The organism is Herbaspirillum rhizosphaerae, assembly GCF_046025915.1.
Lineage (GTDB): Bacteria > Pseudomonadota > Gammaproteobacteria > Burkholderiales > Burkholderiaceae_D > Herbaspirillum > Herbaspirillum rhizosphaerae_A.
The window spans coordinates 230,687-288,357 of the sequence record NZ_JAQQFR010000004.1 but is presented as its reverse complement, the minus strand read 5'-3'; the positions used below and the strand labels follow the sequence as shown (position 1 = coordinate 288,357).

Below are 57,671 nucleotides of genomic sequence, written 5' to 3'. Positions count from 1 at the left end.
TCATGTCGATACCTTTGGTTTCCGGACCAATCAGGATCATTGCCAGCGAGAGCAGATTCAGCGCGACGCATACCCCCACCACGCCCCATGGAGAACCGTGAAATACGCTGAGCAGCCAGACCGCCACTACCGGCATCGGCCCACCCGTCAACAGGTTTGCGCCGGTGTAAGCCAATGCCGAACCTGAGTAGCGCACGTTGGTCGGGAACGCTTCCGCAAACGCTACCGGCTGAATGCCGCTCTGAAACTGCGTGAAGCCGAGAAACAATCCCATGATGATCAGCATCGGCACAAAGCTCTTGGTATCGAGGATGGCGAAGTACACGAACAGAATCAGCAAGGTCGCTGTCGATCCCAGTGCCAGCGCTTTTTTGCGGCCGATCTTGTCACTCAGAATGCCGCCGCCAAGTGCGCCGAAGATTGCGCAGACATTGGCGCCCATGAGCAACAGGAAGCCGGTTTGCTTGGGTACTTCCAATGTCTTGGTGATGTAGCTGAGAGAGAAGACGACGATCAGGTAAAAAATCGCTGCCGGGCCGCAGAAAAAAAACATCAGGCGCAGCACCGTCTTGTAGTGAAACCTGACGGCATCCTTCAGCGGACTGCCGGCTTGCGCCGTGGCGGTGCGCTTGAGTTCGACGAAAGCCGGCGTCTCATTAACCTTGAGGCGGATATAAATGCCGACGATCACGAGAATAAAACTCAGCACAAATGGAATGCGCCAGCCGTAACTGTCGAAAGCATCCGCAGACAACAGCGAGGCCAGCAGCAACAACACTCCGTTGGCCATGATCTGACTCAGCGGTGAACATAATCCGAGCAGCCCGGAGTATTTGCCGCGACGATCGGCAGAGGCATGTTCCAGCGCCATCAGTTGCGCACCGGTGGATTCACCACCCAATGCGAAGCCTTGAATGATCCGCAGCAGCACCAGAAGAATCGGCGCCCATACCCCGATCTGCGCATAGGTAGGCAGCAGCCCCATCAGCACCGACGCCAGCCCCATGATGGTGACGGTGCCTAGCATCAGGTTGCGTCGTCCCAGCTTGTCGCCGAGATGACCGCAAATGATGGCGCCCAGCGGGCGCGCCGCAAGGCCCACGCCGAACGTCCCCAGCGACGCCAGCAAGGCGTTGGTCGGATCCATGGACGGGAAATACAGCTTGGGCAGCACGGTCGCCGACACGGCGCCGTACAGCGTGAAATCAAACCACTCGAGCGCGGTGCCGATCGTGGCGGCGGTCACTGCACGCGGCCCCATCGCGGCATGTGGCGCATGCGAGGCGGCGTTGACTCCTGTATCCATTGTTGTCTCCTGTAAGAATGTGCTGCGGACTGATGGTCCGCTAGTCGATTAATTTCTGCACTGATCACCGCGTTCCCTGACCCGTATCTTCCAGACGAAAAGGCAGGTCGGTAGTGACGTTCAGCATGCGCTGCTTGTTTGTTTTCAGAATCCTGGCACTGCTGGCGTAGAATCATATCAACGCATGTAGAACGTGATTCCAGACTGGAATTTCGTTTCACAATATGAATTAAAAGAACACCTCTGCATGCGTCCACGACGCAACTACAGACCAACTACAGAATGATGGAGACGCATGAACGGCGTGCTGGAACGAACCCTGGCGATTCTCGAATACCTGGCGGCCCAGGCTGAAGCAACGCCGCTGGCCTTGCTGGCGGATGAACTGGAAATACCTCGCAGCGCCTGTCACCGGCTGCTGACAGATCTGGTGCGCTGCGGTTATGTACGGCAGGTACGCGAACATGGCGACTACGTCCTGACGACCAAACTTGTTGGTCTCGGACTGAGCTTTCTGGCGACCTCGGGCATCGTCGATATTGCACAGACGACGCTAGATCGCCTGGCTGACTTGTCGGGAGAATTGGTGCGTTTGGCCATCGTCGACGGTGACAGATTGACCTGGGTTGCAAAAGCGCAGGGTGCACGCAAGGGGCTGCGCTACGATCCTGACATGGGCATGGACACCATCCTGTCGTGCTCCGCCACCGGGCATGCGTGGATGCTGACCATGTCAGACGAGCGTGCGCTGGAACTGGTATCACGCCAGGGATTCGGCAAACCCAAGGACTTCGGCCCGAATGCGCCGACCACGGTCAAAGCCTTGCTGGGTTTTCTGGAAGCCGGAAGAAAGCGCGGCTACGCCATGATCAACGAAGTGTTCGCGCCGGGCATGACGGCCATGGCGGCCCCGATCCAGCGCAAGGGTTATCCGACCATCGGCGTCATCAGCATTGCGGGGCCGCTGATGCGTTTGAGCGAAAAGCGCATGCAAGAACTTGGCCCGGCGTTGCTGGCAGCCGCAACAGAACTGGCTGCGGCAAGCAATAGTTCACCAATGTTCAGCAGAAGCACAGGTTAATAATCCGAGAAGACACTTATAACTGATCGATGGTCGCGGCTACCGCCGTCAAACAAGCCAACGCCTGGTCGATCAGGACGTTCAGGGCGGCTTTCTCATCATTGCCTTCGCCACAAGCGTTGACGATCAACGGCGCACTCAGACACAGACGCAACGCCCATGCCGGAGACGATGCCGGGCCGGCGCATTGCACCGGCTGGCCCAGCAGATACATGCGGCCGTCAGCTTGCACCGTGCTCTGCAAAGTCCGGTACAAACTTTCCACTTCACTGCGCTCCAGCATCTTGCGATCTGGAGCCGGTCTACAGGGAATGAAGGCGTGGATGGTTGCAGGTTTATTTGACGCTGCGGCGCCGTTATCAAGCGCTCTGAAATGCGGATCAGAAGACAATCTTTGTTGTATCGTTTCTGCACATGCCGTCACGACACGATGCACTTCTTCCGCCGGCACGCGCAGAAAGTCTTGCATCTCTTGCAGCGCCGCTTCCCAACGCAACAGCAAACCCATGTTGGGAACACGCGTGAGTTCATTGGCGCCCGGCCAGTGTGCCGGCCACTCTGCGCTGCTGGAATAAGACCGCAACAAGGCCGGCATAGCCCGCGCCTGCATCGCTTGCGCTATTTCTGCAGGAATCAATAACGCGCCGCAAAACGAAGGGGCGGCAAAAAACTTCGAGCCGGTGATCGCGACCATGCAGCCAAGCTGCAGATAGGCATGCAGAGCTGCGGTATCGATGCGGAACTGACAGGCATCGATCAGCACCGTCAATTGGGCGCCCCAGCGATTTTTCATTCTGGCGATGGCATCCATACTCGGCGCAGCGAGACCGGTTTTCGAGACATCCACGGCAACCAGCAAGGCCGGCAATCCCTGCTCCAGCACGCGGTTTGCGGCCAGCTCGAAATCGGCGTCGACTTGTGCAGCGGGACGGGCGCTGCCATCGGGTGCGCGCAGATCGACGTGGATCATGGTCGGCCCGGCGGCGGCTCGTGCAGGCGGCACGTCACCGGTGGCGGTGCGAGAAGAGAACGGCTGGCCGCACAATGCCGCTGCAACGCCACTGCCGCTCTCTTCACACTGGATCATGATGGCGTGCAGCGAAGCCTCATGTAGCGTTTGTGCGAGACTCGCGGCGATCAGATGTGCGTCGGTGCCGGAGGCGGAAAAGATCATCTCCACCGCCATCTGCGACGACAAATCCCAGAGTGAGAGAAAGCGTGTGCGCAGTTGCTGCAACTCGTGCGCATAGACCTGTTCAGGAAAGCTGGTGGATAACGATTCCGACAACCGATGCCGAAACGATTCCAACGCATCATAGGTGGACGCGGAAACATGCGACGCTGTGGAGGAACTGAAATCAATACAGTCCGCGACCGGATAGGGACGGCATCCGTATTTATTGAATGCCTTGCCGTCGAGCAGACGGATTCTATCGTCTCCGCCTTGCAGTAACAAGGTGGAGACTGGCGACAAGTTATCCCGCTTGATTGGGGCTGCTGGCATCGGTGTTACCGGACGGTTTGGTCGAATCCTTGGCTGAATCTTTCGCCTTGTGCAGCATGCTTTGGAAAGCAGCGAACACGTTGCGCATGTTGTCCTGCTTGTACGGGAACATGTCCACCGGATCCATCGCGTGTACGATCATGCCGGTATCGACTTCAAAGATCAGCAGACGGCCATCCTTGGTTTCGGCGCAATCAAGACCGTAATAATCCAGCGGGAAGCTGCGGTTCAACACATCGAAAGCGGCCTGATGGCGCTCGACAAAATCCTGATCGAAGTTGCGCATGACGGCGGCTTCTTCATCGCGCTTGAAGCTATTCTCGCCGGTCATGTTGGCGTTGAGATAGTGCACCATCCAGTTTTCAGAGATGGCCATGTGGCACAGGAACGGACGGCCTTCGATCAGCACGATGCGGTATTTGCGGAACAGGCCGTCGGCGCTGCTGTAATCGACAAAACGGGAGATGAAAAATTCGTCGACCTCATGCGCTTCCAGATAGACACCGATGTCGGCTGGCGTGAGCAGCTTTTCCAGGCCTTTGCCGGCGTGCGAACCAATTGGACGAATGATCAGCGGGAACTCGCCGTCCGACAAGAAGTTGGTCAGTTCAACGGCGCCGTTCTGCAGCTCTTCCAGATCGTAACGATCGATGCGTGCCGTCAGTGGAATCGACAGCTCGGGCTTGTCTTGCAGCAGTTCGCCGACGCGATCTCGCGACAGATCCAGAGACGGTTTCGGATGATTGAGCAGCCGAGTGTCCCAGCCCTCGACAGCCTCACACAACTCCTCCAGCAAGTCGCGCGTCATGTCGGATTCACCAACGGCCACGAACAGCACATCGTGCGGCGGCAATTCGGTCGGGAGGTCGCCATAAGGCTTGACGTACAAGACGTCGAGCGCCACGTCGGAACCGGTGAGCATGAACTCCAGCGGCGTGTTCGCCATGAAGTCGCCGGTGACCATCAGCGCCAAAAGGCGCAGACCGACTTTGCCATTAGCTGCGGTCGGCAGATGATAAAGCTGCTGCATCTCAATCGCGTCGAGCTGCGTCGCGGCGGCAACTTCGTCATTGCCACGGATGTACAGGATCGTCGACAAGTCCATCATGGCCTTGTGATCGTCCGGTGCCGACTGCAAATGCTGAAGCAGCGTATTGCCGATCGGCCCCAGGTCAACGTCGAAATAGGCGGCGGTCAGCAACTTTGCCAGCCCAATCAGATAAGGAGAATCCGGGTCGAACTGTGGCGTGAGGTCTTGCAGGGAGGGTTGGATGTTCTGGCTCATAGTGTGTGCGCAGCAAGGATACCCGGGCTCAGTCGCGCAATGGCGGCCAGCAGTTTATCCATATCCGCGGTCGTACTCCGGTGGTTGAAGAGGGCGGCGCGAATGACGAGATGGCCGTTAACTTTGGTAGACGACGGCGCGGCAGCACCGGATTCCTGAATCGCGATCAGCAACTCACGATTGATGGCGTCGGCAACTGCATTGGAAACATCCTCCGGACAGCGCAGCCGGAAACAGACAATGTTCAGGTTGACCGGCGCCATCATTTCCAGCGTCGGATCGGCGTTGATGCGTTGTTCGAGATAGCGCGCGAGTTCGCAGCTATGATCGATCACCTGCGCCAATTTGGCCGCACCGTAGACCTTGATCGTGAACCAGGTCTTGAGCGCGCGGAAGCTGCGCGACAAATCCGGTCCGAGGTCGCAGGGCCAGGGTGAGCCAGCGGCAATGCCGCGCGTGTCGCGTGCGAGGTAAGTCTTTTGCTCGTCGTCGAAAGTACTGAGGTGCAGCTCGCCGTCGCGTGCCAGCAGGAAGCCGGCGTCATAAGGTACTTGCAGCCACTTGTGGAAATCCATGGCGATGGTGTCGGCCAGCTCTATGCCCTTGAGTTTCTTGCTTTGCACAGGCGACAGCATGGCCATCGCGCCGAATGCGCCGTCGACGTGGAAATGCAACTGCTCGCGCCGCGCCAATGCGGCAATGGCGTCGAGGTCGTCAATCGCACCGATGTCGACCGAGCCCGCCGTACCGACCACAAGGAAAGGCTGCAGTCCGGCAGCGCGATCGGCAGCGATAGATTGCTGCAGCACCGCGAGGTTCATGGTGCCGTCCGCCAGAATCGGGATCTTGCGCAGGTGCTTGCGGCCAAGACCGGCGATATCCATCGCCTGCTCGATACAGCCGTGGGCAGCGGCCGAGGTGTAGGCCACCACATTATTGCTGGTCTGGGTACCGTCGTCGCGCACTTCGACACCGAAGGCACGGCGCCGTGCGATCAGCACGCCGATCAGGTTGGCCGCCGAAGTGCCGGTAACGAACAAACCGCTGGTGCCTTCGGGGAAGCCGAACAGCTCGGCCATCCAGCGCACGATCTGGCGTTCGACTTCGACGGGAATCTGATTGCGGCCGCCGAGATTGGCGTTCAGGCCGGCAGCCAGCATCTCTGCCAGCATGCCGACCGGCGTGCCGCCGCCATGGACCCAGCCCATGAAACCGGGATGGGCGTTGCCGACGGCGTAGGGAAGAATGCCTTCCATGAAAACTTGATGGACGCTGTCGAGCGAACTGCCTTGCGCGGGCAGACGCTCGCTGAAAGGCAGACGCGCGGCCTCCGGGATCGGCTGCCAGACCGGGCGCTCGCTGACGTTCTCCAGGTAGTCGAACATGTCGTCCAGCATTTTATGCCCCTGCTGCCGGAGTTCGCTCCAGTTTGCAGGATCCAATGAGGAGATCGACTCCGGTACTGCCATAAGCCCTCCGTGGCCTGGTGCTCCGGGTTGAAGAGCGCCCGGGATTAAATCGTGTTCGTGCTGCCTCCTTCCATGCCGGCTGTACTAACAGTGCCGACAGCCGAAGTGCCTCGGCCAGAGGGAGAAACAGGGAGGTAAATCATATCACGCGGTCAAGAGGGCAAATCTCGCGTGTGAGGGGCGTTTCGATGGCTTTTCAAAGGAAGGGATCGCTGCGGTAGCGGCAATGCCTTCCGGCCGCAATGCCTGGATGTGGTATGACGATCATCAGCATGCAACACCGCCAGGATGGCAGACCACTACGCCATTTTTAACTCCTCAGCGCCGCGTTTAGAGAGAGCGGGTAATGCCGCCATCGATGCGAATGTTTTGTCCGGTGATGTAGGCGGCATCGTCCGACGACAGGTGCGACACCAGCGCCGCAATTTCAGCGACCTTGCCGTAACGGCCCATGGGGATTTGTTCCTTGATGCCCGGCTTTTCCGGCAGGCTGTCGATGAAGCCCGGCAGGACATTGTTCATGCGGATATTCTCTGCAGCGTACTTGTCGGCGAACAGTTTGGTGTAAGCCGCCAGCCCCGCACGGAACACGCTCGACGTGGGGAACGATTGCGACGGTTCCACCGCCGAGAAACTGGAAATATTGATGATCGTACCGCCGCCCTGCTTTTGCATCAGCGGCGTAACCAGACGCGCGGTGCGCACCACGTTCATCAGATAGACCTCCATGCCGAGCAGCCATTCTTCGTCAGTCAGCTCCAGCACTTTGCCTTTCGGACCGTGACCTGCGCTGTTGACCAGCACGTCGATACGGCCCCAGCGCACAACGCAGGCATCCACCGCTTTTTGCAAATCGTCTTGCGAACGGTTGGTGCCGGTGATGCCGACGCCGCCCAGGCTGTTGGCGAGCGCTTCGCCCTTGCCGGATGAGGACAGGATGGCGATGCCAAAGCCGTCGGCGGCGAGTTTCTGTGCGACGCCGGCGCCCATGCCGCTACCGCCGCCAATCACCAGCGCGACCTTGGTGGGAGATGTTGTGTTCGCTGTGTTCGCTTTGTTCGCTTTGTTCATCTGTTGCTCCGTCTTCGTGGAATGCGCTTGATGCGCCGGACTTAATCGAAGGCGAAAGCCTACACGAATGCCCGGAGGTTTGCCGGACGCCATCTTTTTCCGCCGTAGTCCGGCCGCGACTGTCCACGATTGCTTTCAGCTCGCGTATTGACGTCGTTATTTTTTCACAACACTTTCACCACGATTGCCACCCAGCAAACCCTGAAGCCCATACGCAACAGCATGTTTCTCTTGGTATCGCAGATGCAAATGGTTATGATTCTTATTTAATTACATCTATAAAGAATTCTTTTACGGGTCTTCCGCATCCAAAAAGTTGAAAGCCGGAAGCACCACTCGCCTTCTCTACCCATCGACATGACCATGATTCCATTTACCCTTCCTCGCACCGTCGCCACACCCAGCCGCTGCGCCGTCGCCATTGCAACCGCATTGTTTTCCTTGTCCGGCGCGTCGTATGCGCAACAGGCAGCACCGGAGAACGGCAATTCGCTGGAAACCATTCAAGTCAGCGGTGACTGGCTGGGCAGCAATACGCTTGAGACAAGCGTGAAAACATTCCCGGGTGCGCGCACCGTCGTCAAAAAGACGGAGATTGAAAGCACCGGCGCCGTCAACATCGGTGATGTGATGCGCCGCATTCCCGGTGTGCAGGCGACCGACAACTCCGGTACGGCCGGTAGCGCCATTTCGCTCAATATCGGTGTGCGCGGTCTGACCGGACGCTATTCGCCCCGATCGACGATTTTGCTGGACGGTCTGCCGATGTCAGTCGCTCCTTACGGCCAGCCGCAGATTTCGTTTGCACCAGTAAGCCTCAATAACATCGAAGCAATTGACGTCGTACGTGGAGGCGGCGCCGTCCGTTACGGCCCGCAAAATGTCGGCGGCATCATCAACTTCAAGACACGCTCGATCCCGACCACGCCGGGTCTCACCAGTGACGCCAGCGTGCGTTACAACAGCTACAGCCAAGGCGGCTCCAGCACCCAGTACAGCGCATTTGCAGGCACTCAACTGGACAATGGTCTGGGCCTCGCCATGTTGTATTCGGGAACGGAAGGATCGGGGTGGCGCGACAACAGCAATGAACGCCTCAACGATTTCGCATTGAAGTTCCGTTTTGAAATCGACCCGAGCTCGGAAATCTACGGCAAGGTGTCCTACTACGACGTCCTCTCGCGTACACCCGGCGGACTGACAGTCGCGCAATACAATGCCAACCCGTTCCAGAACACACGCAAGCACGACTTCTGGTCGGGCAATCGCAAGGCCGTTGATTTCGGCTACCTGAATACGATTTCAGATACCAAGGAATTTGAAATCCGTACTTACTTTGTCGAGAGCTTCCGCCAAAGCGTGTTGATCGGCAGCTCTACCACCAACTATCAGCACCAGCCGCGTGATTACCAGACCACCGGTATCGAACCGCGCTATACACAACGCTTCTTCACCGGCAAGGTCGCCAACGACGTCACTGTCGGCTACCGCTACATCGGCGAACGCGGCACCGACAAGACCTACAACGAGTCGATCGCAACTGGTGTCAACGGTGCAGTCTCGTCATTCAAGAACAGTACCGATGCACATGCGGTCTATATCGACGACAAGATCTCCATTGGTGCATGGCGCATCACGCCGGGCATGCGCTACGAGCACATCAATTCCACACGCATTGATTCAGCCACCAACGGCAAATTCGAAGTCACCAACAACAAGCCGCTGCCATCGATAAACGTGGCTTATCTGTATTCGCCGGAACTGACACTGTTCACCAACTACAACACCTCTTTCGGCGTAGTGCAAAACACCCAGCTCAACTCACTGTCGGCCAACAACCCGTTGTCACCTGAACTGGCAAAAACCGTCGAAGCCGGTGCGCGCTGGAAGGGCAACAATCTCTCCGCTGAAGTCACGGTCTTTGATATTCGTTTCGACAACCAGATCTCGCAAATCCCCGGCTCCAATCCGGCGCTGTTCCAGAACATCGGCAAGACTCAGCACGACGGTGTTGAAACGTCGATCGATTACAGCTTCGACAAGGACGGTGCATTACGCGGTCTGAATGTGTATGCGACTTATGCTTACACGCGGGCTCTGCAACGATCCGGTGCGACCACGGGCCTTGATGTGCCGTTCTACTCCCGTCAGACCGACACGATCGGGACACGTTACGAAACTGGTCCTTGGGCATTCAATCTGTCGACTACGCATCAAAGCCGCCAGTTCATGGATGTCGCCAATACCATTACGGAAAGTGCCGACGGCAGCGTCGGCGAGATCCCCGGCTTCCGTACCTGGAATGCGCAAGTCAGCTGGAAGATGCCGAATGCCAAGGGCTTTGACGTCCTGGCAGGTGTCAATAACCTGACCGACCGCCGCTACTACACGCGCAACATCGACGGCAATGCAGGCCGCATGGTCGGCGCGCCACGCACAATCTACGTACAAGGCCGCTACGCATTCTGATCATTTAATTGATTATCTGAAGCACACCGAAGTACGCAAGATCCTTGCGTACTTCCGATTACATCAACCTACACCCCGGTCGGCCTGAAACTCTTCGCCAGTTGATTCAGCATGAATTCCGGCGCCAGCCGGCTCATCAGCTTGAGTACATTGCTCAGCCCCGGACGAATCTCCAGTTTCCCTGCTTCGATGCCTTTGATCGCATGTTCGGCGAGCACTTTGACGTCCATTGCTTTCATGTCTTTCACCTCTTCCTTGAACTCCTCGCGGAACAAGGGCGTCTCCGTACCCGGCGGCGCGAGTTCGATCACGGTGACGCTGCTGCCGCGCAATTGCACGCGCAAGGCTTGCGAATAGGAATGCAGAGCAGCCTTGGTGGCGCTGTACACCGGTGAAGACACGAACGGTATGAAGGCCAGGCCTGATGAGACATTGATGATGGCGGCATCCTTCTGCATTTTTAAATGCGGCAGAAATTGCTGCACCATGCGTAGCGGCCCGCTGAGGTTGATATCGATCTCGCGCGTAATGTCGGCGACATCATGACGCGCATCGTTGAGATCGAGATTGCGCATGATGCCGGCGTTGTTGATCAGGACATCCAACGCAGGGAACTGTGACGTCACCTGTGCGTGCAAGGCGGCGATCGCAGCAACATCACTGACATCGCTGCGAATGATGTGCACTTGCGGCAGCATGCTTTTTGCCCCGTGCAGCTTGTCGACGTCACGACCGGTGATGATCACCGTATTGCCCAGTGCAATCAAACGGCGCGTCAACTCAAAGCCGATGCCGCTGCTGCCACCGGTGATGAGGATGGTTTTATTCTTTAATTTCATGATTGCTCCTGAGTGTGAGTCCATGGATGATCGGTGAATGATCTGCAAGTTTCGCTTGCCAGAAAACCCGCTGAAACCCAGTATATGGACTACACTCTCTTTTAGAAAGTAGGCACTATCAAGTGCGAGAGTTACCTGAAAGAGAGTAATGGGAGAGCAAGCCAAATGAAGATCGCACCACCTACCAAAGAGCAAATTGCCAGGGCGCACTACTACACCACGCAAACGCCGCCGAAAGAAATCGATCCACGTCTGGAAGCGCTCGTCACCGAGGTGATCGGCCGCGTCGCCGACAAGTGGACCATGCTGATTCTGGAAGTGTTGTCGGAACACGGCGAGTCGCGTTTCACACGCATCGGTGAACTGGTCGGCAGCATCAGCCAGAAGATGTTGACGCAAACCCTGCGCCAGATGGAGCGCGACGGCTTGCTGATTCGCACCGTGCATCCGGTGGTGCCACCGCGCGTCGAATACAAACTGACCGAGCTAGGTATGAGCCTCGGCGCGGCATTTTGCGGTGTATGGATTTGGGCAGCGGAAAACTTGCAGAGCATCGAACAGGCGCGCCGCGAGTTCGATCAGAGAGCGGACAACAAGACCGCAAAGTAAATGTAGAAATGAAAACGCCCTGCATTCCTTTTATGAAATGCAGAGCGAGAGACAAGATGAAAATCAGCGACGGCATTCAAGCCGTCGCCATCAAATCAACGCCAGCCGCGATGCCAGCCATATTGCGGATGACGCCAACCCCAGCCATAGTGCGCGTGATATTCCCAGGCATAGCCCGGACCCGGCGATGCATACGTCGGCTGCACATACACTACACCCGGTGGTGCTGCGTAAGCGGGCTCGACATAAGCCGGACGCACGGACGGCGGGGTTACCACGCAACCGCTGACGGCAACCACGGCGGCGGCGGCCGACAACAGGCCGGCGATCCTGATCATTCTGGTATTCATTTTTTTGCTCCTCGTTATGAAATCGGATAATGATGTCAGCCTCATATCGACCGCCCGGACAAACGCCGGCCGCAACAAGGCTGTTACCCTCTTAACGGAAAGAGGCCGCAAAATGAAGACTGTAAAGTTGTATTAATCTGTAAGAAGATTCAGCAGTTTGTCAGACATTGCCAAGAAATAAATTTGCCATGCTGTCATCATCAAACGCTTCTCCGATTACACCGCTCAGGTCTCTGCGGCGTCCGTTGAACAGGTCAGCGCTTCCCATTGCGCCAGCTCCTGCGTGAGCTCCGCCAGCTTCTTCCTGACCAGTCCCAACGCATCGCTTCCCAACAGCAAATGCGCCGGCGGCGACGGACTATCCACCAACGTCAACATCGCCTGCGCCGCCTTGCGCGGATCGCCCGGCTGCTTGCCGCTGCGCTCGGCGCGCGTAGTACGGATGGGATCGAACAGCGCATCGTAGTCAGCAACACTGCGCGGCGAACGCACCATCGAGCGCCCCGCCCAGTCGGTACGAAACGATCCCGGCGCCACTGCAGTGACAAACACATTGAAGGCCTTGAGTTCCTTGCTCAGCGTTTCTGAAATCCCCTCCAGCGCGAACTTGCTGCCACAGTAGTACGCAATGCCCGGCATCGTAATGAAGCCGCCCATCGATGTGATGTTGATGATGTGGCCGCGCCGGCGTTGACGCATGAAGGGCACAAAGCCTTTCGTCACTGCCACCGCGCCGAACACGTTGACATCGAACTGGCGTTGCAAGGCATCCATGCCGGACTCTTCGAAGATTCCTTCGTGGCCGTAGCCCGCATTGTTGACCAGCACGTCGACCGGGCCGATGGCTGCCTCAACATCGGCCGCGATCTTTTCTGCGGCGGCAAAATCAGTGACGTCGAGAACACGTGCGAACGCGCGTCCCGGCGTTGCGGAAAACTGCGCCTCGAAATCGCTTGCGGCGGCAGCGTTGCGAACCGTGCCGATCACGCGATGACCGGCATCCATGGCAGCTTGCGACAGGGCGCGGCCGAAACCGCTGCTGACGCCAGTGATGAAAAAAGTTTTGGATGCAGACATGGCAATTCCTTTGCTGTACGTGAAAAAAGAACAAAAATCGACAAGGCCATTATCGATTTCCACGCACGCTGCGGCTGCCGGTTCTTCTCGCATGTTTGCCTGATTCTCTGAGGCATATGCAAATACAGGAAAACAATGGCACAGTAGCAGCATCACGAATTGCCGGATTCAATGACATGCCCGCAGCTCTATCACTCAGTACCCCAAAGGAAGTCCACCGCCGCATGGCTGAACGTATGGTCGAGCTGCTGGCGGCGCTGACGCCGTTGGAAGGCTATAACCTGTCGCCGCTGGCCGATGTGCGCTTCCTGCGTTCGAATCGTCCGTTGAAACGCATGCCGGTGCTGTACGAGCCGGGCATCGTGATCGTGGCGCAGGGATGCAAACGCGGCTATCTCGGTTCAGAAGTGTATTTGTACGACGCTCAGCACTATCTGGCGGTATCGGTGCCGGTGCCGTTTTCGATGGAAACCGACGCCAGCGAGAAGGAGCCGATGCTGGCGATTTACCTGCGTCTGGATTTCAAGGTCGCGGCAGAATTGATGATGCAGATCGACGAATGCGTCGGCCCCAGCGCCGCCAAACCGCGTGGGATGGTATCAACGCCGATGGAGACGGCGCTGAGCATTTCCGTGCTGCGTTTTCTGGAAGCCATGAGCAATCCGCTGGAAGCGGAAGTATTAGGACCGTCATTGAGACGCGAAATCTATTTCCGCGTGTTGACCGGCCCGCAAGGAGGATCAATGCGCGCTGCGCTGACCATGCAAGGACAGTTCGGCAAGATCTCGCGTGCCATCAGCATGATCCACCGCAGCTATGACGAAGCGCTCGGCATCGAACAACTGGCCAGGGAAGCGGGCATGAGCGTGCCGACCTTCCACGCCCATTTCAAAACGGTAACGGATACCTCGCCGCTGCAATATCTGAAATCGACGCGGTTGCATCAGGCGCGTCTGCTGATGCTGCGCAACGGCATGACGGCTGGCGCCGCCTGCGCGCAAGTGGGTTATGAAAGCGCGTCGCAGTTCAGCCGCGAATTCAAACGCCTGTTCGGCCGCACGCCGGTCGATGAAGTCGACCGCATGCGCAAGAGTTTCGCACTGCCGCCGCAGGATGACGGCACGCAGTTTGTTTCTTCACACTGATGGTGCAAACCTCAAGTGAGACAAATACTGCAGCTGTGTCCCTTGCAATTGTGCAGTACGCTGCTGCGAGCTGCACCTGCATGCGCACCCGGACCTGCCGCGCCCTGCCCCGCGAGTTGCTCGGCGCCGTTGCGCGGACGCCAGCGCTCCGTCACCTGCAAGCCGACGCGACCACCTGTCAGCAATGGTGCGGCGGTGGTATCCGTTTTACAGTAGGGGCAGGCAACCTGGCCATGCAGGGCCTGCATGTTGAGGAATTTCTCGAAGATGCCTTCGCAATGGCTGCAGCGGATATCGTATAAGGGCATGTTCTGCTCCGGTGTAAAAATTGCGTTGATGCGAGGATCGCGGACGGAGTGAGACCTCCATCCGCGACTGGACTAACGACTAAGGTTTTCGGCCCCAGTACGATTTGTCGTTCAGCATGCCCTTCGGCGTAATGTCCTGATCAAAGATCGAGGTCGGTAGCGACACCGTGCACGCGCAGTTAGGAATATCGACGATGCCGCCGATGCGTCCCTCCACCGGTGCTGCGGTCAACAGCATGTAAGCCTGGCTGCCGGTATAGCCGAAGTGCGTCAGGTAGTCGATCGCCTTCAGGCAAGCCTGGCGATAGGCGACGGTGGCGTCGAGGTAATAGTTGACGCCGTTTTCGACGCTGATGCCTTCGAAGGTCAGCCACTGCTCGTAGTGCGGCTTTACCACGCTCGGCATGAAGATCGGCGAAGTGATGTTGTACTTCGCCATACCGCCCTTGATCAGATCGAAGCCGACGTGGCTGACACCGTCCATTTCAATCGCGCCGCAGAAACCGATTTCGCCGTCGCCTTGCGAGAAGTGCAAGTCGCCCATCGAGAAACCGGCGCCCTTCACATACACCGGGAAGAAAATCCGCGTGCCGGCCGACAAGTCCTTGATGTCGGTATTGCCGCCATGTTCACGTGGCGGCACAGTACGTGCAGCGATCTTTGCCATCTCGTCGAACTTGGCGCCGGTGAGGCCGCGCAACACGGCAGTGCTTGGATCAGGCGGCTTGGCCAGACCTTTGGCAGCGAGCGGCGCTTCACGGCGATTCCACTCCGCCAACAGATCATGCGATGGCAAACACCCCATCAGACCCGGATGCGTGAGACCGGCGATGCGCACGCCGGGGATGTGGCGCGATGTCGCGTACAAACCTTTCAGATCCCAGATCGCCTTGTCGGCTTCGGGGAAATAATCCGCCAGGAAGCCGCCGCCGTTTTCCTTGGAAAACACACCTGAGAAACCGACCGGTGTCACCGGCTTGATGTCGAGCAGATCGATCACCAGCAAGTCGCCCGGCTCGGCGCCTTCGACATGGAAAGGACCGGTCAGCGGATGAGCGCGCGTGAGGTCGACGTTCTTGACGTCGGCGACGTCGTCGGTGTCCTTGATCTGGGCGTCGAGGAAGTCCAGCGATTCAATCAGGATCGCTTCGCCCGGCTTGACCGAAGACAGGAAAGGCAGGTCGGGATGCCAGCGGTTATGTCCGAGTTCAGGCTGCTCTGCCAGCGGTACGCCGGGCTTGATCTTGAAGTGTTGCATGCGACTCTCCTTCTCGTTTGGTTCATGTGGTTCGTGCGTGAAATAGGGGTTCTCGTTGCTACTGTTCGTTACAGCTGTTCGTTACGGCTATTCGTTCGGAATACCCGGCACCGGACACTCCGGCGTGCCGGCGGTCTTGCGCGTGATCGCTTCGACCTTGGCGCGTGCCGCCTGCGGGTCGTTGACCCAGGTCTTGTAGAAATCGAAGGGGCAATCGGCCACGCCGGCCGACGATTCGCCGGAGTTGATCTTGCCGGTGTAGCCGCGATGCAGCAGCTTGAACAGATGGTTCTGCGACTGCCAGTTGCGGCGTGCATCGCGGATCGCACTGACCGACAGTTCGGCATACTGGATACCCATCTCTTCGGTCTCGCATTCGCCCAATGTGCGTCCGTCGAAACCAACAATCGCCGAGTGACCGAAATAGGAATACACGCCGTCAAAGCCGGCCGCGTTGGCAACGGCGACGTAGACGTTGTTCATCCAGGCCATCGCTTTTGCGACCAGCACTTGCTGATCCTTGGCCGGATACATGTAGCCCTGGCAACGCACGATCAGTTCGGCGCCCTTCATGGCGCAGTCGCGCCAGATTTCCGGATAGTTACCGTCGTCGCAGATGATCAGGCTGATCTTCAGCCCCTTGGGCCCGTCGCAAACATAGGTCGTGTCGCCCGGATACCAACCCTCAATCGGTGTCCACGGCATGATCTTGCGGTACTTCTGCACGATCTCGCCCTGGTTGTTGATCAGGATCAGCGTGTTGTAAGGCGCCTTGTGCGGATGTTCTTCATGACGCTCGCCGGTCAGTGAGAACACGCCCCAGACGTCGGCAATACGGCAGGCTTCCGAGAACACGCGCGTCTCTTCACCGGGAATGGTGGCGGCGGTGTCGTACATTTCCTTCTCGTCGTACATGATCCCGTGCGTCGAGTACTCGGGAAAAATGACAAGATCGAGGCCGGGCAAACCCTGCTTCATGCCGATCAGCATGGCCGCGATCTTGTTGACGTTGTCCATTACCTCTGCGCGGTTATGCAGGCGCGGCATCTTGTAATTGACGACCGCCACGCCTACCGCGTCTTTACTGCTTGATATGTCTCCGTGCCTCATGGTGTTGCTCCTCCTTAAAGACTGTCGATATACAAACTAACTGCGCAGAAAATTAAACCGACAAATACTTGCTGATGGTCGGTGCATCGACGTTGTCGCGCGTGTCTTCATAGACGAAGCGGCCCTTGTCGATCACCAGAAAACGATCGGCGATCTCCAGCGTGAAACTCAACACCTGTTCCGACACGATGATAGTGAGTTCGCGAATCTTGCGGATCTCTTTCAAGCTGCGTGCGATGTCCTTGATGATGGACGGCTGGATGCCTTCGGTCGGCTCATCCAGCAGCAACACACGAGGATTGGTCGCCAGTGCGCGCGCAATCGCCAGTTGCTGTTGCTGCCCGCCCGACAGATTGCCGCCCTTTCGGCTACGCATTTCGTACAGCACCGGGAACAATGCATACAACTCGTCCGGCACCTTGCCGCGCGCATCGGCGGCGAGGCCGGTCTGGATGTTTTCCAGCACCGTCATGCCGGGAAAAATCATGCGTCCCTGCGGCACGTAAGCCACGCCGCGCGAGACGCGCTGATGGCTTTCCATGGCGCCAAGTTCGACGCCATCGATTTTGATGCTGCCGTCGCGCAGCGGGAGGATGCCCATCAGCGTCTTGAACAGCGTGGTCTTGCCCATGCCGTTGCGGCCCATGACGGCGACGATTTCTTCCTTCGCCACCGACAGGTTGATGTCGTGAATGACGGCGCTCTGGCCGTAGCCGGAGGCGAGGTGCGATACGTTAAACATGGCTGGCTCCGGGAATGAATTAGTGACCTAAATAGACGTCGATTACTTTCGGGTCAGACTGCACCTTGTCCATGCTGCCCTCGGCGAGAATTTTTCCCTGATGCAGCACGGTCACCTTGTGCGCGATGCTCTTGACGAAATCCATATCGTGTTCGATCACCACCACTGAACGGCCCTGGCTGATGCGCCCCAAGAGTTGCGCAGTCTTTTCGCGCTCGGACACGCTCATGCCGGCGACCGGTTCGTCCAGCATCAATAGCTCAGGCTCCTGCATCAGCAACATGCCGATCTCCAGCCATTGCTTCTGGCCATGCGATAACAGGTCGGCCTGGGTGTACAGATGCTGGTCGAGGAAGATTTCCGCCGCCACCGACTCAACACGTGCAACCACATCTGGTGAACGCTTGAACGTCAGCGCACCGAACACCTTGCGGCCACGCGGAAAAGACATCTCCAGGTTCTCGAATACGCTGAGGTTTTCGTAGATCGAAGGCGTCTGAAATTTGCGGCCCACACCGACGCGCACGATGGCGTGCTCGCTCATCTTGGTCAGCTCATGATTGTTGAAACGAATGCTGCCCGATGTCGCCTGCGTCTTGCCGCAGATCAGATCCAGCACGGTGGTCTTGCCGGCACCGTTGGGGCCGATGACCACACGCACTTCATTGCGCTGGACATACAGGTTGAGCTTGTCCACTGCCTTGAAGCCATCGAAGGAAACGGTGAGATCTTCAATCGCCAGCACAGGATGGTCGGTCGATTCGAATCCGATAGGTGCGTTGCTCATTTGCTGGCCTCCAGGTTGGCGCCGTCGATGGCGATATCGGTTTTGTCAGGTTTGGCAGCAGCTTTCGGTTTTACAGACTCCGGTTCGGCCGCCTTCGGCTTGCGGCTGAACTTTGCTATCAGACGTTTCCCTTGCTTTTCATATACGCCGGCCAGGCCGTTGGGGAAGTACATCACCACCGCGATGAACAGACCACCCATCAGGAACAGCCACAGCTCGGGAAAAGTTTCGGAGAAATAGGTCTTGCCGAAGTTGACCAGCAAGGTGCCGTACACCGCGCCAAGCAGCGACATGCGACCGCCGACCGCGGCGTAGATCACCATCTCGATCGATGGCACGATACCGACGAAGGACGGCGACATGAAGCCAACCTGCAAGGTGAACATCGCACCGCCGATCGCCGAGAACATCGCCGCGACACAGAACACGAATACCTTGAAACTGGCGACGTCGTAACCGGAGAAGCGCACGCGCTCTTCCTTGTCGCGCATCGCCATCAGCAGGCGGCCGAGCTTGGAGGTCAGGATGTAGCGACCAAACAGGATGCAGGCGAACAGCAAACCGGCATTGACGAAGTACAGAATCATCTTGGCGCTATCGGTGCGGATATCCCAGCCCATCAGCGTCTTCAGATCAGTGATGCCGTTGACGCCGCCGGTCAGACCTTGCTGGCCGATGATCAGGATCGACAGGATCGCCGCAATCGCTTGCGTCACGATGGAAAAGTACACGTCGCCGACACGGCGTTTGAACATCGCCATGCCAATGATCAGCGCCAGCAGAGTCGGTACCGCCAGCACCGCCAGTACGGTGAAACTGAAGCTGTGGAAGGGCTGCCACATTGTCGGCAGCGAGGTAATCTGGTTCCAGTCCATGAAGTCGGGGATGCCGGGCGTGGACTGGATCTTGGTGCTGATCGGGTCGGATGCTTCCAGCTTCAGGAACATCGCCATGCAGTAGCCGCCGACGCCGAAAAACACGCCCTGGCCGAGGCTCAGGATGCCGCCGTAACCCCAGCACAGCACCAGGCCGACGGCGACGAAAGCGTAGGACAGGTATTTGCCGACCAGGTTGAGACGGAAGATGTCCAGGCCCAGCGGAAAGATCACCAGCAACAGCACTCCCAATATCAGCAGTCCGATCAATCCGGATCTGCCGCCCAATAATTTTTCGTATGCTGCATTCATTGTCGAACCTCGCGGAGGGAATCTGTAAGACGATTTATTTACGTACGCGTGCCGAGAACAATCCCTGCGGACGCAGCATCAGGATCAGGATTACCGCCGACAACGTCAGCACCTTGGCCATTGAGCCGGTCAGGAAAAACTCTGCTGTGGATTGCGTCTGCGCAATCGAGAAGGCCGAGGCAATCGTGCCGATCAGGCTTTGCGCACCGCCGAACACCACCACCAGGAAGGTGTCGACGATGTACAGTGAGCCGCTGGTGGGGCCGGTCGAACCGATCGTGGTGAAGGCTGCACCGGCCACACCCGCCACGCCGCAACCCAAGGCGAAAGTAGTGCGGTCGACCTTGCGGGTATTGATGCCGACGGCGCCGCTCATGACACGGTTCTGCATCGTGGCGCGCACCTGCAAACCCCAGCGCGAACGGAACAGCAGGATGAAGATGCCGCCGGTCAGCAAGACCGTCAGACACATCATGAACAGACCGTTGATCGGGATATCGATGGCATCGGTCGGCTTGAACGAACCCAGCAGCCAGTCAGGCAAGGTGGCGCTGACTTCTTTGGCGCCGAAGATAGAGCGGAAAGTCTGCTGCATCGCCAGGCTCAAACCCCAGGTCGCCAGCAGCGTGTCGAGCGGGCGCTTGTAGAGGCGGCTGATCAGCAGCAGCTCAGTGAGATAGCCGAAGCCATAAGCAACGATGAAGGACAGCACCACCGCGCCGAAGAAGTAGTACGGCTGCAGGCTGGGTGCGTAAGTCGTCGTCAGATGCGACAGGAGATAAGTGATATAAGCGCCGATGGTCAGAAACTCGCCGTGCGCCATGTTGATCACGCCCATCTGCCCGAAGATGATCGCCAGGCCCAGAGCCATCAGCAGCAACACGCAAAATACCGACAGGCCGTTGAAGCCCTGCATGGCGAAGATGGCGAAAAATTCGGATAGAGAAACCATGTTGACTCCCGCCCTGGGTGGTTAAGAATTGGTGTTGAAGATTTCAGTTATTCAGCTATTCAATGACTTGGGCGGCAGCGCCCGCATGTCACTACAGACGCCGCCGCTTTGCTGCCAACAAATCAAACTGTGCAAACTACGACCACCCGACCATCTATGCCGTCGTCCCAGCGAACGCTGGGACCCAGTGGCGTCCAGCACTTGCTCACCGTGACGACGCTGGATCCTGACTTTCGTCAGGACGACGGAGAAATGATCAGCAGTGCTTATTGATACCCCTTAGGGAAAGGATTCGGTTCGATCAGGTCCGACTCATAGATGACCTTGAACTGACCATCCTTCTGCGCTTCGCCGATACGAGTCTTGCTCCACAGGTGATGGTTGGCGTGGACCTTGACGTAGCCTTCCGGAGCAGTCTTCAGCTCCAGCCCCGGCGAAGCGGCGACGACCTTGTCGACGTCGAAGCTGCCGGCCTTTTCAACCGCGGCCTTCCACAGCCATGGGCCGAGGTAAGCTGCTTGCGTCACGTCGCCGATCACCGAATTGGCGCCAAACTTGGCCTTGAACTCGGCCACGAATTTCTTGTTGTTCGGATTGTCGAGGCTTTGGAAATATTTCATGGAGGCGTAGAAGCCTTCGACGTTTTCGCCGCCGATACCAAGCATTTCATCTTCTGTCACGGAGATGGTCAGCAGGTTTTGTGTCTTGGCGGTGACGCCGGCAGCCTTCAGCTGCTTGTAGAACGCAACGTTACTGCCGCCGACCACGTCGGCAAAAATTACATCCGGTTTTTTCAGCTTGATCTTGTTGATCAGCGAGCCAAATTGAGTATTACCCAATGGGTAGTACTCTTCTCCGACCACCGAACCCTTGAGCACGTTTTCGATGTGCTTGCGGGCGATCTTGTTGGAAGTGCGCGGCCAGATGTAGTCGGAACCGATCAGGAAGAAGGTTTTGGCCTTCTTCTCTTTTGCCACCCAGTTCAGGCCGGCAAGCACTTGCTGCGTGGCTTCCTGCCCGGTATAGAAGACGTTCTTGGACTGCTCCAGACCTTCGTAGAAAGTCGGGTAGTAGAGCAGGCCGTTGTCTTTTTCGAAGACCGGCAGCACGGCCTTGCGCGAGGCCGATGTCCAGCAGCCGAAGACGGCGGCGACGTGATCGTTCTCAAGCAGCTTCTTGGCTTTTTCGGCGAAGGTCGGCCAGTCGCTGGCGCCGTCTTCCTGGATGATCTTGATCTTGCGACCGAGGATCCCGCCCATGGAGTTGATCTGATCGATCGCCAGACGCTCGGCCTGGATAGAACCGGTTTCGCTGATCGCCATAGTGCCGGTAGCCGAGTGCAGCTGACCGACGGTGACTTCGGTATCGGTGATGGCGAGCTTGGTGGTGTTGATCTTGGCGGTTGGGAACTGCTGCGCCATGGCCAGGCCCGGGAGCGCCATGGCAGCACCGGCGGCGCCTGCGACGATGCCCATCATGATCTTGCGGCGTTGGGATGAAGGCGGTTTGGAAGAGGAATGGTGCGACATGCGGTACTCCTTTCGAGCGTTATTGGTTGTTGTGCTGATCAGAAAAAGTCAGAGAACTCAGAAGGCCTCAAAACGAGTAGAAAGACCGGCCCGTTGCGATCACAAGCGCACGGCATACGAATGCAGTGCATGCGATTTTTTCTCCCTGCCGGTGGTTCTTTCTGTTCGTTCTGGGATGGAGAATAGGTTTTGCGGTGCGGCGCAACAATACGTTGTTTGACGTAAAAATCTGCGCATGCCGGCGTCTTCCGGGCGCAGAAAATGACGCCCACCCGCACAGCTTTCGCCCACGCGCGGCATGGTATTGGTGCGTTTTTTCGGCGAGGCGCTGAGAGAGAGCCTGATCACAGATCAGAACGATGCTGTGTTTTGGTGAAACGGGATGGAAGCGGCGTTCCGGCATACGTCATTTGACGTATGCCCTCACCTACCGATTGGTTTGAAAATTGCTTTCATGGAGCAGTAATGATTTTGCAATTGCTCTGCCCTGCAAGGGGTCTTCGTCTGACCGCCGTGTAGCACGGCAGACGGCACCGGCCTCAGCGCTAACTTAGCAATAACGGCCGCCACCATGAACGCGAGCAAAATGTGACTAACCCCGCCATACAACGCATTGTCAAAGTCCGGCGCGACTACAACACCTGGGTCGCCAACGAGACGCTGGAAGACTACGCGCTGCGCTATACGCCGCGTTCGTTCCGGCGCTGGTCGGAATTTCGCCTGGCCAATACGGCGCTGGGTGCAACCTCGTTCCTGGCGCTGGAAGCGATCAGCGGCGCAATCACCCTGAGTTATGGATTTACCAACACCTTCTGGGCGATCGCCTGCGTGGTGGTGCTGTTTTTCCTGACCGGTTTGCCGATCAGTTATTACGCCGCCAAGTATGGCGTCGACATGGATCTGTTGACGCGCGGCGCCGGCTTCGGCTATATCGGCTCGACCGTCACCTCGCTGATCTATGCCAGCTTCACCTTCATCTTCTTTGCGCTGGAGGCGGCCATCATGGCGCAGGCCATCGAAATCTATTTCGGCCTGCCGCTGGTGTACGGCTATGTACTGTGCTCGCTGATCGTGATCCCCATGGTGGCGTACGGCATCACACTGATCAACCGCCTGCAGATGTGGACGCAGCCGGTGTGGATCGTGCTGCTGACGCTGCCTTATATTTGCGTCCTCTATAAAGAACCGGAAGCGCTCACCAATCTGCTGACCTTCGCTGGCCGTGCCGAAGAAGGGGGTTCGTTCAACATCTATCTGTTCGGTGCGGCAGCGACGGTGGCGTTTTCGCTGATCGCGCAGATCGGCGAACAGGTCGACTTTCTGCGCTTCCTGCCGGAAAAGACACCAGCCAATCGCGGCCGCTGGTGGACCGCGCTGCTGCTGGCCGGGCCGGGATGGATTTTGCTGGGCGGCGCAAAAATGCTCGGCGGTGCGCTGCTGGCCTTCCTCGCGATTCAGCATGAAGTGCCGATGGGCAAGGCGGTGGAGCCAACCCAGATGTATCTGATCGGCTATCAGTATGTGTTCTCCAATCCCGCGCTGGTGCTGGGTGCGGTCGCGCTGTTCGTGGTGGTGTCGCAAATCAAGATCAACGTCACCAATGCCTATGCCGGTTCGCTGGCATGGTCCAATTTCTTTGCGCGTCTGACGCACAGCCATCCGGGCCGCGTGGTGTGGCTGGTGTTCAACGTGCTGATTGCGGTGCTGCTGATGGAACTCGGCGTCTTCAATGCGCTGGAGCATGTGCTGGCGCTGTACAGTCTGGTGGCGATTTCATGGATCGGTGCGGTGGTGTCGGACCTGGTGATCAACAAGCCGCTGAAACTGAGCCCGGCGCATATCGAGTTCAAGCGCGCCCATCTGTACGACATCAATCCGGTCGGTGTCGGCTCAATGGCGATTGCGTCCATCCTGTCGGCGATCGCCATGTCCGGCGTGCTCGGCAAACTGGCGGCGGCAATGTCGCCTTTCATCGCGCTGGGCACGGCATTGCTGGCGGCGCCTCTGATCGCTATTGCGACAAAGAGCCGTTACTACATCGCGCGCGAAGACACACTGTCTGAACATGTGCACGCGCACAAAGAGCACGACCATCAGCATGCCCAGCTCGATTGCGTGATCTGCGGCAATCAATTTGAAATGCCCGACATGGCGCACTGCCCCGCTTATCAAGGGGCGATCTGCTCGCTATGCTGTTCGCTCGATGCGCGTTGCAACGACCGTTGCAAGACGCCCGCGGCGCGTCTGCCGAATCAGGCATTCAGCGCCTTGCAGGCCTTGTTGCCGGCGCGCTTCACGCTCAAGCTCAACACCCGCATCGGCCACTATCTGATCGTGTTCGGCTTAATCTCCGGCGGCCTGGCGGTGGTGTTGTGGATGCTGTACTTCCAGCAGATGGCGGGTATCTCCGGCCTGACGCCTAGCGGCCCTGATTCCATCCAGAGCATTTTCATCAAGCTGTTCTGTACGCTGCTGGTGTTGATCGGTGTCGGCTCGTGGTGGCTGATCCTGACCAACGAAAGCCGCAGCGTCGCGCACGAAGAATCGGAACGCCAGACCAACTTGCTGCTGCAGGAAATCGAAGCGCACAAACAAACCGACGCCGAACTGCAACGCGCCAAGGAAGCCGCCGAATCCGCCAACCTCGCCAAGAGCCGCTTCGTCACCGGCATGAGCCATGAGCTGCGCACACCGCTCAACAGTATCCTCGGTTACGCGCAGATACTGCATGTCGACGCCACTATCCCGCCGGCCCGCAAGGATGCGATTGCCGTCATCCGGCGCAGCGGCGAACATCTGCTGAGCCTGATCGACGGCTTGCTCGACATCGCCAAGATCGAAGCGGGCAAGATGCGCCTGGCGTCGGATGAACTGGCGCTGTCGGAATTCCTCGAACAGATCGCCGGCATGTTTGCGCCGCAGGCTGAACAAAAAGGCCTGAGCTTCCGCTTCGAAAAAACCGGCCGCATCCCGCACATCGTGCACGCTGATCAAAAACGTCTGCGCCAGATCCTGATCAACCTGCTCGGCAATGCCGTCAAGTTCACCGACAGCGGCAGCGTGACGGTGCGTGTGCGCTACATGCGCGAGATCGCCTACTTCGACATCATCGATACCGGCATCGGTATCGCCGACGACGATCTGGAACGCATCTTCCTGCCGTTCGAACGCAGCAACGCGGCCAATCTGCGCGAAGACATCGGCACCGGCCTGGGCCTCGCCATCAGCAGCATGCTCACGCACATCATGGGCGGTGAGCTGGCGGTCAAGAGCAAGGTCGGCAGTGGCAGCAGCTTCCACCTGAAGATCTATCTGCCGGAAGTGCACGTGCCGCGTCTGCGTCTGAAACTGGAAGACCAGATGTCGGGTTATATCGGCCCCTCCAAGCGCGTGCTGGTGGTGGATGACCAGGCTTCACAACGCCTGCTGCTCAAGGAGATGCTGCTGCCGCTGGGCTTTGACGTAGTAGAGGCCGACGGCGGCATCGCCTGCCTGGAAGAACTGGCGCGCCGTACCCCGGATCTGGTGCTGCTCGACATCGCCATGCCGCTGATGGACGGCTGGTCGGTAGCGCGCGCCATCCGCGCACGCGGGTTGACGCAACTGCCGATCATCATCGTCTCGGCCAACGCTTTCGAAAGCGGACACGAGCGCAGCAATGAACGTAGCAACGACGGCGATGGTGTCGACCCACCGCTGTATAACGACTTCGTCGTCAAGCCGGTGTCGTACAACGAGTTGCTGTCCAAGATCAAGCAGCAGTTGCGTATCGACTGGGTATCGTCACCCGAGACGTCTGAGTCAGCACCGCCGCCTTTGCTGCCCTCGGCACCGGAGAAAAAAATCGTCGCAGCTCAACCCATGATGCTGGTGCCCTCGCAAGAAAAACTGCAGGCACTGCTGGAGCTTGGCTCCATCGGCTACGCCAAAGGCATCCTCAAGAAGTTGGATGATATGGAGCAACAGAATTCTGCGTACCTGCCCTTCACCACGGAACTTCGGCAACTGGTCAAACAGTTTCGCCTGAATGAATATGTCACCCGTATCAAGGAGATGATTCGTCATGATGTCAACAACGTTCGATAGGCATGTCGTCCTGATCGTCGACGACAAGCCCGACAACCTCGCCATGCTGTCCGATTCGCTCGACGAGAGCGGCCACATCGTGCTGGTCGCCACCGACGGCATGAGCGCGCTGGAGCGGCTCGACTACATTACCCCCGACCTGATCCTGCTCGACGCCATGATGCCCGGCATCGATGGTTTCGAGACCTGCAAACGCATCAAGCTGATCAAGAGCGTCAACCACGTTCCGGTGGTATTCATGACCGGGTTGACGGAAACTGAACACGTCGTGCGCGGCTTCGAAGTCGGCGGTATCGACTACGTCACCAAGCCGATCAAGCCGCAGGAAGTTGTTGCCCGCATCGGCGCTCACATCAAGACTGCACGCATGATGTCGCAGGCGCGCGGCATGCTGGAACACGCCGCGCATGCCGTCATCGTCTTGAGCGGCAACGGCCTGCCGCTGTGGCAGACCAGCAAGGCCTCGCTCTGGCTGGAGAAATATTTCCCCGCCGGGACGAACACCAACGCCACGCACAAATTGCCGATAATGCTGCAGTCCTGGCTCAACGAAAGCCTGGTGCGCCAGCGTCAAAACAAGGGGGGCGACATTCGCCCATTGGTAGTGACACAAGGTGACTGTGAACTGCGTGTGGCGCTTTCCGCTGCGGGACAGGGGCATGAAATCACTTTGCTTCTGGAAGAAAAGAACCTTGCCGCCGACATCGCTGCCGCCGCAACAAGCGCAGCCATGCATCCGGCGCTCAGTAACGACGTCACAACCAACCCGCTGGCGCTAGGATGCTTCCATCTGACGCCACGTGAAAGCGACGTCTTGATGTGGCTGGGCAAAGGCAAAACCAACCGCGACATCGCCGACATCCTCGGCATGAGTCCGCGCACGGTCAACAAACACCTGGAACACATCTTCGTCAAACTTGGCGTGGAGACGCGCTCGGCGGCGGCGGTGATGGCGAGCGGGGTACAGCAGACGCCGAGGAGCGGCAGCGGGATGTTGCAGTAGAAATTGGGGTTCGCTTAAGACAGATTTCCAGCGGATTTCCACCAGCTTGCCACCACAGGCATCTGGCGTGGATCAGATGGATCAGCTACAGTAGCGGACGCGTTCTTCTCGCTTCCCTAGCTGATTTGCATCTGACATCACCCGCATGAAAGAATTTTTCTGTTCACTGGCCATGGCCGTCGCCTTCTGGATCCCGGCCACTGCTGCCGTATTCACGATAGCAGCAGCCATCCCGCTTAAAAGTATGAGCACTGCCATTACCGGCGCGATCGGCCTGCTGGTGACGCTGGTGTTTCGTTTCCTGATTAAACGAATCAACAAAAAGAAAATCGCACCGTGCGAATTTGAGCGCATGGACTGAGCCGGGTAGTCGGGTAGTCGGGTAGTCGCCTCAGTCTGCGACTGTCTCTGCGGCAGCATCAGCATGTTCCATTTCCCAGAATGCACCGTCGCCACGCACCGTCGTACGGTTAAGAACACGACGCTGCAGCGGCGACAGCGGCGTGGCGCGATGTGCGACGCGGAAATTATCCGCTACCACGAAGTCCCCTTCCTTCCATTGATGACGATATACCGCCCCCTCGCGTGAGAAGTGGCGATCGATGCTTGCGATCAGCGCTTCCGTCTCATCTTTGGCCATGCCGATGATGCTATCGGTCAGACCGACGTTCAGATACAGGCCGTCTACACCGGTATGCGGATGCGGCATCACCAGCGGATGCACCACGTGATTGCGGTGTGTGGTTTGCAATCCCTGTACCTGCGCCTTGAGATCATCCGGCAGGCTGCGGTAGGCTTCCTGCAGATCAGTGAACAAGGTATCACCGCCAACGTCCGGACGTGCTTCCAGATGCCATAGCGACATCGGTGTCGGCACCGCGCGGAAGGAGCCGTCCGAATGCCAGTAGCGACCGACGCCGGTATAGCCTTCGGTGGCGCGGCTGGCGACACGGAAGATTTGCGGATAGCCGGGGATCTGGCTCGCCGTCGGTGGGAACTCTTCCAGCGCGCCGAATACTTCAGACGCGGCAATCTGCGCCTGCGGCGTCAGCACCGGGCCGGGAATCACCAGCAGACCGTAGTCGAGCAAGGCTTTCCGCAGGGCTTGTTGTGCTTCTGGATTGTCGCTCAGGCGGGCCAGGTCGACGTTGTTGATACGGGCGCCGAAGCCGACGTCCAGAGGGATGATGTTCATGATTTTTCCTTTCTTCATTGATACGGCTGCGCCCAGCATGTGCATGAGCGGGGATGGGGGCGCAACCGCATTTCGCTTCAGGGCAGCGACATTCAGGCCGCCGGCAGGACATGCAGCATGTCTTCCGGCTCCGGGCGATGGGTGTAGTCGGGATTGACTTCGGCGTACAGAATGGTGCCGTCCTGGGCAATCACATAGCGTGCCGGCATCGGCAACGTCCAGCTGCCGTCACCATTGAACGTCGGCAGGTCGTTCTTGAGCATCTTGTACAACTCAACCAGATAATCCGGCAATGCGAAGCGCAGTCCAAAGGCGGCAGCAACGTCGTTGTGCGTGTCGCTCAGGATAGGGAATTCCAGATTGTTGTTGCGCATCGACTTGCGGCTATTGGGTGCAGTCTGCGGCGAGATCGCCACCAGATTCGCTCCGGCGGCACGAAACGCCGGCAATGTTTCTTGCAGGGCCTGCAGCTCCATATTGCAGTAGGGGCACCAGACGCCGCGATAGAAACTCAGGATCAGCGGGCCTTGTGCCAGCAGTTCGGCGGACGATACCGGTTTGCCGTCCGGATCGTTAAGCGTGAACGACGGCGCCTTGTCGCCCGCCTTCAATGTACGGCCGGCCTGACCGGAGGCGATGAGTTCGGCCGTGGCGCGCGCCATGATCGGGTGGATTTCGGCAGGTGCCTTATAAGGTGGCTTGCCGGCAAGAAAATCGGCTTTGAAGGCGTCCAGTTTGGCTTGCAATGTCATGAAAATTCTCCGGGTGGGGGATCGCAAAAATGCAATCGACGGAAGCATCTTCATCCAATCGAGCCAGCGTGAGAACGCAGGTGAATGGCATATGATTCATTCCCCAGAAGAATAAAGAATGCCTGATAGGGATAAAATCACTGACAAAACCCCAAAAACAAATTCTACGAAGGAATAGAAATGGATCGTCTCAATGCAATGGCAACCTTCATCAACGTGGTCGAATCAGCCTCGTTCTCGGGCGCCGCGCGTCGGCTTGAGATCGGCCAGCCAGCCGTGTCAAAGACGATTGCGCAACTGGAAGAACGCCTTGGTTTGCGCCTGCTGCTGAGATCGACACGTGGCCTGACGCCGACCGAAGCCGGCCAGCGATTTTATGAACGGGCCCTGCGCGCCATCGAAGAAGCCGACGAAGCCGAGCGCAGCGCGCGCGACGCAGGCACCGGCTTATCGGGGCCGCTGCGTGTTTGCGCAGCGGTGACGTTTACCCGCATACGCATCCTCCCGTATCTGAAACCCTTCCTCGACATGCATCCGCAACTGAGTCTCGACATCGTGCTCGACGACCGCCACATCGACATGCTGGAAGAAGGCATCGACGTCGCGCTGCGCATGGGATCGCTCAGCGATTCCGGCATGACGGCGCGCAAGATTGCGCAGAACCCGCGCTCGGTGCTGGGTACGCCTGCCTACTTCGCCCAACATGGGGTACCCGCAACACCGGCGGATCTGAGTTGCCACAACGCAGTCATCTACGGCCAGACCGGCAGCAGTTGGGAATTTCGGCGCGGCAGCACCGAGGTGTCCGTTGCCGTCAACGGCCGCATCAAGGTCAATGCCGCCGAAGGCGTACGCGCCGCCGTGCTGGCGGACATGGGTCTGGCGATTTCATCAGAATGGATGTTCGAGCCTGAACTGGCGAGCGGCGCACTGCAACGCGTGCTGACGGAGTGGCAATTGCCGGCGATGGATTTGTGGGCGGTGTATCCGGGTGGACGCATGGCCAGCGCAAAGGCGCGTGCTTTTATTGCCTATGTCGAGGAATTGCTATCGGCCTGATAGGAAAATATTTTAGCTTCGTTCAGTGCCTTGGCAATCAAAATATTGCAGCGCAAAACAATCGCCACAATTCAATGCCAGAAAGGCTTTCAACCTGATTTTTATGCCCCCTGCAAGGTAACAACATTACCCTGCGGATTCACTTTGGCGACGACCAACCTTCTCATCAGGATTTCCCTGATGTTGTGGATTTTATATGTCGCATAGAGTGGCTTCAACGGAGGGAAAATCATGAAGAAAATCCATATTGCAGTAACGCTGGTGATCCTCGCAGGAGGTTACATGAACTGGATCAGGGCCGTACATGCTGCGGCATCAGGGCAACTCGGCCTATCGGCAATGGTCGCCGAGCGCTGCCGGGTCGATTTCAGCGAAGGTAGTGCGGACTACTTTCAGTCGTGCTCCAGCGTTGACATCAAGGCATCGGAAAAAGCCAGCAACGTTATCGGTGAACACATCGCCGTCGATGCAAACGCCGATCCTTATTATCTCGACCGTGTTCCTGAATCGATGGCGATGGCGGTGCCGAGCTCGCAACCCCAGTCCACGGCAGCAAGCCGACGCGCTGGTGCACCCAAAGTCGTTACGATCAACTACTGATCGTTGAGGGCTTCGCCGGGAGCGCAATCGAGCATCATCAGCACATCACTGGGGATATCACTTGCCTTGCTTGCGCTGAAAGGTCTTGAACGCTTCCGGCGTCCAGGGCCGCACCGCCATGATGAAACTGGTGCCGAAGCGCTGTTCAAGCGGCAGCTCCAGATCCTGATGATGCAGTGCCGAGAACTCAGCGCCAAGACGACGCATATGCTGCTTGACGACTTCGTTGCTGGCATGCGAGAGCATGCCGCTGAGCATCGTCATCTTTTCGCCTTTGCCATCGAAGCGCGAATTGAAGAAGTCGTTTTTCAACTGCGCGCGAAAATACTGCTGGATGGGGCCGCCTGGCAACCATTGAAAATCCGGCGCCACGCGTACCCTGATTTTGTTATTGGGCAGCAGATCGATGATGCCCAGTTTGTCCAACCGCGCCAGCAGACGAATACTTTCAGCTTTGGTGAATGCAAAGGCGTCGATGATCTCGTCCAGCGTCCAATGATTGACCGCATGCACGGCCATCAGCAATAGTCTTGGATCAGCAACCAGCTTGCTCTCCTGCTCCTGCGTCAGCTGTACCGGCGTGGCCGACTCATGCGCCACCATGCGCGCCAGATCGCTGATCTGTATGTTCAGTAGTGAACAGATCTGATCGAAGCGCTCCAGCGTAAAACTCTTCTCGGCAAACACGCGCTTTACGCTCGCCTCGCTCAGGCCCAATCCCTTCCCCAATTTGGCATAAGTGACACCGCGTGCTTTCAGTACGTTTTTCAATGCACCGACGAGCGCGTCTGCCTGGGCCATGTTGTTTTCTCTGGATGGTGAATGGAGGGAGATCAGCAAATAGTATCGTATTTCGATACTTAACTATCCATTAGTCGATTCTATCCATGCCATTTACACACATTCCAATACCGTTGTTACAGTCCGCCTGCGCTCAACGAGGCGCTCCCAAAAACTCAACAAGAGAGAACAACATGAACAAGTCGACACAGTCCTTCGCCAATCCATCCCCTTCTTTTTCTTTCATCCGTGCTGTTGCACTAAGCTGCGCGCTGTCATTCAGCCTGCTGTCCAATCTGGCCGCTGCGCAATCCACTGCCAGCGATGCCTCCGCCATCTCGGTTGTGGCATCCGTGGTGGCGCCGGCGATGTTTATTTCCGAAGGTGGTGAATACCTGGTCAAGGGCGTAGAAGCATCGGGCAAGGGCTCGGTCTATGTGCTGGAAAAAATCGGCACTGGTGTGCGCGGCTCCGTCATTGTCACGACAACTGTGAGCGGTGCTGTTTCGGTCGGCGTGGGCGCGAGCATCAAGGCCACGGCTACATCGGCGGGCATGTTGCTGGTCAGTGCAGGACAAGTGCTGGCGATCATCCCCAATGAGCTGGGCAAGGCGCTTATGAAGAGCAAGAAGATTTCCTGATCGTCTCCTCCAGACATCATCAATCACGCCACCAAAAGAGAGAACAACATGTACAAGAAACTCTTGCTCGCCACCGCGACCGCCCTGTCACTATTGCTGCCTGCTATCAGCCAGGCAGGCCAGGGATGCGAACAAAAACCGCCGACCGTCGGCATGGTCACCAAAGGCATCGCGATGGCGGTCAAGACGGTTGAACAGCTCAATGCCAGTGGCGCGGATGTCGTCATCATCGGCCGCGCAGGACAGGATCTGAGCAAATACAAGCAGCACTATTCGCATCTGGGTTTTGCCTACAAGGAAAATGGCAGCTGGACCATCGTGCATAAACTGAACGAGTGCGATACCGCAATCAGCAATATCTATGAACAGGGTATGGGACAGTTTTTTCTCGATGACCCGTTTCGCTTTGAGACGGCAATCGCCATACCAACGCCCGAAGTGCAACAGCGCCTGCGTGCCGTACTCACCGATCCGCAAAAATTGCTGACCGAACACACTCCGAACTACAACATGCTGTCCTATGTGTGGAGCACGAAGTATCAACAGTCCAATCAATGGGTATTGGAAACACTGGCGATGGCGCAAGAGCCTGTCATCCATAATCGTGAACAGGCTCAGGCCTGGCTGAAGTTCAAGGGCTATGAACCCACGGTGCTGACACTGGGTCCGATGACGCGTCTGGGTGGAAGGATGTTCAAAGCCAATATTGCCTTCGACGATCATCCCAACGAGAAACGTTTCAGTGATCGTATCGAAACCATCGGCGCAGATTCTGTATTCGCCTTTCTGGAACAATCAGGTTTGCAGCTCTCCCACATCGTCATCACCCTCTGAACAACATCACCGCACCGCCGCTTCTGGCGCGGCGGCGCGGCGACAGAACCCATTCAGAGAGCATCATTTTCGGCACCCGCCAACACCCTTCAGTTAGACGATCTGCTTATATCAGTCATTCTATTTTCGGATAACGCTGAAATATCTGGTTGCAAAACAAAACTCCGATCCCAGATCGGTACTGAGCCCAAATGAAACACTTCCGGTTTCACTTCAAGCTTCACTTTTTTGCCTTATTTGCACTAACCATTTACTCAGAGAGAATAAAATGAACATCGCTAAAATTATCGCCGCTACAGCTCTGATCGCCGCCGCAGGTTCCGCTTTTGCTGAAACCCAATATCCGGTTGACAAGCCTTTCGTTTCCACCAAGACTCGCGCCGAAGTCGTCGCTGAAGTCAAACAAGCTGGTGGTGACCTCGGCCGTCGCAACTATCAAGAAACGTTCAACCCAGCGCCAGTCGCGTCTTCCAAGACCCGCGCTGAAGTACTTGCAGAACTGGGCCGCGGCGGCAACATCGCTCGCGCCAACTACGTCGACACCACGCACTAATCGGCTGCATCACATGCTGATGACAGATAGCCCGCTCCCGGCATGATGCCGCCGGCGGACTATCTCTGTTGATTTCCTCTTCTCTTTTTTGCTGCTGTCTGCCGCATCTCGCGCAGATAAGTACTTACGCCTTCTTGCAGTGATGCGATCTCCGCTTGCCGGGATTGCGATCTGCAACAAGCGCATCTAATCTCCCCTCTACCATTTTTTCTTCCATGTTTTGCTCCGCTTTTCGCGTAAGCAAAGTCGTAAACAGTCGTTCCAAATTTCACGCCGGATTTTTATACTCGCTCTTCGTGTAATGCAGTCTGCACATTCGTTCACGCAGAAAAAATGACGTGACGAATTGTGCAAAATCTTGCAGATGGCAAATCGCTGGCGCGCCAATAAAAGTGTGATACATTCACCGACTTGCTCCACCTGGATTCGGGGAGTTACACCCCCGGCTTTGGTTATAACCGGCAACCCTTATAAGAATAATCGACTATGAAATCGAACACCCCGGGCAGCAAAACTGCCGCCCACGCAACCATCTTCGCGCAAGACATCAGCCTGGCGTGCCCGCACTGCGGGCAGCTCATGTTGCAGTTGTCCGCGGACGCACGTCCGATACAGGAAAAGAAACTCGCCTGCCCATCATGTTGCAAACAAAGCAAGATGGCAAAACTGAAAACCAGCAGCGGCGACACTTATCAGCTTTACATTCGCCAGATTGATCCGAACGCACGCATCGGCGTCTACAGTTACAAAAAATAAAATATTTGCAGGCCGGTACAGGCCAAACAAAAAAGCCCCGCACGTTGCCGTGAGGGGCTTTTTAAATTTATAGCGTAAAAAATGCAGCGCCGATATGTGAGTAGATTCGCGCAGCCCAGTGCTATCTGCAAAGTGGCCGCGCTTTGAATCTGCTCACATGTCGACGCTGGCCGACATGAGGACGATGCCGCGGGAGTAAGCGCCGTCCTGTTTCACTACAGCATAACAACATTCAAATCATGAAGCAGAGAGGAGAGGTTTCACTATACCGTTCTCACTTCTTTGCTTCCAATAATCAATCCGAGTATGGATGCTCGGATTTGTCATGATCAGAAACTGCGCTATTCAATACTATGCGCGACTACCGGCTCGCCCTCAATGCTGACCGACTGTTTTCCATCGGGACCAACCGGCACATCACCAACGAGGGTAATGCGATACAGCTGGCGCTCGAAATCAGTATCGTAAATATCGACCGGGGCCAGATGCGCCGTGGAGCGGTTGTCCCAGAAGGCCAGTGATCCCTCTTCCCATTTGAAGCGCACCGTGTACTCGGGACGCACGACATGTTCGAACAGCAGTGCCAGCAACTGTTCACTCTCGCGTGGATGCAAGCCGACGATATTCTTCAGGAATCCCGGGCTGACATACAGCGCTTTCTCACCGGTCTCTGGATGCAAGCGCACCAGCGGATGATGACTGACCAGCGGCGTTGCTGCGACCTTGTTGACGAAATCTTGTGTAGCGCGATTGCCCTCCGGCGGCGTGAAGCGATGCTCGCCCTGCAAGGTATCGACGAAAGCCCGCAAGGCCGGCGAGAGCCCCTGGTAGGCCGCAACCAGATTAGTCCATTGCGTATCGCCGCCATACTGAGGAATGGTCACACCACGCAAGATCGACGCCGCCGGCGGATTGATTGCGGCAGTGACGTCGGTGTGCCATCCGGTCCATGGCCGTACCAGACGAGGGCCGTTAAAGCGATTTTTGAAGCGGTCGCGTCCGACAGAGTAAATCTCAGGATGGCCAGGCTCGTAGCCGAATACCGGATGCCCCACCGTCAGATCGCCGAACTGCTTTCCAAACGCGACATGTTGCGCGTGACTCAATGGCTGGTCGCGGAAGAAGACAACTTTCCATTGCAACAAAGCCGCACGAATCTCTGCAATGGTCGTGGCATCAAGAGGCGCACTCAGGTCGACACCGGAAATCTCCGCACCAATATGTACGGCTTGTGGCTTAACAACAATTTTTTCGTAAATCGGAACAGTCTTGTCTGCAATCGCGTTCATGTCGCCTCCGGTCATCGCTGAAAACCATATCGCGGTGGCCGGATATGGGATGTGCAAACGATTATAGGAAGCGTGGTTCAGGCGAGTCCAAGAAGGAATTCGCATAACTTTAGAAGACAAATTGCCATCAATCAGACCGAGGCTACCTGTCATGATTTTCAATCAGGCGATTATTCCTGACTGCACAAGCTGGCTTTCACCGACGGCATCATCAACGCTGGTCGCGCCCACCATCTTTCTCATTCTTGCGGCCGGCGGCCTTGTCTTCGTACATGCCGTGATCGGCGAGCTTGATCAATGTTTCAGCGTCCTTTCCGTCTTGCGGATAGAAGGACACGCCGATGGAAGCGCCGACCGTCATGCCTTCCGCACCGTCGACTTCCATCAGGCATTCCAGCGGTGGCGCCAGCGCATCCTCGATCTTCTTCCGGACCTTGTCGGCAAACGCCGCTTCGGCAATGCCCCAGAACACCAGCACGAATTCATCACCGCCGAAACGCGCCACGACATCGTCCTCGCGCATGATGGTGCGCAGGCGCTGGCCGACTTCGATCAGCGTGAGGTCGCCGTACTCATGGCCAAGCTTGTCGTTGATTGCCTTGAAGCGGTTGAGGTCGATGAACATGACTGTGAACTGTTCAAACAACTCGGTGGCGCGGCGACCGCGTTTGTGTACCGCGGCATCCAGATAGCGCAGCAAGGCGGCGCGGCTGGTGACGCCGGTGAGTTTGTCCGTGCTGAGTTCGCTCTGCATCTGCATGAAACTGTCCGCGAGCTGGCCGATCTCATCGCGCCGCTCGATCTTCAACGCGACGTTCATCTGGCCTTTGCCGATGCGTGCCGCTGCACGTGACAGACGCCGCACATCACGCACGACCCAGTGCACCACGCTCAGTCCCAGCAGCAAGGCAATGATGACGGCGGACACGGCAATCACGACAGACCGGCGTTGTCGCGCACCCATGAATAGGAGGCGTAGATGGTTTCGTCGTCCGGCCCCTGAAAGGTGAAGGTGCTGTTGGTGCTACCAACATTTTGTTCTTCGGCGAGATGTTGTTGCAAGGTGAGATAGGCGCTGCGGATGATCTGATTCTGGCTGATATCGGCGCGCAAACGACCTACCTGCCCTTGCTTGTCGGTGTAAATATTTTCACCGCCGGACGATGCGATGAGGTTGCCGTTCGACTCCATGATGAAGGCGACGCCGCGCGCGCTGACGTGCAGGTCGCGGATGAAATCATTGAGCGCCTTGAGCGAAACATCCGTGGCGATCACGCCTTCAAACTGACCATTTTTTGACAGCACGCGCCGCGATCGGGTGGCGACCAGATCCTTGTCCCAGTAGTTGATATAAATCTCGCTCCAGGCATCGCGGTCACTGTTTTGACCGGCGGCATACCAGGGCCGCGTGCGAGGATCAAATTTGGTCTCGTCATTCTTGGGCATGCTGAGCTGGCCCCCGATGCTGTCGAAACGATAAGCGCTGCGATAGTCGAGGGAAGCACGCTTGACGCGTAGCTCGGCATCGTCCGGCGCAAAGCGGAACAAACCCACGAAGTCGCCGCTGCGGTTGCCGTAGAAGACGTAATTATTGAGTTCCGGATGCATCGACGTCGCACTCCAGAACCGGGCGCGCATGGCCTCGAGATCGGTATTGATGTCAGGCGCTGCCGGCAGGCCGCGCGGGTACGCCGATTCGAGCACCGAGGTTGCGCCGTCGATGTGACGCTGCACCGTCAGCGCAACGCGGTCGGCAGTCTGATCGAGCATTTGCTCGGCCACCGAGACAACGGCATGCCGCCCGGCAAAATAAGAGAGCAATCCAACCAGCAGCGACAGCGCGAGGATCAGGACGACAAACGGCAAGATCAACACCTTCGCCAGCGAAGATGATGAGCGGAGTATATGAATCATGGGCCGTCCCTGTTTTTGTCTTTATTTGTATCTGTTCTATCGATTCTTGATGTGTACGCCTTGGCAGGTAAATACCCACTTCGATATTATCGGCAGCAGGATGTTCGAAATGAAGTGATACCGAAAGGAAATTTTCAGCGCACAAGAAAACACCCCGCCGGCCACCATGTTGCATGGGGCGGGCGGGGTGGGCGGACAGTCGGTCTGATCAGGCGCGTTTGCGCTGGTCGCCGAGTTGCGGTGCAGAATTGACAATCGAGCTGCCGACCGGACGCAGCGGCACGATATTGCCTGCGCCTATCGCTGAAACCACTTGCGTACCCGATGCCGGCGCTTCCAGACTGAACACACCCACTGCATGGTTGAGGCTGGAGGCCTGATCCTGCAAGGTGCCAACGGCGGCGCTGGCTTGCTCCACCAGAGCAGCGTTTTGCTGGGTGACCTGATCCATCAGCGCAATTGCGCGGTGTACTTCTTCAATGCCGATACTTTGCTCGTGGCTGGCGGCGGAGATTTCGCCCATCACGTCAGTGACGCGCTTCACGCTGGCGACGATCTGCTCCATCGTGTCGCCGGCCTGCTCGACCAGCTTGGTGCCGGTGTCGACTTTTTCCACCGAGTCGTCGATCAGGTGCTTGATCTCTTTCGCTGCAGCCGAGCTGCGTTGCGCCAGGCTGCGCACTTCCGTCGCAACCACCGCAAAACCACGCCCCTGTTCGCCGGCACGAGCTGCTTCGACCGCTGCGTTCAACGCCAGGATGTTGGTCTGGAAGGCGATGCCATCGATCACTCCGATGATGTCAACGATCTTGCGTGACGACGTGTTGATCGAGTCCATGGTGTGTACGACCTGACCGACAATCGCTCCACCTTGCTGAGCGATTTCGGATGCGTTGCGAGCCAGTTGATTGGCTTGACGTGCATTGTCGTCGTTCTGCTTCACGGTCGAGGTCAGTTCTTCCATCGCCGAGGCGGTTTCTTCCAGCGAGGCAGCCTGGTCTTCGGTACGTGCTGCGAGGTCACGGTTGCCTTCGGCGATCTGGCTGCTGATTTCAGTCACGCCCGCAGCGGCGTCACGCACTTCGCTGACGGTGTTGCGCAAGTTGCTGCTCATCTCGGATAAGGCGGCCATGATGCTGTTACGGGCAGCGCCGTCCTTGCTGATGTCCACTGCATGATAGAGCTCGCCGCGATCGACGGCGAAGGCCAGCTCCTTGACGTCATCCGGTTCGGCGCCCAGAGCACGGCGGATATAACGTGTAATCAGCGTCGCCAACACTACGCCGGCCATCATCGCCACGGCCAGGAAAGTCAGCATCAACGCCTTGAAACCATGCGCCAGATTGCGTGCACGGGCCGACTCGGTCTGCGTCATCTGCTCTTCCAGATCGATCAGTTTGTTGATCGATGCCAGCCATTCGGTAAAAGCGGGCTTGCCTTGCTGCAGCATCATCTGACGCGCGCCGTCAGTGTCGCCGCCGGTACGCGCAGCGATGATCTTTTGCACCAGCGGCATGGTGCGTGCTTCGATGGCTTTGATGGACTCCAGATCGGCGCGATCTTCGGCGCGCACTTTCTTGCCTTGTTCGCCTGCAAAGATGGCGTCCAGGGGCTTGGCCGATTGCTGATAGTCGTTGTCCAGTTTGGTGATCAGTCCGACGACGTCTTTCACTTCAGCGTCGCCGACCAGCGTCAGGTCGCGCAAGGCGATGGCGCGGTCATGCACGCTGCCGCGGAAGTTGATGGCATAGCGTTGCTTGACGTTGTTGTCGTCGCTGATGGTGCTGAGACTGCCCTCGATGGAATTGACCTTCATGATGCTGAGGATGGTCAGCGCCAGCATCATGGCCAGCACGATGGCAAAGCTGATGCCGAGGCGAGCCGCCACGCTGATGGCGGTTCCTTTGGCTGGCTGAGATGGATTGTGCATGTGAAGCTCCCTGAAGTTTGGCGTCGGCCCGATGACCGGCGCAGTATTTTTCTTGCCTGCGATCCACATTCCTGCGTAACTGGATCTGGACATGAAGCAATATTATTGAAAAACAATCTTTAGGGAAAATTGATAGTCTTCATCAGTTCAATAGCTTTTTACCGATACACAGGAGGCATGCGGATTCCAGCAAGGTTACCTGCGGGCATCACAGAAAGCATGGCCGGAAATGTCCGCAAACAGGCAGAAAAAAAGCGCCGGTCATTGATTGACCGGCGCTTCTCGATGCGAGGTATTGCGCTCGCATTGTGCACTTAACTGCGGCTATTAACTGCAGCCCTTAGCGAAGACGCTTCATGGAAGCACTTCTTCCGCCTCACTCTATTAGAAGTTGTGGATGATGCCAACGTTGAGTGCGTTCTGGCTGTTGTCCGCGCCAGGCACGCTGGAACTGTTCACACCGACGTTATACATGTCGGATGCGCGCAGGTTGCGATAGATACCGTACAGCGTGGTGCGCTTGGACAAGGCGTATTTGGCGCCGAGGTTGAGCTGAGTCATCTTGCCGTTGGCGGCGTTGACGAAGTTCACGCGGGCGTACTGCACGCTGCCGAGCAAGGACAAGGATGGTGTCAGCGCGTAGTTCACGCCGACGTCGAAGATGTTGGTCTTGTCGTTGTTGATGCCGCCGACAGCAAACTGCGCCGTGGTGTCACCCGTGAAGTTCGCTGCCGATGCCGCCGAAAACGACGTAGCGCTGCCGGCTTGTGCCAGCGGCAACTTCACTTGCGACCACGAACCGTGCAACTTGGCTGCGCCGAGCTGATAGCTTGCGGCCAATGTCCAGGTCTTCAGGCACGTGTCGCCGACGTTACCCGCGCCAGTTGCGCAAGTGGTTGCGGAGGACGAGTTGACGTCGCTCGAAGCCACTGCGCCGGTCGCGTTGCTGGCCTTCTTCGCCTGGAAGTAGCCCAGACCGATACCGAACGGGCCGTTGGCATAGGCGCCGCCAATGCCGTAGGACTGACCGGTGGAAGTCGAACCGGCCGTTTCGCCGAAGCCGTAGATCACGCTACCGTAGAAGCCGTTGACGTTCGGTGTGTTGTAGCGGATCGAGTTGTTGACGCGTTCGCCGTTGGTGCGGTCCAGATCCTTGGCGTGGACGTTGCTGACCATGCCGCCCAGATCGTCAACGGTGGTGAAGGCCGCGATGTCGTCGATGAAATCCTTCTGACGGCCAAGCAGCACCGCGCCGAAGTTGCCGGACAGGCCGACGGTCGCGGTACGGCCGAACAGCGTGCCGTTTTGCGCCGCTGCGCCGGTATCGACGTTAAAGCCGTTTTCCAGATTGAAGAGGGCTTTCAGCCCGCCGCCGAGGTCTTCGCTACCCTTGAAGCCCAGACGGGAACCCTTGATGGCACCCGAATCAACACCAGCGCGGTTGCCGGTTGCGCGGCCTGTGCCGGTTGCCACTTTGCTGTTGTAGCCGACGCTGGCATCGATGATGCCGTAGATCGTGACCGAGCTTTGAGCATGGGCGATGCTCGCGAACGAGCCGAGCGAACTGATAACCGCCAGCGCCAAAAGAGACTTTCTCATTTTTCAGAACTCCAATAATTGTTAATCCAATATTGATCGATCGAGGTGTTGCAAAAACACGACCAAATCGATGCTTCTCGAAGGAAATTGCAAGAAGACTTTATTTATTTAAACAAATAATGGAATTTAAAACAAAGATTTATTTTTAAATTTTCACTTTTAACGATGTATTTGTATCTTTTATACAACTATGTCTAGACAACAAAAACGACAATGCCCCGGCCGAAAGGAAGGGGCATTGCGTGATGTGGATACCTGAGTCAGATGCGTATGGACTCGAAGAAAAACCCGGTGGCGCTCAGTAGTGGAAGCGGCACTGATGCACGATGATGTTGCCGTTCAGGCGCTCGAACACCACGCGATGTTCCGGTGACACGCGCACCGCGCTGAGTCCTCTCAGACTCAGCGGCAGGCTGGTCACCTGATGGCTCGGCAAGGCTTCGCCGTGCTTGAGCTTGTGCAGCACCTGACGGATCTTGCCGGCGAACGCGCTGTCGTTGGCCTCCCAATAAGCGAGGTCTTCGGCGGCGCCCGGGGTGAGCAGCAGCTTCATGGCAGTCTCACTCAACGGCGGCCTCGACCAGATATTCGGCGCGCACTTGTTGCAGGCTCTGCTGCAATCGTTCGGCATTCACGGAGGTGGCGAACAGGTGGACGATGTCTTGCAGCGAGCGCCAGGTGGACTCCTTCAGGATCATCAGGTTATCGCTGGAATCGAGTGTCACCAGGATCTCGTCGGAGTCTGCCAGCTCCAACACTTCGTCGACATGGCTAGCCAGATAGTTTGCGCTCAGGGAATACATGCTTACCTCGATTTTATTGTGTGTTCGGAAGAATTCTTGTCTCCGCCTGCCTCACGACGGTACCGGCTTATGTGGTGTGCGGTGCGCGGCGTCGTGACGGCTTTTCCTCTTCGGCATCGTCGGGCGCTGTGCGCATGGACGAGGTCATCGGATTTTTGCTGTGCTGCTTGTCTGTCTGCTCTTCTCTTGCTTACTGCTCTGATCAATAACCGTGATACAGACCTTGCGGGTCAGGATGCTTGTTGTACTCGACCAGCTCGGCCAGCACCTGGGCGCGGGTCTTGGTGGAGACGAACGGCGGTGCATACGGATAGTCGGCATCGTTGACGTTCAGCTCACCGCGGGCACGGACTTGCTCCAGCTCGGCGATGACCTGGGCGCGACTTTTGGTGGAAACGAATTTCGGTGTGGACGGATAGTCGGCGTCGCTGATGTTGAGCTCGCCGTTGGCGCGGGCCTGGATCAGTTCGGCCACGACTTCGGCACGGGTTTTGGGAGTTGCGGATTGGGGATTGGGCGCGTCTGCTAATACGGAACCGCTGAGAACGGTCAAAAAGAGAGCGGCCGCCAATTGATTGATAGCCATTTTTTTCTTTCGATAATTGACGATGATGATTAACTACGAAGCGGCGGACCGATCGGTCATGAACACCCTTCGGCCCGCCTATCGATGAAGGGAGTTTGGTGCTGCTCATCGATGGACGTACTTTAATCTTTGCCAATAGGAGAATAAATGGCGGCACAGGAAAAACGTTATTCCGAAAACAGAAACAATTGACCGTTAAAAAATCAGGTATACGCGCGCGCTCATGATCTTTGAATACCGGTTATCGATCCTCAAGCGAAATCCACGACTACGAAGATAAGCATCGGACTTATCCTGTCGTGTGAATACATATTCCCCAACGAAAACAATTTTGAGCGCGACCTGCCGCATGTTTACGCAAAGAAAGTATTGATGGCGTGTTGACGCCGGATTCTCGGACGCCTGGAGGGGGAAGAGTTTGGATTGCTGCTGCCGTCAGCCGCGCTGATGGAGGCGGTACATAGTGCAGAAGTGCCGCGGCCGGGGACTGAGCAGCAGGTGGTGAGAGGTGATTTCGGTAGCTGCCGCCGCGATACGCGAAGAAACCCCAGACCCGTTCCAGTGCTCGAGCCGATCGCACCCTTTACATTGCCACGAACAAGGGGTGCAACCGGATCTCGTCAGGGGAAAATACCTCGACGGAGAACGACGCAAAGGACGTTGTGCAAGCCTGACGCATGCATCAATCGGCTGCGCGCAGCTTCTTCACTTCCGCATCCGACGGCTGCAAACTGGCGCCGTCCACATACACGAAACTGCTCATGATGCCCTTGCCGTCCTTGACGCCGGTGCGGCCGACGAAGGCGCCCAAGGTGGACTGGTGATCCTGCGCGCGGTAGGTGATCGTCGCCACCGGCGTCTCGACCTTCAGACCGGAAAACGCCGCTGCCAGCTTGTCGGAATCGGCACTGCCTGCTTTCTTCAAACCCGCGGCAATCGACATCAACGCGCTATAGCCGACCAGCGATCCGTTGCGCGGATAGTCATTGTATTTCTTGCGATAGGCATCCACAAATTTCTTGTGCTCCGGCGTGTTGATGGCGTACCAGGGATAGCCGGTGACGAGCCAGTTGCTCGGTGCTTCGGCGCGCAGCGGATCAAGATATTCCGGCTCGCCCGACAGCATGGACACCACCTCACGTCCTTCGAACAGACCACGCGTATTGCCGTCGCGTACGAACTTGCCGAGGTCGGTGGCAAACAGCACATTGAAGATCGCATCCGGCTTGGCATCGGCCAATGCCTGCGTCACGGCCCCGGCGTCGATCTTGCCCAGCGGCGTGGCTTGTTCGGCGACGAATTCAACGTCCGGCTGCGCCGCTTTCATCAGCGTCTTGAAGCTGGCGACGGCAGATTGCCCGTACTCATAATTCGGATAGACGATGGCCCAGCGCTTTTTCTTCAGCTTGGCCGCGTCCTTGACCAGCGACGCAACCAGCATGTAGGTCGACGGGCGCAAACGATAGGTGTATTTATTGCCGTTGTGCCAGACGATCTTGTCGGTCAGCGGCTCCGCTGCGAGGAAGAAAATCTTGCGCTGCTTGGCGTAGTCGGTCAGCGCCAGACCGGTATTGGAGAGAAAACCGCCGAACAGCAATGACACCTGCTCGCGCTTGACCAGCTCTTCGGCCACGCGCACCGAGTCGCCCGGATTGCCGTTGTCGTCGCGCGAAATCACTTCCAGCTTTTTACCGAGTACGCCGCCGCTGCCGTTGATTTCTTCCAACGCCATTTCCCAGCCCTGGCGGTACGGCTCGAGGAACGCAGGCTGCGCCTTGTAACTGTTGATCTCGCCGATCTTGATCGTCGCCTGCGCCGAGGCGCCGGTGGAAAAACTCCCCGCAGCAAAAGCAAGGGCAGACGCAGCGATGGAAAATTGCAATGAGTAGGTGAAATTGAAGCGATTGCGCGAAGTCATAGTGTCCTTCCCTGTAAAGACGACAAGTATAACGAGCGTCGGCAAAACGCACAGAAATCAGGGGAAAGCACAGCCATTATTGCCGGCCGCCTCCGTCGCTGTAGCTCGGCATGTCGTCCTGGTGTGTCAGGTGATGTGCTGTATGGCGCCATGATGGCATAGGCACCGGTGGCGGATACGAAGACGCGCGTCTCGTTCACCCAAGACGGCGCATTGACTTGTAATTGGGACGCAACGTCACCTGCACAGCGGATGGTTTGAACTGATGACGCAGACGCACCAATCCATTCAAGACGGAGATCAAACTTTCATCATGTCCAGAACTGCCTTTGAAAGGCCGTTATTCGCATCGTTCAGCGCCTCCGGGACTTCAAAATGATTCTTTCCGGGAAGGACAAAGCGTCCACGCAACTTTCCCATCCCTGCAAGAACAGTCGCAAACTCTCCGGCCTGTCGCTGGAATTCAGGACTCTCCTTGTCACCATTGGCGACAATTACCGGGCACACGATCTTGTCCAGATGACGCAGCGGACTCAGCGCGATCACTTCGCCGGCCGATACCTTCACATAGCTGCTGCGCGCAGACAGCAGCACGGGATACAACTCATACATGCCGCTCATCACCACCCCACCCTTGATGAGATCCACCGGCGCGCCGAGCGTACTCCAGTCGGTAGTTAACAACACCGCGCTCAAATGGCCGCCGGAAGAATGGCCGGAGACAAAGATGCGCTGAGGATCACCGCCGAACCGGGCGATGTTGGCATGTATCCATAGCATGGCATTTCGGCATTGCGTCGCCATGTCAGGCAAACGCACAGCCGGAATGTTGGCGAAATTGAGCGCGACATAAAGACACCCGTTGTCGACGAAGGTCGGCGCAGGCGCGGAGGAATCGTCCTTGCCGAGCGCACGCCATGCGCCACCATGCACAAACACCATGACCGGCAGCCCTTTCGCGCCTGCCGGTGCAAAGATGTCCAGTGTCTCGGCATCGCTGCTGCCGTAACGCTCCGTACGCGGAGGATATTTCTCGCGCACTGCCGCGCTGTCGGTGGCATAGCGTCCGATCACTTCAGCGGAATTCGGGGCCCAGTTGCGCTGATCATAGGCTTTATCCAATTCATCCTGGGTGTAGCCGAGAAAAGGATTGCCGGCAGAAAATGCGACAGATGGGACACCCAACAATGCTGCGACGGCAAGCGAAAAACGACGGCGATCCATGCCAACTCCAAAGCAATTCAACGAATAAGAAAGGACACCGAAAATGGTGTTGAAAACAGTGTCGGTAAATGTCTCAGCTTTAGCGCAGGATTTCGGCGATGACGGCCTTGCACACCGGGCTGCTCTCATCCGCCAACGGCCACAACACCGTGTAGTGATGCGTCGCCGGCACGACGTGATGCGCCACGACCTGCGGCCAGCAATTGGCGATCACCGCAGCCTGAATATGAAACTGTCCAGTCTCCTGCTCGCCGATGATGGTATGCACGCGCGTTGTTGAAGGCCCTGCCATGAGTACCGGACTCAATTGTTCCGCACGCTGCACATTCAGGCCAAGCGCCTTGTTCAGCGATGTGGGAATCAGCGGCACCAGGTCAAACAAGCCGCTGATGGCGAACACTGCTTGCACCGGCGCATCCTTACCGGCGGCAACAATGTCTGCTGCGATGTAAGCCGCGAGATGACCACCGGCGGAGTGCCCCATCAGCGACAGCCGTGCGAGGTCAATATCGAGTTGATCGGCCATACCGCGAATGCGCGCCAGCAAGGCATGCACTTCTTCAGCCATCTGCTCGATGCTTGCCTGCGGTGCCAGCGAATAATTCATGACGGCGACGCTGATGCCGGCGCGTACATACGGCGCTGCGATGAAACCGATGTCGCTCTTGTCGCCACCTTGCCAGTAGCCGCCATGAATGAAGACCAGCAAGGGCCGTTTGGTCCCGGCAGCGCGATAGAAATCGAAGCCTTGCAGCTTACCTTCTCCATAGGCGATGTCGGCATCGCTGAGCATCGGCTCGCGGATGGCGGCCGTGGCTTTTTGCCAGCCCTGTAATACCTGAGGAAAATCAGGGAACGCCGCCTTGAGGTTGTAACCGGCTTCGCAATCCTGTTCAGCACAGATGACGCGCAGTGCCTTGTCTGTCGATGTTGCTTGATTCATGCTGTTTTCCTGTACTGTTTTCTATGCTGCCGTACCGGGTTCAGTACGATGATTTATACGCTCAGATAGCGATCCCACAAATCCGGCTGCGCCGACAACTGTTTGGAATCGCCCTGCCAGACGACTTTACCTTTTTCAAGGATGGTGTGCTGGTCGGCAAAACCGATCAGGCGCTTGATGTACTTGTCGATGACGATGATGGTCAGGCCATATCCGCGCAAGGCCTTCAGGCACGACCAGATTTCTTCCCGCACCAGCGGCGCAAGACCTTCGGTAGCTTCATCCAGAATCAGCAAATGCGGATTGGTCATCAGCGCCCGGCCGATGGCGAGCATCTGCTGTTCGCCGCCGGAGAGCTGTGCGCCACCGTTGGTGCGGCGCTCTTTCAGACGCGGGAATTGCTGATAGATCTTTTCCAGCGTCCAGGGATTGTCGCGGCCGTTGCGGCGCGCTGCAAAAGCGGACAGGTTTTCTTCGACACTGAGATTTTTGAAAATCTGCCGGCCTTCCGGAACGATGGCAATGCCGCGCCGCGCGATGTTGTCGGCGCTCTGCGCATGAATCGGCTGACCGCGGAACGAGACTTCGCCGCCGGTCGGACGATTCAATCCGAGGATGGTACGCAGCGTCGTGGTCTTGCCCATGCCGTTGCGGCCAAGCAGCGTGACGACTTCGCCTTCATTGACGCGCATGTCGATACCGAACAGCACCTGGCTCGAACCATAACCACCCGTCAGTCCGGATACTTCCAACAGTGTGCTCATTGTGTTTCCTCTTGCATTTTTTCCCCGTCCCCGTCCCCATCCTCTTCCTCCTCGCCGAGATACGCCAGCTTGACTTCAGCGTTATTGCGAATCTCGTCCACACTGCCGGTTGCCAATACCGCACCCTGCACCAGCACGGTGATGCGGTCGGCTAGCGCAAACACGGCGTCCATGTCGTGCTCGACCAGCACGACGGTGAGCTCTTGCTTCAATGACTGGATCAAGGCAATCATCTCGCCGGATTCTTCATGTCCCATACCGGCCATCGGCTCGTCCATCAGCAGGACGCGCGGTTTGCAGGCGATGGCCAGACCGACATCCAGACGGCGACGTGCGCCATGCGACAACTGCGACGACAATTGATGGGCGAATTTTTCCAGACCGACGCGACGCGCCACCGACAGGGCAGTGTCTTTTGCTTCTTTGTCCTGTGCGCTGCTGTGGAAGAAACCATAGCTGACATGTTGACGGCGCTGTACCGCGACTTGCAGGTTTTCCAGCACCGTCAGCTCGTCGAAAACGCTCGTGATCTGAAACGAACGCGCCAGCCCGGCGCTCACACGCGACTGTTCTGCACGGTCGTGCATGGCTTCGCCGAAGAGGAAGATTTCACCGGCATCTGCTGCCAGTGCACCCGACAACAGCGACAGCAAAGTCGTCTTGCCGGCGCCGTTGGGGCCGATGATGGCGTGGACGTGACCGGCCGCAATGTCCAACGTCACATCACGCGTGGCAGCGAGGCCGCCATAGCTTTTCTTCAGGCCTGTCACCAACAAGGCTGATGAATTTGACAAGGCCTCATGCGCCATGTTGTTCTCCCTGCTTCAAGGACTTGCCGATGGTCATCAAGGAACTGACGCCGCGCGGCGCCACCATCACCACCAGCAGCAAAATCAGGCCCACATAGATTTGCCAGTATTCGAAATGCGTCGACAGGATCTCTTCCAGCAACAGGAAGACCGCTGCGCCGAGAATGCCGCCGTAAAAGTAGCCGACGCCGCCCAGCGCCACCATCACCAGCAGAATGCCGGACTGCGACCAATGCAGCAGCTTGGGACTGGCGAACAGATTGCTCATGCCGATCAGGCTGCCGGCAATGCCGGCGATCACCGCGGCGATGACGAATGCCGCCAGCTTGTAGCGCAAGGTCGGGTAGCCGATAGCCTGCGCGCGCCGTTCATTTTCACGCATGGCGTTAAGTGCCAGGCCGAAGCGCGATTTCAGCAGGCGCGCCAGCAGCACATGCACCACCAGCAGCCAGGCCAACACCAGCCAGTAGAAACCATTGTCGCCGCTGATATCGAGACCGAGTCCGATCACCGGACGGCCGTTGATCTGAATACCGTCGTCGCCGCCGTAATAGCGGAAGCCGACAAAGAAGTAATAGAACAGCTGCGCCAGCGCCATCGTGATCATGATGAAGTACACGGCGCGCGTGCGCAGTGCGATGGCACCGATCATCAAGCCCGCCACGGCAGACACCAGTGCGGCGATCAGCCAGATGATCCAGGCGCTGGTCACGCCATGGAAGCTGGCAATTGCCGTCACATAGGCGCCGAGACCGAAGAACACGGCATGCCCGAAACTGACCATGCCGCCGTAGCCGAGAATGAAATTGAGACTGGAAGCCATGATCGCGAAAATCAGGATTCGCGTCAGCACACCGATGTAGTACTCCATCCCGGTGGCCTGCGCCAGCACCGGCAACAGTACCGCCAGCACGATAAAAAAAAGCAAAAGCAAACGTTGCATGGACATCCTCAGGAACGAGCAGGGAACAAACCGCTGGGACGCCAGAACAGCACCGCGATCATTACCAGATAAATCATCATCGAACCCAGCGCCGGACCAACCGATGCGGCGGCATCGGCACTGAGAAAGAGTGCGAACAGCTGCGGCAGCAAACCGCGTCCGAGGGTGTCGACCACGCCAACGATCAGCGCACCGACCGCCGCGCCGGGCACCGAACCGATACCACCGATGACCACCACCACAAACGCCAGAATCAGCACGTCGTCGCCCATGCCGGCCTGCACCGCCACCAGGGGGCCGAGCATGATGCCGGCCAATGCCGCCAGCACCAGACCGAAGCTGAACACCAGGCGAAACAGCAGACGAATGTTGATCCCCATCGCGGTGACCATTTCCAGATTATTGGAACCGGCCCGTACCCACATGCCGAGCCGGGTACGATTGATCAGCAGATACAAGCCGATGGCGACCAGGATGCCCACCGCCATCACTAGCAAACGGAAGCTGGAATATGGCAGGCCGAACAACATCACCGGACCGGCAAATGCGGCCGGCATGTTCAGCGGCAGCGGCTGCGGCCCCCAGATCATGCGCACGCCGTCGTTGAAGATCAGGATGAGCGCGAACGTCGCCAGCACGTGCACCATATGATCCTTCTTGTAGAGCCGCCGGAACACCAGCCACTCCAACAGGAAGCCGATCGCCGCAGTCGCCGGCAATGCGCCCAGCAAGCCCAGCCAGAACGAACCGGTAGCGCCTGCAATGTACGCCGCCAGATAGGCGCCGATCATGAAGAAGCTGCCGTGCGCCAGGTTGACGAAGTTCATCACGCCGAAGATCAGCGTCAATCCCGAAGCGATCAGGAACAGCATGACGCCGAACTGCAGGCTGTTGAGCACCTGCTCAAAAATCAGATTGGCCAAGATCGTCCCTTATTGCATCTTGCATTCGCCGACATAGGCGTCGACGTGATCGGTCATCAGTGTCTGCGTCATGTTGTTGACGTATTTGCCGTCAGCGGCTTTGGTGATCACGCGGGCATACTGATTCTGGATCGGATAGTGGTTGGCTGCGAACTTGAAACCGCCGCGCACCGACTTGAAGTTGGCCGCTTTGATGGCGGCGATCAATGCGTCGCGGTTTTCCACCTTGCCGCCGACTGCCTTGACGGCGCTGTCGATCAGCATGGCGGCATCATAGGCTTGTGAGGAATACATCGAAGGCTGATGGCCATATTCCTTGACGAAGGCCGCGACGAACGCGCGATTCTGTTCGTTCGGCAAATCTGCCGACCATTGGCCTGTATTGGCAACACCGGCAAGCAGATCGCCATTGGAGAGCATCTGTTGATCAGCGTCATAGGCAGGCATCACGCGCACGATCTTCGGATCCATGCCCGCAGCCGCATATTGCTTGACGAAGTTGACACCCATGCCGCCCGGCAGGAAGAAATATACGGCGTCGATATTGGCCGCACGCAGTTGAGCGATTTCCGTCGCGAAATCCAACTGGCCGAGTTTGGGGAACAACTCGATTGCCGGTTCTTTTTTCAGGAAACGCTTGAAACCGGCCGAGGCATCTTTACCGGCAGGATAATTCGGCGCGATGACGGCAACGCGTTTATAGCCCTTGTCGGCCATCAGCTTACCGGCAGCTTCGTGGGTGGCGTCATTCTGATAGCTGGCACTGAAGAAATACGGCGAACAGCCTGCGCCTGCGAATTGTGCAGGGCCTGCATTGGCGCTGATCACCACGGTCTTGCTGGCGAATGCTGCCGGTGCGACGGCCAGCAAAATGTTCGAATAGACAAAGCCGGTCAGGATGTCGACCTTCTCGCGCTTGAGCAGGCGATCCGCACCTTGCTTGGCGGCGTCGGGGCTGAATTGATCGTCGACGGTAATGACTTCGGCACGCACACCGCCGAGCTTGCCGCCCAGGGTTTTCAACGCCAGCGTGAAGCCGTCGCGCTCGTCAACGCCGGGAGCGCTGGCCGGACCGCTCAGGGTGGTCAGAAAACCGATCTTGACGACGTCCGCTGCCTGCGCGCTAAAGCTGACGCCGGTTGTCAGTGCCAGCAAAGCTGCACCTGCCATTGTTGTTATTCGATTCATGCCAAAACTCCCCATGGTGGATGAAAGATACAAAATACGTAATGAAACAAAAAACTGTCTTGCGAATGCCTTTACACGAAGCCGGTTTGGTACCGGCCTCGCGATCTATCCCGGCATCAACTGCGGCTGTCGGCTTTCGACAAAAATGCATCTGCAAAAAAATCTGTTTCAGGCAACCCGCAACTGCCGGTGAAATCGCGTCGCGCGGATTCGACCACGACCGGTGCACCGCAGGCGTATACCTGGTATTGCTGCATATCGGGGATGTCTTGCATGACTGCCTGATGGACGAAACCTGTGCGCCCCGTCCAACCGGATACGCTATCCACCTCGGACAGCACCGGCACATAATCGAACCACGGCAGGCGTGCCGCCCAATCGCGGCACAGCGCATCCATGTACAGATCAGCCTGTCTGCGCCCTCCCCAATACAGACGCATCGGCCGGTTGTTGTTCTTGACGATTGCTTCTTCGACCAAGGCTTTGATCGGAGCAAATCCCGTGCCACTGGCCAGTAGAATGACAGGGCTCGCGCCATCGCGCAAATAGAAATTACCGCCCGGCCCTTCGAGCTGCAGAATTTCTCCCTCCTGCAAGCCGCCGAAGACGCGGTCGGTAAACAAGCCGCCCGGCAAATGCCGCACGTGCAGCTCCAGCACATCCTGACCACCGGTGGCGTGCGTCGCCATCGAATAGCTGCGACGCTGGCCATCGCCAAGCACCACGTCGATATATTGCCCTGCCTGATAGGTCAGCTCCGCACCATCGCAACGCAACTGCAGCACCGCCACATCCGGCGCAGCGCGTGTGATGCCATAAATTGTCGCCTGCATTTTTTGCACTGCGGGAGCGACTTCTTCCTGTGCAGCGGTGCCCATGCCGACTTCCACGCGCCCTGCCACAACACGCACCGGAAAGCTGCGCACCGCTTCGGTCACCGGCGCGCATCGCGGCGCACCGCTGCGGATGTCGAACAATCCCTGATGCAGAGGGCATTCGACGCAGCCATCCTCTACATAGCCGTCGGATAGTTTGGCGTTGCCGTGAGTGCAAAGATCTTTCAGTGCAAACAATTCTTCGCCGAGACGAAACACGGCGACCGGCTGACCGCCGGCCACCACGGGTGCAACCTCGCCGTCGCCAAAATCATCGGCATTGCCGACATCAAACCAATCACTCATGACGCTCATGACACTCCTCACCTTCCTCAGATCGGCGTGGCCAGCAAGGTCGGCACCCGCAACGTGTCATAGATCACGCGGCGGCTGGCGTAGCGCCAACCGGCGGCGGTCTTGACCACGCGATCGATATAACGGCCGGCCTGATACACGAAGGACTCGCCGTTTTGCAAGGTCTGGATCACGACATAACTCGATTCGGATTCGACGGTGCCGTCGTCCACTGACTTGAAGATCAGACCCGATGTCATGTGACGATAGGTATGTTCTTCGTAGATGTTGGCGTGGCGCAGCGACAGCACGCGGTCGCGCAACATCTTCTTGCTGTCGCAATAAATGATGCCGATCGGCAGGCCCGCATCAGCGTTCTCGCGCGGGATGATTTCGTACAGGCAATCGTCGGTAAAAAACTCCGGCCACTCTTCCAGGCGATCGTTGTCGAGTGCGTGGATATAGCTTTCCTGCAATTGGTGGAGTTCAAACCACAATGTCATTTTTTCCATCTTGTTTTCCTCGCTTACGCTTTCTCGATACTCTGGAAACCCATCAGCTTCTGATAGCCGAGCCAAAACTTGCGGATCAGGCTCTCGGTGATCAGCGTGTCTTCCTGATCCGGGCTGTCTTTTGCCATGTCCATCACCGAGCAATCGTTGGGGTCGCGGGCAGTGCCGCGCTGCACCAGTTCCGTCGCTTCGGTGTCTTCCATGGAGATGTAACCTGCCGGCCCGACCAGATTGGCTTGCTTGATGCGCAGCGCGCGCAACTCAGGCGTGTCGTCTGCATAACCGAAGAAGTGGAAGATCAGCTCGAAATTGCCCGGGCCTTTCGGCAGCAATTGACGCGCGACCAGCGTGTTATGAATCTGCTGCACCACCAGCTGCGGGAAGATCGGCTGAATATGGTTGGTGGTCATTTCTTCATACTCTTTGATCTGGCCGAGTACGGATGGATCTTCCAGCTGGAAGCCCTCGTCGAAGGAGCGAATGGCTTGCTGCTTGTAGGCGTCCGATGTCTCCGCCTCGTTCTTGGTCGCCGTAATGATGCTGTGCAGGCCATGATGCTTGTCGGCGATCGAACGCGCCTTCATGCCCACGCGGAAAATATTGAACGTGGTGTGGAACAGATGCAGCAGGCTGGCGTGGTACGGATCCTTGACGTTTTCCAGATACAGCTTCCAGTTCGACTTCGAATACTGGCGTGTGCAACCGAGATAAACAATAGGCTTGTGGAAGATGCGATCCAGCCACGGGCGCATTTCCGCGCCGATGTAGTCGGCCAGCGGCTCTACCGTCGCGCTGAAGCTGGCGAAGACCAGGCCGCGATAGCTTTCCACCCGCAACTGGCGCAGGCCGTGGCATTTTGGATCGAAGTCCTTGGCCATGCCGGCTGCGCCTTTTTGACCACGGCGGAACGGTACGCCCAGCAAGTTGCCGCGGGTATCAAAGCTCCATTGATGATAAGCGCAGCTGTGTGAAGTCGCGTTGCCGCGCGGTGTGCGGCAGACGATGGCGCCACGGTGCGCGCACTTGTTGACCCATGCGGCAAGCTCACCGTCTTCGGTGCGCGTGACGACAACCGGTGTATCGCCGACGAAGGTGCTTTTGTAATCGCCGTTGTTGGGGATCTCGGCTTCCAGCGCAAGAAAACTCCAGGTCTCGCCACGATAGATGCGTTCCTGCTCGAGATCGTAGACCTCCTGCGAACTGAACACCTTATAAGGAGTGCGCGAGCCATCCGTGCGCGGGAACTGCAGCAATGGCACATAGCCTTCCTGCTCAAGCCGGGTTGTATTGTTCATGAAGCGTGTCCTCATCTGGGTAAACACCGAGCCATACCTGACTCAGCAGATGCCCCATCATAGGGAAAGCACTTCCGGCACAATATCCGCCGTTTGCAAGCTTGACCTTGTGCGCTATCCGTTTCTTGCACTGTTGCCCATGCATGCTCCTACCCGCCTGTGGAACATTCCTTGCAAGCCGCCCCGGCTATGCCATTTCACCCCACTTTTTTTTGCTGCACCGCACCGTCAGAAACCTTCACGCTGATGATGGCCTGTTATACCCAATAGGTATGCAAGGTATCGAAATTGGTCTTGGACATGGCCACTGATTTGTTTCTATGATTCGGCAAACAACCTGAAACCGGATTTTTATCTTGAGCCTCTCACCGACTTCCATCGAAACCGTCGACGTCATCTTGCTCGATGTCCCGACCATACGGCCGCATCGCCTGTCGATGACCACCATGCATCGCCAGACGCTGGTGCTGGTGCGCATCACCGGCAACGACGGCGTGACGGGCTTGGGCGAGGCCACGACCATCGGCGGGCTGGCCTATGGAGAGGAAAGTCCGGAAAGCATCAAGGTCAACATCGACACGTACATGACGCCTTTGCTGACAGGTAAAGATGCCAATCAGGTCGCCGCACGCATGCAAATCCTGAATGACAACGTACAGGGCAACCGCTTCGCCAAATGCGCTATCGAAACGGCGTTATGCGATGCGCTGGCAAAACGTCTTGGCGTGCCGCTCAGCAGTCTGTTCGGCGGCCGTGTACGGTCGAGCTTGCCGGTTGCCTGGACCTTGGCCAGTGGCGATACCGGACGCGATATTGAAGAAGCGGAAAAAATGCTGTCGCTGCGTCGGCATAACATTTTCAAACTGAAAATCGGCGCCCGTGCGGTACGCGATGACGCCGCCCATGTCGCGGCCATCAAGCGCGCCGTCGGCGACCGCGGCAGCGTGCGCGTTGATGTCAACCAGGCCTGGAGCGAAGCGGATGCCATGCTCGGCATGCAGTTGCTGGAGCAAGCGGGCGTCGATCTGGTGGAACAACCGATTGCCGCCGGTAATCTCGATGGCTTGCGCCGCCTGCGCGACAAGAATCGTATTCCGCTGATGGCCGATGAAACCTTGCATGGCCCTGGCGATGCATACAAAGTCGCGCAGTGCGGCGCAGCCGATGTGTTTGCGGTCAAGATCACGCAATCGGGCGGACTGACCGGCGCGCAGCAGGTCGCCGCCATTGCCGCTGCAGCCAGTGTGGACTTGTACGGCGGCACGATGCTCGAAGGTGCAATCGGCACGATGGCTTCGGCGCAATTGTTTTCGACATTTTCCCAGCTGGCGTGGGGCACCGAATTGTTCGGCCCGCTGTTGCTGACGGAGGAGATTCTTACCGTACCGCTGCGCTACCGCGACTTTTCGCTGGAGCTGCCGGACGCACCCGGCCTCGGCATCACACTGGACGAAGACCGCGTGAATTTTCTGCGCCGCGACCGCAAAACCACGCTGGTGTCGCTGGCCTGATCCCCTCACCTATTACACCAAGCAGGAGACAACATGCTGTTTAAAGTCACGATGGATGTGCAACTGCCGCACACCATGCCCAAGGAAACCGCAGACGCGCTCAAGAGCCGCGAACGCGAACTGGCGCAGAGTCTGCAGCGTTCCGGAAAATGGCGTCATTTGTGGCGCGTGGTCGGACGTTACGCTAACGTCAGCATCTTTGATGTCGCCAGTTCGGCGGAACTGCACGACCTGCTGCTGACCCTGCCGCTGTTTCCCTACATGAAAATTGAGGTCGAGGCGCTATGTCGTCATCCATCCTCGATTCATGAAGACGAACGTTGATATCGATACACCCTCACAACTAAGCCGTACCAAGCCAAAAGCCAATCAGAGACGAGAGAGACGAACATGGACAAGAAGACGATAGACGCCGTACTGCAGAAAATCGAAAGCACTGAAACAGGACAAGGAGACCCGCGTGTCAAAGAGATTGTTAACCGCATTGTGCGCGATCTGTTCCACACGATTGAAGAGCTTGATGTCCAGCCTGAAGAATTTTGGTCTGCCGTTCATTATCTGACCGCTGCAGGACAATCCGGCGAATACGGTCTGATCGCTGCTGGTCTGGGTTTTGAACACTTCCTCGATCTGCGTATGGATGAAGCGGAAGCACGCCGGGGTATCGATGGCGGTACTCCGCGCACCATTGAAGGCCCGCTGTATGTCGCCGGTGCGCCGGAACAAAAGGGCTTCGCCCGCCTCGACCAGGATGAACAACCGGGCGAGACGCTGTTCATGCAAGGCCAGGTGCGAGACAAAGACGGCAAGCCGCTCGCGCATGCGCTGGTGGAAGTCTGGCATGCCAATCATCTGGGCAGCTATTCCTTCTTCGATCCAAGTCAGACACCGTTCAATCTGCGCAGCAGCATTCGCACCGACGCGGAAGGCCGTTATCGTTTCCGCAGCCGCGTACCCGTCGGCTACAGCGTTCCTCCGGGTGGCGCCACCGATCAGTTGCTGACCAAACTGGGACGCCACGGCACGCGTCCTGCGCATATCCACTTCTTCGTTTCTGCGCCGGGGTATCGCAAGCTGACCACGCAGATCAACATCGCCGGCGATCCATACCTGTGGGATGACTTTGCCTTCGCCACCCGCGAAGGGCTGGTGCCGGAGATGACGCACATCACCGATGCTGCGGCAATCCGCAAACATGAAGTTGACGCGCCGTTTTATTCCATCGACTTCGACTTCATGCTGCATGCCGAACAAGCCGATTTGCCGAAGGCGGAGATCCAGCGCGATCGCGCTACTGCCTGAGCGATCACAAGCACGATCTGTACAGCATAAACTCAGCTAACGTCGGGCCATGCCAATGCATGGCCTGATTTTTTTCACGATATAACATGCAGAAAAAGTCATGACGACTACGCGATCAGCATCCATGTCTTATACGCTGGACGGTCCTCCGGAAGCACCGGTCCTGATGTTTTCCAATTCGCTCGGCACGACCATGTCGCTGTGGGAAAGCCAGGCCCGCAGCTTGCGCTCGCACTATCGAATCTTGCGCTATGACACGCGCGGCCATGGTGAAAGCCCTGGAGTCACCGCTGCAGGCTCGCTGACGCTGGCGCAACTGGGGCAGGATGTCGTCGATCTGCTGGATCAGCTCAAATTGGACAAGGTCAATTTCTGCGGAATTTCCATGGGCGGCATCATCGGCTTGTGGTTGGGCATTTACGCCGCTGATCGCGTGCAGCGTCTGGTCGTCGCCAATTCCGCTGCGAAGATAGGCAGCGAGGACGGCTGGCGCAGCAGAGCGGAGCAGATTGCAGAGAATGGCATGGACGGTGTCGCCGATGGCGCCGCCGGACGCTGGTTCACACCGGAGTTCATTACCCGTACGCCGATACTGGTGGATGCCATGGTGAGCGATCTGCGGCATTGTTCACCGCGTGGATATGCAGCTTGCTGCATGGCCTTGGCCGATGCCGACCTGCGTGAAGAGGTAGTTCGCATCGAAGCGCCGACC

The 57,671-nt window shown here is 57.5% G+C and carries 55 protein-coding genes (2 of these 55 running past the window's edge); 17 read left to right on the top strand and 38 right to left on the bottom strand.

All coding sequences use genetic code 11. The annotated features are described in order from the left end of the window. Positions 1–1,306, bottom strand: the 5' portion of a protein-coding gene (locus PQR63_RS08245) for an MFS transporter (RefSeq protein ID WP_408167252.1). 86 nt of this gene lie to the left of the window's left edge; 1,306 of the gene's 1,392 nt are visible here — the first part of the coding sequence; the start codon lies at positions 1,304–1,306; its stop codon lies off the left edge, out of view. A gap of 295 nt (positions 1,307–1,601) precedes the next feature. On the opposite strand from PQR63_RS08245, the gene PQR63_RS08240 reads away from it, so the two are divergent. Then, the gene (locus tag PQR63_RS08240; protein WP_408167250.1) at positions 1,602–2,387 is read left to right on the top strand and encodes an IclR family transcriptional regulator; all 786 of its coding nucleotides are present in this window, start codon (positions 1,602–1,604) and stop codon (positions 2,385–2,387) included. 16 nt (positions 2,388–2,403) lie between these two features. Here PQR63_RS08240 and PQR63_RS08235 read toward each other — a convergent pair whose 3' ends face one another. The 4 genes from PQR63_RS08235 to PQR63_RS08220 form a co-directional block, all read right to left on the bottom strand. Next, positions 2,404–3,891, bottom strand: a complete 1,488-nt coding sequence (locus PQR63_RS08235; RefSeq protein WP_408167248.1) for a hypothetical protein — start codon at positions 3,889–3,891, stop codon at positions 2,404–2,406. Next, a complete protein-coding gene (locus tag PQR63_RS08230; RefSeq protein ID WP_408167246.1) occupies positions 3,863–5,176 on the bottom strand; it encodes an ATP-grasp domain-containing protein in 1,314 nt (437 codons plus the stop codon). Before PQR63_RS08230 ends, PQR63_RS08235 begins: the two co-directional genes overlap by 29 nt. Further along, positions 5,173–6,645 (bottom strand): pyridoxal phosphate-dependent decarboxylase family protein, encoded by a 1,473-nt coding sequence (locus PQR63_RS08225; RefSeq protein ID WP_408167243.1) that lies wholly within the window; start codon positions 6,643–6,645, stop codon positions 5,173–5,175. The genes PQR63_RS08230 and PQR63_RS08225 overlap by 4 nt, the downstream gene beginning before the upstream one ends. Positions 6,646–6,975: 330 nt before the next feature. Beyond that, positions 6,976–7,716 carry an SDR family oxidoreductase gene (locus tag PQR63_RS08220; protein WP_408167241.1) on the bottom strand — a complete coding sequence of 247 codons (741 nt, stop codon included), beginning with the start codon at positions 7,714–7,716 and terminating at the stop codon, positions 6,976–6,978. A 363-nt stretch (positions 7,717–8,079) separates the two neighbouring features. On the opposite strand from PQR63_RS08220, the gene PQR63_RS08215 reads away from it, so the two are divergent. Further along, positions 8,080–10,185 carry a TonB-dependent receptor family protein gene (locus tag PQR63_RS08215; protein ID WP_408167239.1) on the top strand — a complete coding sequence of 702 codons (2,106 nt, stop codon included), beginning with the start codon at positions 8,080–8,082 and terminating at the stop codon, positions 10,183–10,185. A gap of 68 nt (positions 10,186–10,253) precedes the next feature. On the opposite strand, the gene PQR63_RS08210 is transcribed toward PQR63_RS08215, so the two are convergent. Beyond that, entirely contained in the window at positions 10,254–11,024 is a 771-nt protein-coding gene (locus tag PQR63_RS08210; RefSeq protein ID WP_408167238.1) for an SDR family oxidoreductase, read from the bottom strand. Between the two features lie 165 nt (positions 11,025–11,189). On the opposite strand from PQR63_RS08210, the gene PQR63_RS08205 reads away from it, so the two are divergent. Next, positions 11,190–11,633: a winged helix-turn-helix transcriptional regulator gene (locus tag PQR63_RS08205; protein WP_408167236.1), complete on the top strand. Its 444-nt coding sequence runs from the start codon at positions 11,190–11,192 to the stop codon at positions 11,631–11,633. A 95-nt stretch (positions 11,634–11,728) separates the two neighbouring features. Here the strand turns inward: PQR63_RS08205 and PQR63_RS08200 are convergent, their stop codons facing one another. Then, complete coding sequence (locus tag PQR63_RS08200; RefSeq protein ID WP_408167233.1) at positions 11,729–11,983, bottom strand: hypothetical protein; 255 nt, start codon at positions 11,981–11,983, stop codon at positions 11,729–11,731. A gap of 225 nt (positions 11,984–12,208) precedes the next feature. Further along, on the bottom strand, positions 12,209–13,060 hold the full coding sequence (locus tag PQR63_RS08195) for an oxidoreductase (RefSeq protein ID WP_408167231.1): 852 nt from the start codon (positions 13,058–13,060) through the stop codon (positions 12,209–12,211). Between the two features lie 176 nt (positions 13,061–13,236). On the opposite strand from PQR63_RS08195, the gene PQR63_RS08190 reads away from it, so the two are divergent. Beyond that, positions 13,237–14,205: an AraC family transcriptional regulator gene (locus PQR63_RS08190; RefSeq protein WP_408167230.1), complete on the top strand. Its 969-nt coding sequence runs from the start codon at positions 13,237–13,239 to the stop codon at positions 14,203–14,205. A gap of 11 nt (positions 14,206–14,216) precedes the next feature. On the opposite strand, the gene PQR63_RS08185 is transcribed toward PQR63_RS08190, so the two are convergent. The 8 genes from PQR63_RS08185 to urtA all read right to left on the bottom strand — a co-directional run bounded on the left by PQR63_RS08185 (position 14,217) and on the right by urtA (position 22,078). Continuing rightward, a complete protein-coding gene (locus PQR63_RS08185; RefSeq protein WP_408167228.1) occupies positions 14,217–14,513 on the bottom strand; it encodes an FmdB family zinc ribbon protein in 297 nt (98 codons plus the stop codon). Positions 14,514–14,592: 79 nt separating this feature from the next. Beyond that, complete coding sequence (fmdA, locus tag PQR63_RS08180) at positions 14,593–15,771, bottom strand: formamidase (protein WP_094562159.1); 1,179 nt, start codon at positions 15,769–15,771, stop codon at positions 14,593–14,595. Positions 15,772–15,858: 87 nt separating this feature from the next. Further along, positions 15,859–16,881, bottom strand: a complete 1,023-nt coding sequence (locus tag PQR63_RS08175; RefSeq protein ID WP_408167226.1) for an aliphatic amidase — start codon at positions 16,879–16,881, stop codon at positions 15,859–15,861. A 52-nt stretch (positions 16,882–16,933) separates the two neighbouring features. Then, positions 16,934–17,623 (bottom strand): urea ABC transporter ATP-binding subunit UrtE, encoded by a 690-nt coding sequence (gene urtE / locus PQR63_RS08170; protein WP_094562157.1) that lies wholly within the window; start codon positions 17,621–17,623, stop codon positions 16,934–16,936. A gap of 19 nt (positions 17,624–17,642) precedes the next feature. Then, positions 17,643–18,410, bottom strand: coding sequence for an urea ABC transporter ATP-binding protein UrtD (gene urtD, locus PQR63_RS08165; protein ID WP_050476181.1), 768 nt, complete (start codon positions 18,408–18,410; stop codon positions 17,643–17,645). After that, positions 18,407–19,597, bottom strand: a complete 1,191-nt coding sequence (gene urtC, locus PQR63_RS08160; protein ID WP_408167224.1) for an urea ABC transporter permease subunit UrtC — start codon at positions 19,595–19,597, stop codon at positions 18,407–18,409. The genes urtD and urtC overlap by 4 nt, the downstream gene beginning before the upstream one ends. A gap of 34 nt (positions 19,598–19,631) precedes the next feature. After that, complete coding sequence (gene urtB / locus PQR63_RS08155) at positions 19,632–20,549, bottom strand: urea ABC transporter permease subunit UrtB (RefSeq protein ID WP_408167222.1); 918 nt, start codon at positions 20,547–20,549, stop codon at positions 19,632–19,634. Between the two features lie 266 nt (positions 20,550–20,815). Further along, complete coding sequence (gene urtA / locus PQR63_RS08150) at positions 20,816–22,078, bottom strand: urea ABC transporter substrate-binding protein (RefSeq protein ID WP_408167220.1); 1,263 nt, start codon at positions 22,076–22,078, stop codon at positions 20,816–20,818. A gap of 588 nt (positions 22,079–22,666) precedes the next feature. Between urtA and PQR63_RS08145 the strand changes: the two genes are divergently transcribed. The 3 genes from PQR63_RS08145 (at position 22,667) to PQR63_RS08135 (ending at position 27,528) form a co-directional block, all read left to right on the top strand. Continuing rightward, positions 22,667–26,164 (top strand): ATP-binding protein, encoded by a 3,498-nt coding sequence (locus PQR63_RS08145; protein WP_408167218.1) that lies wholly within the window; start codon positions 22,667–22,669, stop codon positions 26,162–26,164. Then, complete coding sequence (locus tag PQR63_RS08140; RefSeq protein ID WP_408167216.1) at positions 26,142–27,167, top strand: response regulator; 1,026 nt, start codon at positions 26,142–26,144, stop codon at positions 27,165–27,167. The genes PQR63_RS08145 and PQR63_RS08140 overlap by 23 nt, the downstream gene beginning before the upstream one ends. Positions 27,168–27,312: 145 nt before the next feature. Then, positions 27,313–27,528: a hypothetical protein gene (locus PQR63_RS08135; protein ID WP_408167214.1), complete on the top strand. Its 216-nt coding sequence runs from the start codon at positions 27,313–27,315 to the stop codon at positions 27,526–27,528. A 30-nt stretch (positions 27,529–27,558) separates the two neighbouring features. Here the strand turns inward: PQR63_RS08135 and PQR63_RS08130 are convergent, their stop codons facing one another. After that, on the bottom strand, positions 27,559–28,362 hold the full coding sequence (locus PQR63_RS08130) for a TauD/TfdA dioxygenase family protein (RefSeq protein WP_408167212.1): 804 nt from the start codon (positions 28,360–28,362) through the stop codon (positions 27,559–27,561). 92 nt (positions 28,363–28,454) lie between these two features. After that, positions 28,455–29,114 carry a peroxiredoxin-like family protein gene (locus tag PQR63_RS08125; RefSeq protein WP_408167210.1) on the bottom strand — a complete coding sequence of 220 codons (660 nt, stop codon included), beginning with the start codon at positions 29,112–29,114 and terminating at the stop codon, positions 28,455–28,457. A gap of 180 nt (positions 29,115–29,294) precedes the next feature. On the opposite strand from PQR63_RS08125, the gene PQR63_RS08120 reads away from it, so the two are divergent. Both PQR63_RS08120 and PQR63_RS08115 read left to right on the top strand, forming a co-directional pair. Further along, positions 29,295–30,173, top strand: coding sequence for a LysR family transcriptional regulator (locus PQR63_RS08120; RefSeq protein ID WP_408167208.1), 879 nt, complete (start codon positions 29,295–29,297; stop codon positions 30,171–30,173). A gap of 231 nt (positions 30,174–30,404) precedes the next feature. Further along, positions 30,405–30,773, top strand: coding sequence for a hypothetical protein (locus tag PQR63_RS08115; RefSeq protein WP_408167206.1), 369 nt, complete (start codon positions 30,405–30,407; stop codon positions 30,771–30,773). 57 nt (positions 30,774–30,830) lie between these two features. Here the strand turns inward: PQR63_RS08115 and PQR63_RS08110 are convergent, their stop codons facing one another. Beyond that, positions 30,831–31,574, bottom strand: coding sequence for a helix-turn-helix domain-containing protein (locus PQR63_RS08110; RefSeq protein WP_408167204.1), 744 nt, complete (start codon positions 31,572–31,574; stop codon positions 30,831–30,833). Between the two features lie 173 nt (positions 31,575–31,747). Here PQR63_RS08110 and PQR63_RS08105 point away from each other — a divergent pair, with 173 nt between their 5' ends. From PQR63_RS08105 to PQR63_RS08090, 4 genes are all read left to right on the top strand, one after another. After that, a complete protein-coding gene (locus tag PQR63_RS08105) occupies positions 31,748–32,194 on the top strand; it encodes a hypothetical protein (protein WP_408167202.1) in 447 nt (148 codons plus the stop codon). A 48-nt stretch (positions 32,195–32,242) separates the two neighbouring features. Further along, positions 32,243–33,028 carry a DUF2145 domain-containing protein gene (locus PQR63_RS08100; RefSeq protein WP_408167200.1) on the top strand — a complete coding sequence of 262 codons (786 nt, stop codon included), beginning with the start codon at positions 32,243–32,245 and terminating at the stop codon, positions 33,026–33,028. Between the two features lie 268 nt (positions 33,029–33,296). Beyond that, entirely contained in the window at positions 33,297–33,581 is a 285-nt protein-coding gene (locus tag PQR63_RS08095; protein WP_408167198.1) for a DUF4148 domain-containing protein, read from the top strand. 486 nt (positions 33,582–34,067) lie between these two features. Further along, a complete protein-coding gene (locus PQR63_RS08090) occupies positions 34,068–34,337 on the top strand; it encodes a hypothetical protein (protein ID WP_408167196.1) in 270 nt (89 codons plus the stop codon). A gap of 341 nt (positions 34,338–34,678) precedes the next feature. On the opposite strand, the gene PQR63_RS08085 is transcribed toward PQR63_RS08090, so the two are convergent. The 19 genes from PQR63_RS08085 to andAc all read right to left on the bottom strand — a co-directional run bounded on the left by PQR63_RS08085 (position 34,679) and on the right by andAc (position 54,146). Beyond that, entirely contained in the window at positions 34,679–35,626 is a 948-nt protein-coding gene (locus tag PQR63_RS08085) for a TauD/TfdA dioxygenase family protein (RefSeq protein ID WP_408167194.1), read from the bottom strand. A 211-nt stretch (positions 35,627–35,837) separates the two neighbouring features. Next, on the bottom strand, positions 35,838–36,563 hold the full coding sequence (locus PQR63_RS08080) for a diguanylate cyclase domain-containing protein (protein ID WP_408167192.1): 726 nt from the start codon (positions 36,561–36,563) through the stop codon (positions 35,838–35,840). Next, on the bottom strand, positions 36,560–37,540 hold the full coding sequence (locus tag PQR63_RS08075; RefSeq protein WP_408167190.1) for a cache domain-containing protein: 981 nt from the start codon (positions 37,538–37,540) through the stop codon (positions 36,560–36,562). The genes PQR63_RS08080 and PQR63_RS08075 overlap by 4 nt, the downstream gene beginning before the upstream one ends. Before the next feature lie 208 nt (positions 37,541–37,748). Further along, complete coding sequence (locus tag PQR63_RS08070) at positions 37,749–39,470, bottom strand: methyl-accepting chemotaxis protein (protein WP_408167188.1); 1,722 nt, start codon at positions 39,468–39,470, stop codon at positions 37,749–37,751. Positions 39,471–39,854: 384 nt separating this feature from the next. Continuing rightward, positions 39,855–41,069, bottom strand: a complete 1,215-nt coding sequence (locus tag PQR63_RS08065; protein WP_408167187.1) for a porin — start codon at positions 41,067–41,069, stop codon at positions 39,855–39,857. Between the two features lie 298 nt (positions 41,070–41,367). Then, a complete protein-coding gene (locus PQR63_RS08060; RefSeq protein WP_408167185.1) occupies positions 41,368–41,622 on the bottom strand; it encodes a type II toxin-antitoxin system YoeB family toxin in 255 nt (84 codons plus the stop codon). Between the two features lie 7 nt (positions 41,623–41,629). Further along, the gene (locus PQR63_RS08055; protein ID WP_408167183.1) at positions 41,630–41,872 is read right to left on the bottom strand and encodes a type II toxin-antitoxin system Phd/YefM family antitoxin; all 243 of its coding nucleotides are present in this window, start codon (positions 41,870–41,872) and stop codon (positions 41,630–41,632) included. Between the two features lie 202 nt (positions 41,873–42,074). Beyond that, on the bottom strand, positions 42,075–42,458 hold the full coding sequence (locus PQR63_RS08050) for a DUF4148 domain-containing protein (RefSeq protein ID WP_408167182.1): 384 nt from the start codon (positions 42,456–42,458) through the stop codon (positions 42,075–42,077). A 682-nt stretch (positions 42,459–43,140) separates the two neighbouring features. After that, positions 43,141–44,376, bottom strand: coding sequence for an ABC transporter substrate-binding protein (locus tag PQR63_RS08045; RefSeq protein ID WP_408167180.1), 1,236 nt, complete (start codon positions 44,374–44,376; stop codon positions 43,141–43,143). A gap of 300 nt (positions 44,377–44,676) precedes the next feature. Next, positions 44,677–45,600 carry an alpha/beta hydrolase gene (locus PQR63_RS08040; RefSeq protein ID WP_408167178.1) on the bottom strand — a complete coding sequence of 308 codons (924 nt, stop codon included), beginning with the start codon at positions 45,598–45,600 and terminating at the stop codon, positions 44,677–44,679. A gap of 79 nt (positions 45,601–45,679) precedes the next feature. Beyond that, positions 45,680–46,543 carry an alpha/beta hydrolase gene (locus PQR63_RS08035; RefSeq protein WP_408167177.1) on the bottom strand — a complete coding sequence of 288 codons (864 nt, stop codon included), beginning with the start codon at positions 46,541–46,543 and terminating at the stop codon, positions 45,680–45,682. Positions 46,544–46,596: 53 nt separating this feature from the next. Beyond that, positions 46,597–47,307, bottom strand: coding sequence for an ABC transporter ATP-binding protein (locus PQR63_RS08030; protein WP_408167175.1), 711 nt, complete (start codon positions 47,305–47,307; stop codon positions 46,597–46,599). Next, positions 47,304–48,116, bottom strand: a complete 813-nt coding sequence (locus PQR63_RS08025) for an ABC transporter ATP-binding protein (RefSeq protein ID WP_408167173.1) — start codon at positions 48,114–48,116, stop codon at positions 47,304–47,306. The genes PQR63_RS08030 and PQR63_RS08025 overlap by 4 nt, the downstream gene beginning before the upstream one ends. Then, the gene (locus PQR63_RS08020) at positions 48,106–49,059 is read right to left on the bottom strand and encodes a branched-chain amino acid ABC transporter permease (RefSeq protein WP_408167171.1); all 954 of its coding nucleotides are present in this window, start codon (positions 49,057–49,059) and stop codon (positions 48,106–48,108) included. Before PQR63_RS08020 ends, PQR63_RS08025 begins: the two co-directional genes overlap by 11 nt. 8 nt (positions 49,060–49,067) lie before the next feature. Continuing rightward, positions 49,068–49,982: a branched-chain amino acid ABC transporter permease gene (locus PQR63_RS08015; RefSeq protein WP_094562129.1), complete on the bottom strand. Its 915-nt coding sequence runs from the start codon at positions 49,980–49,982 to the stop codon at positions 49,068–49,070. A 9-nt stretch (positions 49,983–49,991) separates the two neighbouring features. Beyond that, complete coding sequence (locus PQR63_RS08010; RefSeq protein ID WP_408167169.1) at positions 49,992–51,170, bottom strand: ABC transporter substrate-binding protein; 1,179 nt, start codon at positions 51,168–51,170, stop codon at positions 49,992–49,994. Positions 51,171–51,286: 116 nt separating this feature from the next. After that, positions 51,287–52,351, bottom strand: coding sequence for an anthranilate 1,2-dioxygenase ferredoxin subunit AndAb (gene andAb / locus PQR63_RS08005; RefSeq protein WP_408167436.1), 1,065 nt, complete (start codon positions 52,349–52,351; stop codon positions 51,287–51,289). Between the two features lie 26 nt (positions 52,352–52,377). Further along, the gene (andAd, locus tag PQR63_RS08000; RefSeq protein WP_408167167.1) at positions 52,378–52,851 is read right to left on the bottom strand and encodes an anthranilate 1,2-dioxygenase small subunit AndAd; all 474 of its coding nucleotides are present in this window, start codon (positions 52,849–52,851) and stop codon (positions 52,378–52,380) included. A gap of 14 nt (positions 52,852–52,865) precedes the next feature. Continuing rightward, positions 52,866–54,146 carry an anthranilate 1,2-dioxygenase large subunit AndAc gene (gene andAc, locus PQR63_RS07995; RefSeq protein WP_408167165.1) on the bottom strand — a complete coding sequence of 427 codons (1,281 nt, stop codon included), beginning with the start codon at positions 54,144–54,146 and terminating at the stop codon, positions 52,866–52,868. Positions 54,147–54,502: 356 nt separating this feature from the next. On the opposite strand from andAc, the gene PQR63_RS07990 reads away from it, so the two are divergent. From PQR63_RS07990 to pcaD, 4 genes are all read left to right on the top strand, one after another. Continuing rightward, positions 54,503–55,657, top strand: a complete 1,155-nt coding sequence (locus PQR63_RS07990; RefSeq protein ID WP_408167163.1) for a muconate/chloromuconate family cycloisomerase — start codon at positions 54,503–54,505, stop codon at positions 55,655–55,657. 33 nt (positions 55,658–55,690) lie between these two features. Further along, positions 55,691–55,981, top strand: coding sequence for a muconolactone Delta-isomerase (gene catC / locus PQR63_RS07985; protein WP_408167160.1), 291 nt, complete (start codon positions 55,691–55,693; stop codon positions 55,979–55,981). Positions 55,982–56,047: 66 nt separating this feature from the next. Next, a complete protein-coding gene (gene catA, locus PQR63_RS07980; protein WP_408167159.1) occupies positions 56,048–56,959 on the top strand; it encodes a catechol 1,2-dioxygenase in 912 nt (303 codons plus the stop codon). Positions 56,960–57,059: 100 nt separating this feature from the next. Further along, positions 57,060–57,671, top strand: the 5' portion of a protein-coding gene (gene pcaD, locus PQR63_RS07975) for a 3-oxoadipate enol-lactonase (RefSeq protein WP_408167157.1). The gene runs 165 nt beyond the window's last position; 612 of the gene's 777 nt are visible here — the first part of the coding sequence; the start codon lies at positions 57,060–57,062; its stop codon lies beyond the right edge, outside the window.

Coding starts and splice junctions, on each gene's coding strand:
- PQR63_RS08240 (WP_408167250.1), top strand. CDS start 1,602: ATGAACGGCGTGCTGGAACGAACCCTGGCGATTCTCGAATACCTGGCG.
- PQR63_RS08235 (WP_408167248.1), bottom strand. CDS start 3,891: ATGCCAGCAGCCCCAATCAAGCGGGATAACTTGTCGCCAGTCTCCACC.
- PQR63_RS08230 (WP_408167246.1), bottom strand. CDS start 5,176: ATGAGCCAGAACATCCAACCCTCCCTGCAAGACCTCACGCCACAGTTC.
- PQR63_RS08225 (WP_408167243.1), bottom strand. CDS start 6,645: ATGGCAGTACCGGAGTCGATCTCCTCATTGGATCCTGCAAACTGGAGC.
- PQR63_RS08220 (WP_408167241.1), bottom strand. CDS start 7,716: ATGAACAAAGCGAACAAAGCGAACACAGCGAACACAACATCTCCCACC.
- PQR63_RS08215 (WP_408167239.1), top strand. CDS start 8,080: ATGATTCCATTTACCCTTCCTCGCACCGTCGCCACACCCAGCCGCTGC.
- PQR63_RS08210 (WP_408167238.1), bottom strand. CDS start 11,024: ATGAAATTAAAGAATAAAACCATCCTCATCACCGGTGGCAGCAGCGGC.
- PQR63_RS08205 (WP_408167236.1), top strand. CDS start 11,190: ATGAAGATCGCACCACCTACCAAAGAGCAAATTGCCAGGGCGCACTAC.
- PQR63_RS08200 (WP_408167233.1), bottom strand. CDS start 11,983: ATGAATACCAGAATGATCAGGATCGCCGGCCTGTTGTCGGCCGCCGCC.
- PQR63_RS08195 (WP_408167231.1), bottom strand. CDS start 13,060: ATGTCTGCATCCAAAACTTTTTTCATCACTGGCGTCAGCAGCGGTTTC.
- PQR63_RS08190 (WP_408167230.1), top strand. CDS start 13,237: ATGCCCGCAGCTCTATCACTCAGTACCCCAAAGGAAGTCCACCGCCGC.
- PQR63_RS08185 (WP_408167228.1), bottom strand. CDS start 14,513: ATGCCCTTATACGATATCCGCTGCAGCCATTGCGAAGGCATCTTCGAG.
- fmdA (WP_094562159.1), bottom strand. CDS start 15,771: ATGCAACACTTCAAGATCAAGCCCGGCGTACCGCTGGCAGAGCAGCCT.
- PQR63_RS08175 (WP_408167226.1), bottom strand. CDS start 16,881: ATGAGGCACGGAGACATATCAAGCAGTAAAGACGCGGTAGGCGTGGCG.
- urtE (WP_094562157.1), bottom strand. CDS start 17,623: ATGTTTAACGTATCGCACCTCGCCTCCGGCTACGGCCAGAGCGCCGTC.
- urtD (WP_050476181.1), bottom strand. CDS start 18,410: ATGAGCAACGCACCTATCGGATTCGAATCGACCGACCATCCTGTGCTG.
- urtC (WP_408167224.1), bottom strand. CDS start 19,597: ATGAATGCAGCATACGAAAAATTATTGGGCGGCAGATCCGGATTGATC.
- urtB (WP_408167222.1), bottom strand. CDS start 20,549: ATGGTTTCTCTATCCGAATTTTTCGCCATCTTCGCCATGCAGGGCTTC.
- urtA (WP_408167220.1), bottom strand. CDS start 22,078: ATGTCGCACCATTCCTCTTCCAAACCGCCTTCATCCCAACGCCGCAAG.
- PQR63_RS08140 (WP_408167216.1), top strand. CDS start 26,142: ATGATGTCAACAACGTTCGATAGGCATGTCGTCCTGATCGTCGACGAC.
- PQR63_RS08135 (WP_408167214.1), top strand. CDS start 27,313: ATGAAAGAATTTTTCTGTTCACTGGCCATGGCCGTCGCCTTCTGGATC.
- PQR63_RS08130 (WP_408167212.1), bottom strand. CDS start 28,362: ATGAACATCATCCCTCTGGACGTCGGCTTCGGCGCCCGTATCAACAAC.
- PQR63_RS08125 (WP_408167210.1), bottom strand. CDS start 29,114: ATGACATTGCAAGCCAAACTGGACGCCTTCAAAGCCGATTTTCTTGCC.
- PQR63_RS08120 (WP_408167208.1), top strand. CDS start 29,295: ATGGATCGTCTCAATGCAATGGCAACCTTCATCAACGTGGTCGAATCA.
- PQR63_RS08115 (WP_408167206.1), top strand. CDS start 30,405: ATGAAGAAAATCCATATTGCAGTAACGCTGGTGATCCTCGCAGGAGGT.
- PQR63_RS08110 (WP_408167204.1), bottom strand. CDS start 31,574: ATGGCCCAGGCAGACGCGCTCGTCGGTGCATTGAAAAACGTACTGAAA.
- PQR63_RS08105 (WP_408167202.1), top strand. CDS start 31,748: ATGAACAAGTCGACACAGTCCTTCGCCAATCCATCCCCTTCTTTTTCT.
- PQR63_RS08100 (WP_408167200.1), top strand. CDS start 32,243: ATGTACAAGAAACTCTTGCTCGCCACCGCGACCGCCCTGTCACTATTG.
- PQR63_RS08095 (WP_408167198.1), top strand. CDS start 33,297: ATGAACATCGCTAAAATTATCGCCGCTACAGCTCTGATCGCCGCCGCA.
- PQR63_RS08090 (WP_408167196.1), top strand. CDS start 34,068: ATGAAATCGAACACCCCGGGCAGCAAAACTGCCGCCCACGCAACCATC.
- PQR63_RS08085 (WP_408167194.1), bottom strand. CDS start 35,626: ATGAACGCGATTGCAGACAAGACTGTTCCGATTTACGAAAAAATTGTT.
- PQR63_RS08075 (WP_408167190.1), bottom strand. CDS start 37,540: ATGATTCATATACTCCGCTCATCATCTTCGCTGGCGAAGGTGTTGATC.
- PQR63_RS08070 (WP_408167188.1), bottom strand. CDS start 39,470: ATGCACAATCCATCTCAGCCAGCCAAAGGAACCGCCATCAGCGTGGCG.
- PQR63_RS08065 (WP_408167187.1), bottom strand. CDS start 41,069: ATGAGAAAGTCTCTTTTGGCGCTGGCGGTTATCAGTTCGCTCGGCTCG.
- PQR63_RS08060 (WP_408167185.1), bottom strand. CDS start 41,622: ATGAAGCTGCTGCTCACCCCGGGCGCCGCCGAAGACCTCGCTTATTGG.
- PQR63_RS08055 (WP_408167183.1), bottom strand. CDS start 41,872: ATGTATTCCCTGAGCGCAAACTATCTGGCTAGCCATGTCGACGAAGTG.
- PQR63_RS08050 (WP_408167182.1), bottom strand. CDS start 42,458: ATGGCTATCAATCAATTGGCGGCCGCTCTCTTTTTGACCGTTCTCAGC.
- PQR63_RS08045 (WP_408167180.1), bottom strand. CDS start 44,376: ATGACTTCGCGCAATCGCTTCAATTTCACCTACTCATTGCAATTTTCC.
- PQR63_RS08040 (WP_408167178.1), bottom strand. CDS start 45,600: ATGGATCGCCGTCGTTTTTCGCTTGCCGTCGCAGCATTGTTGGGTGTC.
- PQR63_RS08035 (WP_408167177.1), bottom strand. CDS start 46,543: ATGAATCAAGCAACATCGACAGACAAGGCACTGCGCGTCATCTGTGCT.
- PQR63_RS08030 (WP_408167175.1), bottom strand. CDS start 47,307: ATGAGCACACTGTTGGAAGTATCCGGACTGACGGGTGGTTATGGTTCG.
- PQR63_RS08025 (WP_408167173.1), bottom strand. CDS start 48,116: ATGGCGCATGAGGCCTTGTCAAATTCATCAGCCTTGTTGGTGACAGGC.
- PQR63_RS08020 (WP_408167171.1), bottom strand. CDS start 49,059: ATGCAACGTTTGCTTTTGCTTTTTTTTATCGTGCTGGCGGTACTGTTG.
- PQR63_RS08010 (WP_408167169.1), bottom strand. CDS start 51,170: ATGAATCGAATAACAACAATGGCAGGTGCAGCTTTGCTGGCACTGACA.
- andAb (WP_408167436.1), bottom strand. CDS start 52,351: ATGAGTGATTGGTTTGATGTCGGCAATGCCGATGATTTTGGCGACGGC.
- andAd (WP_408167167.1), bottom strand. CDS start 52,851: ATGGAAAAAATGACATTGTGGTTTGAACTCCACCAATTGCAGGAAAGC.
- andAc (WP_408167165.1), bottom strand. CDS start 54,146: ATGAACAATACAACCCGGCTTGAGCAGGAAGGCTATGTGCCATTGCTG.
- catC (WP_408167160.1), top strand. CDS start 55,691: ATGCTGTTTAAAGTCACGATGGATGTGCAACTGCCGCACACCATGCCC.
- catA (WP_408167159.1), top strand. CDS start 56,048: ATGGACAAGAAGACGATAGACGCCGTACTGCAGAAAATCGAAAGCACT.